The sequence below is a fragment of the Streptomyces sp. WP-1 genome (assembly GCF_030450125.1).
Lineage (GTDB): Bacteria > Actinomycetota > Actinomycetes > Streptomycetales > Streptomycetaceae > Streptomyces > Streptomyces incarnatus.
The window spans coordinates 2,289,437-2,346,430 of record NZ_CP123923.1 but is presented as its reverse complement, the minus strand read 5'-3'; the positions used below and the strand labels follow the sequence as shown (position 1 = coordinate 2,346,430).

52 protein-coding genes (2 of these 52 only partly in view) are annotated in these 56,994 nt (G+C 72.7%); 27 read left to right on the top strand and 25 right to left on the bottom strand.

The annotated features are described in order from the left end of the window. From QHG49_RS09895 to QHG49_RS09865, 7 genes are all read right to left on the bottom strand, one after another. Positions 1-223, bottom strand: the 5' end (the start) of a protein-coding gene (locus QHG49_RS09895) for a beta-ketoacyl synthase (RefSeq protein ID WP_301488688.1). 1,001 nt of this gene lie to the left of the window's left edge; only the first 223 of its 1,224 coding nucleotides appear in the window; the start codon lies at positions 221-223; its stop codon lies off the left edge, out of view. Then, positions 220-492, bottom strand: coding sequence for an acyl carrier protein (locus QHG49_RS09890; protein ID WP_145492572.1), 273 nt, complete (start codon positions 490-492; stop codon positions 220-222). The genes QHG49_RS09895 and QHG49_RS09890 overlap by 4 nt, the downstream gene beginning before the upstream one ends. Continuing rightward, complete coding sequence (locus QHG49_RS09885) at positions 489-1,586, bottom strand: beta-ketoacyl-ACP synthase III (RefSeq protein ID WP_301488686.1); 1,098 nt, start codon at positions 1,584-1,586, stop codon at positions 489-491. The genes QHG49_RS09890 and QHG49_RS09885 overlap by 4 nt, the downstream gene beginning before the upstream one ends. 10 nt (positions 1,587-1,596) lie before the next feature. Further along, positions 1,597-2,481 (bottom strand): SDR family NAD(P)-dependent oxidoreductase, encoded by an 885-nt coding sequence (locus tag QHG49_RS09880; RefSeq protein WP_159705610.1) that lies wholly within the window; start codon positions 2,479-2,481, stop codon positions 1,597-1,599. Beyond that, complete coding sequence (locus QHG49_RS09875; protein ID WP_301488682.1) at positions 2,478-3,575, bottom strand: 3-oxoacyl-ACP synthase III family protein; 1,098 nt, start codon at positions 3,573-3,575, stop codon at positions 2,478-2,480. The genes QHG49_RS09880 and QHG49_RS09875 overlap by 4 nt, the downstream gene beginning before the upstream one ends. After that, complete coding sequence (locus QHG49_RS09870) at positions 3,572-5,488, bottom strand: acyl-CoA dehydrogenase (RefSeq protein WP_301488680.1); 1,917 nt, start codon at positions 5,486-5,488, stop codon at positions 3,572-3,574. The genes QHG49_RS09875 and QHG49_RS09870 overlap by 4 nt, the downstream gene beginning before the upstream one ends. Positions 5,489-5,550: 62 nt before the next feature. Then, the gene (locus tag QHG49_RS09865; RefSeq protein WP_159705616.1) at positions 5,551-6,534 is read right to left on the bottom strand and encodes an ACP S-malonyltransferase; all 984 of its coding nucleotides are present in this window, start codon (positions 6,532-6,534) and stop codon (positions 5,551-5,553) included. Positions 6,535-6,744: 210 nt separating this feature from the next. Between QHG49_RS09865 and QHG49_RS09860 the strand changes: the two genes are divergently transcribed. The 6 genes from QHG49_RS09860 (at position 6,745) to recX (ending at position 13,326) form a co-directional block, all read left to right on the top strand. After that, a complete protein-coding gene (locus tag QHG49_RS09860) occupies positions 6,745-8,154 on the top strand; it encodes a hypothetical protein (protein ID WP_301488676.1) in 1,410 nt (469 codons plus the stop codon). A 148-nt stretch (positions 8,155-8,302) separates the two neighbouring features. Beyond that, positions 8,303-9,418: a 4-hydroxy-3-methylbut-2-enyl diphosphate reductase gene (locus QHG49_RS09855; protein ID WP_301488674.1), complete on the top strand. Its 1,116-nt coding sequence runs from the start codon at positions 8,303-8,305 to the stop codon at positions 9,416-9,418. A 150-nt stretch (positions 9,419-9,568) separates the two neighbouring features. Further along, positions 9,569-9,763: a DUF3046 domain-containing protein gene (locus QHG49_RS09850; RefSeq protein WP_301488672.1), complete on the top strand. Its 195-nt coding sequence runs from the start codon at positions 9,569-9,571 to the stop codon at positions 9,761-9,763. A gap of 135 nt (positions 9,764-9,898) precedes the next feature. After that, positions 9,899-11,143 carry an AI-2E family transporter gene (locus QHG49_RS09845; protein ID WP_370530447.1) on the top strand — a complete coding sequence of 415 codons (1,245 nt, stop codon included), beginning with the start codon at positions 9,899-9,901 and terminating at the stop codon, positions 11,141-11,143. A 246-nt stretch (positions 11,144-11,389) separates the two neighbouring features. Next, positions 11,390-12,511 carry a recombinase RecA gene (gene recA / locus QHG49_RS09840; protein WP_145487456.1) on the top strand — a complete coding sequence of 374 codons (1,122 nt, stop codon included), beginning with the start codon at positions 11,390-11,392 and terminating at the stop codon, positions 12,509-12,511. 2 nt (positions 12,512-12,513) lie between these two features. Further along, positions 12,514-13,326 (top strand): recombination regulator RecX, encoded by an 813-nt coding sequence (recX, locus tag QHG49_RS09835; protein ID WP_301488670.1) that lies wholly within the window; start codon positions 12,514-12,516, stop codon positions 13,324-13,326. Between the two features lie 373 nt (positions 13,327-13,699). On the opposite strand, the gene QHG49_RS09830 is transcribed toward recX, so the two are convergent. The 8 genes from QHG49_RS09830 to QHG49_RS09800 form a co-directional block, all read right to left on the bottom strand. Next, a complete protein-coding gene (locus QHG49_RS09830) occupies positions 13,700-14,113 on the bottom strand; it encodes a rhodanese-like domain-containing protein (RefSeq protein WP_236576481.1) in 414 nt (137 codons plus the stop codon). Then, on the bottom strand, positions 14,110-14,661 hold the full coding sequence (locus QHG49_RS09825; protein ID WP_370530446.1) for a cysteine dioxygenase: 552 nt from the start codon (positions 14,659-14,661) through the stop codon (positions 14,110-14,112). Before QHG49_RS09825 ends, QHG49_RS09830 begins: the two co-directional genes overlap by 4 nt. Positions 14,662-14,726: 65 nt before the next feature. Continuing rightward, positions 14,727-14,774, bottom strand: coding sequence for a hypothetical protein (locus QHG49_RS34085; protein WP_309506048.1), 48 nt, complete (start codon positions 14,772-14,774; stop codon positions 14,727-14,729). A 270-nt stretch (positions 14,775-15,044) separates the two neighbouring features. After that, positions 15,045-16,646: an FAD-dependent monooxygenase gene (locus QHG49_RS09820; RefSeq protein ID WP_145487607.1), complete on the bottom strand. Its 1,602-nt coding sequence runs from the start codon at positions 16,644-16,646 to the stop codon at positions 15,045-15,047. A 177-nt stretch (positions 16,647-16,823) separates the two neighbouring features. Beyond that, complete coding sequence (locus QHG49_RS09815; RefSeq protein WP_145487459.1) at positions 16,824-17,759, bottom strand: amino acid ABC transporter permease; 936 nt, start codon at positions 17,757-17,759, stop codon at positions 16,824-16,826. After that, a complete protein-coding gene (locus QHG49_RS09810) occupies positions 17,756-18,421 on the bottom strand; it encodes an amino acid ABC transporter permease (protein WP_145487460.1) in 666 nt (221 codons plus the stop codon). Before QHG49_RS09810 ends, QHG49_RS09815 begins: the two co-directional genes overlap by 4 nt. A gap of 76 nt (positions 18,422-18,497) precedes the next feature. Next, positions 18,498-19,331, bottom strand: coding sequence for a glutamate ABC transporter substrate-binding protein (locus tag QHG49_RS09805; protein ID WP_145487461.1), 834 nt, complete (start codon positions 19,329-19,331; stop codon positions 18,498-18,500). An 81-nt stretch (positions 19,332-19,412) separates the two neighbouring features. Then, positions 19,413-20,189, bottom strand: coding sequence for an amino acid ABC transporter ATP-binding protein (locus tag QHG49_RS09800; protein WP_145487462.1), 777 nt, complete (start codon positions 20,187-20,189; stop codon positions 19,413-19,415). Between the two features lie 293 nt (positions 20,190-20,482). Here QHG49_RS09800 and QHG49_RS09795 point away from each other — a divergent pair, with 293 nt between their 5' ends. After that, positions 20,483-21,169 carry a response regulator transcription factor gene (locus QHG49_RS09795; RefSeq protein ID WP_145487463.1) on the top strand — a complete coding sequence of 229 codons (687 nt, stop codon included), beginning with the start codon at positions 20,483-20,485 and terminating at the stop codon, positions 21,167-21,169. Between the two features lie 9 nt (positions 21,170-21,178). After that, a complete protein-coding gene (locus QHG49_RS09790; RefSeq protein WP_301488662.1) occupies positions 21,179-22,579 on the top strand; it encodes a HAMP domain-containing sensor histidine kinase in 1,401 nt (466 codons plus the stop codon). Here the strand turns inward: QHG49_RS09790 and QHG49_RS09785 are convergent. Next, the gene (locus QHG49_RS09785) at positions 22,569-23,567 is read right to left on the bottom strand and encodes a TAXI family TRAP transporter solute-binding subunit (protein WP_159705624.1); all 999 of its coding nucleotides are present in this window, start codon (positions 23,565-23,567) and stop codon (positions 22,569-22,571) included. The two genes, QHG49_RS09790 and QHG49_RS09785, sit on opposite strands and share 11 nt — an antisense overlap. Positions 23,568-23,721: 154 nt before the next feature. Here QHG49_RS09785 and QHG49_RS09780 point away from each other — a divergent pair, with 154 nt between their 5' ends. Beyond that, positions 23,722-24,150 carry a MazG nucleotide pyrophosphohydrolase domain-containing protein gene (locus QHG49_RS09780; RefSeq protein ID WP_145487466.1) on the top strand — a complete coding sequence of 143 codons (429 nt, stop codon included), beginning with the start codon at positions 23,722-23,724 and terminating at the stop codon, positions 24,148-24,150. A 128-nt stretch (positions 24,151-24,278) separates the two neighbouring features. Here QHG49_RS09780 and QHG49_RS09775 read toward each other — a convergent pair whose 3' ends face one another. Both QHG49_RS09775 and QHG49_RS09770 read right to left on the bottom strand, forming a co-directional pair. Continuing rightward, positions 24,279-24,719, bottom strand: coding sequence for a MarR family winged helix-turn-helix transcriptional regulator (locus tag QHG49_RS09775; RefSeq protein WP_301488660.1), 441 nt, complete (start codon positions 24,717-24,719; stop codon positions 24,279-24,281). A 98-nt stretch (positions 24,720-24,817) separates the two neighbouring features. After that, a complete protein-coding gene (locus tag QHG49_RS09770; protein ID WP_301488658.1) occupies positions 24,818-25,183 on the bottom strand; it encodes a DUF6204 family protein in 366 nt (121 codons plus the stop codon). Between the two features lie 118 nt (positions 25,184-25,301). On the opposite strand from QHG49_RS09770, the gene miaB reads away from it, so the two are divergent. After that, complete coding sequence (gene miaB, locus QHG49_RS09765) at positions 25,302-26,828, top strand: tRNA (N6-isopentenyl adenosine(37)-C2)-methylthiotransferase MiaB (protein ID WP_145487469.1); 1,527 nt, start codon at positions 25,302-25,304, stop codon at positions 26,826-26,828. A gap of 636 nt (positions 26,829-27,464) precedes the next feature. Continuing rightward, a complete protein-coding gene (locus QHG49_RS09760) occupies positions 27,465-28,184 on the top strand; it encodes a class III extradiol dioxygenase subunit B-like domain-containing protein (RefSeq protein ID WP_301488654.1) in 720 nt (239 codons plus the stop codon). Positions 28,185-28,193: 9 nt separating this feature from the next. On the opposite strand, the gene QHG49_RS09755 is transcribed toward QHG49_RS09760, so the two are convergent. Both QHG49_RS09755 and QHG49_RS09750 read right to left on the bottom strand, forming a co-directional pair. Next, entirely contained in the window at positions 28,194-28,478 is a 285-nt protein-coding gene (locus tag QHG49_RS09755) for an antitoxin (RefSeq protein ID WP_301488653.1), read from the bottom strand. Between the two features lie 20 nt (positions 28,479-28,498). Continuing rightward, a complete protein-coding gene (locus tag QHG49_RS09750; protein ID WP_301488651.1) occupies positions 28,499-28,654 on the bottom strand; it encodes a hypothetical protein in 156 nt (51 codons plus the stop codon). 189 nt (positions 28,655-28,843) lie between these two features. On the opposite strand from QHG49_RS09750, the gene miaA reads away from it, so the two are divergent. From miaA to hflX, 6 genes are all read left to right on the top strand, one after another. After that, the gene (gene miaA, locus QHG49_RS09745; RefSeq protein ID WP_037663248.1) at positions 28,844-29,782 is read left to right on the top strand and encodes a tRNA (adenosine(37)-N6)-dimethylallyltransferase MiaA; all 939 of its coding nucleotides are present in this window, start codon (positions 28,844-28,846) and stop codon (positions 29,780-29,782) included. Between the two features lie 108 nt (positions 29,783-29,890). Further along, positions 29,891-30,472 (top strand): hypothetical protein, encoded by a 582-nt coding sequence (locus QHG49_RS09740; protein ID WP_145487609.1) that lies wholly within the window; start codon positions 29,891-29,893, stop codon positions 30,470-30,472. A gap of 142 nt (positions 30,473-30,614) precedes the next feature. Further along, a complete protein-coding gene (dapF, locus tag QHG49_RS09735; protein ID WP_159705636.1) occupies positions 30,615-31,484 on the top strand; it encodes a diaminopimelate epimerase in 870 nt (289 codons plus the stop codon). A 282-nt stretch (positions 31,485-31,766) separates the two neighbouring features. Further along, positions 31,767-33,965 (top strand): bifunctional (p)ppGpp synthetase/guanosine-3',5'-bis(diphosphate) 3'-pyrophosphohydrolase, encoded by a 2,199-nt coding sequence (locus tag QHG49_RS09730; RefSeq protein ID WP_301488647.1) that lies wholly within the window; start codon positions 31,767-31,769, stop codon positions 33,963-33,965. Positions 33,966-34,624: 659 nt separating this feature from the next. Next, complete coding sequence (locus QHG49_RS09725) at positions 34,625-36,175, top strand: M1 family metallopeptidase (protein ID WP_301488645.1); 1,551 nt, start codon at positions 34,625-34,627, stop codon at positions 36,173-36,175. A 220-nt stretch (positions 36,176-36,395) separates the two neighbouring features. Then, on the top strand, positions 36,396-37,886 hold the full coding sequence (hflX, locus tag QHG49_RS09720; RefSeq protein ID WP_145487475.1) for a GTPase HflX: 1,491 nt from the start codon (positions 36,396-36,398) through the stop codon (positions 37,884-37,886). An 87-nt stretch (positions 37,887-37,973) separates the two neighbouring features. On the opposite strand, the gene QHG49_RS09715 is transcribed toward hflX, so the two are convergent. Continuing rightward, positions 37,974-39,203 carry a serine protease gene (locus QHG49_RS09715; protein WP_301488642.1) on the bottom strand — a complete coding sequence of 410 codons (1,230 nt, stop codon included), beginning with the start codon at positions 39,201-39,203 and terminating at the stop codon, positions 37,974-37,976. 305 nt (positions 39,204-39,508) lie between these two features. Here QHG49_RS09715 and QHG49_RS09710 point away from each other — a divergent pair, with 305 nt between their 5' ends. The 4 genes from QHG49_RS09710 (at position 39,509) to QHG49_RS09695 (ending at position 46,367) form a co-directional block, all read left to right on the top strand. Further along, positions 39,509-41,179 (top strand): diaminobutyrate--2-oxoglutarate transaminase family protein, encoded by a 1,671-nt coding sequence (locus tag QHG49_RS09710; RefSeq protein ID WP_301488640.1) that lies wholly within the window; start codon positions 39,509-39,511, stop codon positions 41,177-41,179. 353 nt (positions 41,180-41,532) lie between these two features. Next, complete coding sequence (locus QHG49_RS09705) at positions 41,533-43,455, top strand: IucA/IucC family siderophore biosynthesis protein (protein WP_301488638.1); 1,923 nt, start codon at positions 41,533-41,535, stop codon at positions 43,453-43,455. Between the two features lie 31 nt (positions 43,456-43,486). After that, on the top strand, positions 43,487-44,305 hold the full coding sequence (locus QHG49_RS09700; RefSeq protein ID WP_301488635.1) for a GNAT family N-acetyltransferase: 819 nt from the start codon (positions 43,487-43,489) through the stop codon (positions 44,303-44,305). Between the two features lie 76 nt (positions 44,306-44,381). After that, the gene (locus tag QHG49_RS09695) at positions 44,382-46,367 is read left to right on the top strand and encodes an ATP-dependent DNA helicase (protein WP_301488633.1); all 1,986 of its coding nucleotides are present in this window, start codon (positions 44,382-44,384) and stop codon (positions 46,365-46,367) included. 95 nt (positions 46,368-46,462) lie between these two features. Here the strand turns inward: QHG49_RS09695 and lexA are convergent, their stop codons facing one another. Next, a complete protein-coding gene (lexA, locus tag QHG49_RS09690; RefSeq protein ID WP_145487479.1) occupies positions 46,463-47,242 on the bottom strand; it encodes a transcriptional repressor LexA in 780 nt (259 codons plus the stop codon). 586 nt (positions 47,243-47,828) lie between these two features. Here lexA and nrdR point away from each other — a divergent pair. From nrdR to QHG49_RS09675, 3 genes are all read left to right on the top strand, one after another. After that, positions 47,829-48,398 (top strand): transcriptional regulator NrdR, encoded by a 570-nt coding sequence (nrdR, locus tag QHG49_RS09685; protein ID WP_145487480.1) that lies wholly within the window; start codon positions 47,829-47,831, stop codon positions 48,396-48,398. A gap of 163 nt (positions 48,399-48,561) precedes the next feature. Continuing rightward, a complete protein-coding gene (locus QHG49_RS09680; protein ID WP_145487481.1) occupies positions 48,562-51,459 on the top strand; it encodes a vitamin B12-dependent ribonucleotide reductase in 2,898 nt (965 codons plus the stop codon). A 316-nt stretch (positions 51,460-51,775) separates the two neighbouring features. Beyond that, positions 51,776-51,913: a hypothetical protein gene (locus QHG49_RS09675; RefSeq protein ID WP_301488628.1), complete on the top strand. Its 138-nt coding sequence runs from the start codon at positions 51,776-51,778 to the stop codon at positions 51,911-51,913. Positions 51,914-51,930: 17 nt separating this feature from the next. Here the strand turns inward: QHG49_RS09675 and QHG49_RS09670 are convergent, their stop codons facing one another. After that, positions 51,931-52,233, bottom strand: a complete 303-nt coding sequence (locus tag QHG49_RS09670; protein WP_370530445.1) for a hypothetical protein — start codon at positions 52,231-52,233, stop codon at positions 51,931-51,933. Positions 52,234-52,339: 106 nt separating this feature from the next. Continuing rightward, the gene (locus QHG49_RS09665; RefSeq protein WP_301488625.1) at positions 52,340-52,867 is read right to left on the bottom strand and encodes a TerD family protein; all 528 of its coding nucleotides are present in this window, start codon (positions 52,865-52,867) and stop codon (positions 52,340-52,342) included. 150 nt (positions 52,868-53,017) lie between these two features. Between QHG49_RS09665 and QHG49_RS09660 the strand changes: the two genes are divergently transcribed. From QHG49_RS09660 to QHG49_RS09650, 3 genes are all read left to right on the top strand, one after another. Then, complete coding sequence (locus QHG49_RS09660) at positions 53,018-53,623, top strand: YdbC family protein (protein WP_145487483.1); 606 nt, start codon at positions 53,018-53,020, stop codon at positions 53,621-53,623. 109 nt (positions 53,624-53,732) lie between these two features. Then, the gene (locus tag QHG49_RS09655) at positions 53,733-54,392 is read left to right on the top strand and encodes a histidine phosphatase family protein (RefSeq protein WP_301488623.1); all 660 of its coding nucleotides are present in this window, start codon (positions 53,733-53,735) and stop codon (positions 54,390-54,392) included. A gap of 12 nt (positions 54,393-54,404) precedes the next feature. After that, complete coding sequence (locus QHG49_RS09650) at positions 54,405-55,310, top strand: ADP-ribosylglycohydrolase family protein (protein WP_159705646.1); 906 nt, start codon at positions 54,405-54,407, stop codon at positions 55,308-55,310. 82 nt (positions 55,311-55,392) lie between these two features. On the opposite strand, the gene QHG49_RS09645 is transcribed toward QHG49_RS09650, so the two are convergent. Continuing rightward, positions 55,393-56,994 carry the 3' portion of a type I polyketide synthase gene (locus tag QHG49_RS09645; RefSeq protein ID WP_301488620.1) on the bottom strand. It continues 2,478 nt past the right edge of the window, so the window shows 1,602 of its 4,080 coding nt (coding positions 2,479-4,080); its start codon lies beyond the right edge, outside the window; its stop codon occupies positions 55,393-55,395.

Here is a 56,994-nt window from a genome sequence, read left to right as displayed (position 1 = left end):
CGGCGGTGAGCAGGAAGCGGGTGGCGGGGTCGAACCGCCACAGCCGGCCCGGACCCGCGGCCGGCGGGGGCACGCGGCACGACATGGCCACCGGGCCGCCGTCCAGGGCGGGATCGGCGCGTGCCGCCGAGCCGCCCGCGCACAGGCTCTCCCAGGTGGGGCCGGCTCCGATGCCGCCCGGGGTCACCAGTCCGAGCCCGGTGACGGCGATCCGGTCGCTCACCGTCCGCTTCCGTCGTGCGGCACCGGCTCGGCCGGCAGGCCCAGTTGTCCGCTCACCGCGCCGGCCACCTCGGCGACGGTCAGCTCCGCGGACGCCGCCGAGTCGTCCAGTGCGATGCCCCACTCCTCCTGGAGGGTGACGTAGAGCTCCACCACGGCAAGGGAGTCCAGGTCGAGTTCGCCGAGGGTGGCGGTGGGCTCGACGCGGTCGGCGGGGACCTCGAACTTGTTGTGCAGCAGGGTCACAAGACGGTCGTAGACACGGTTCACGAGTCGCTCCTCGAAGACGCGAAGGGGTGGTCGGCAAAGTGCGGTTGTTCCGACAAGGGGGTGACATCGGGCCAGTTGAGGGCGGCCGAGGCCCAGGTGAGTCCGCCGCCGAAGGCGGTCAGCAGCGCGCGTGCGCCCGGTTCGACGCGGGCGTGCACCGAGGGATCGGCCAGCACCAGCGGGACGGAGGCGGCGGCGGTGTTGCCGAGGTCGGCGATGTTGCCGAACCGGTAAGCGGGGGCGATGCCCAGCCGGTCCGCGACCGAGTCCAGGATGCGCTGGTTGGCCTGGTGGCCGACGAAGGCCCGTACGGTCTCCGGCGCCCAGCCGGCCCCGTGCAGCGCGGCGGCGGCGGACCGGGTCATCCGGCGGACCGCGTGCGCGTACACCGCGCGGCCCCGCATCCGGAAGTAGTGCCCGTCCGGGTCGCTGCCGGGCAGGCGGCGGGGGTGCCGGGAGCCGCCGTAGGGGATGGTGATGAGATCGCCGCCGCTGCCGTCGGAGCCCAGGTCGAGGGCGCCCACGGCGCCGGGTTCGTCGGCGTGGCCCGCGGTGACGAGGACCGCGCCCGCGCCGTCCCCGAAGATCGGCGCGGTCTCCCGGTCGAGGGGGTTGACGATGGTGGTGTAGGTGTCCGAGGCGATCACCAGCACCGCGGCGCAGGTGCCGGACCGGATCAGCGCGGTCGCCATGGCCAGGGCGTACAGGAAGCCGGAGCACACCGCGGAGAGGTCGAAGGCCGGTATGCCGTCCAGGCCGAGCCGGTGCGCCACGACGGGCGCGGTGGCCGGGCAGGGGTGGTCGGGCGTGCCGGTGGCCAGCAGCAGCATCTGGGGGCGCCGGTCCCCGGCGGAGGCGAGGGCCGCCCGTCCGGCGCCGACGGCGAGGTCCCCGGTGCTGGTCCCGGCGTCCGCGTGGCGCCGGCGCGCGATGCCGGTGCGCTCCCTGATCCAGGTGTCGTCCGTGCGCAGCCCGCCGCGCGCGATCACGGTGTCGTTGTCGACCACGCGCGGCGGGAGGCAGGCGCCGATGCCGGTGACGACGGCGGTGGTGGTGTCCAGGGGGTGCGTGGGGGTGTCGAGGGTTTGTTCCAAGGGTGGTCACTCACTCCGCTGCGAAGGGCGAGGGGGGCTTGGGGTGGCCGGCCAGTCCGCCGTCGGCGACGGACAGCCCGCCGTCCACGACGAGGGCGTGCCCGGTGACCATGGAGGAGGCGGGGGCGGCGAGGAACAGCGCGGCGCCGACCACCTCGTCCGCGTCGGCCCAACGGCCCATCGGGACATGGCTGGTGAGCCAGTCGGACACCGGGCCCGGCGCGCTGGCGAAGGCGGTCATGTCGGTGCGGGTCCAGCCGGGGCACAGCGCGTTGACGCGGATCCCCTGCCGTGCCCAGCCGACCGCGAGGCTCCGGGTGAGCGATATCTGGGCCGCCTTGGTCGCCGCGTACGCCTCCATCATCGGGGCGCCGACGATCCCGGCGGCCGAGGACATCAGGATCAGGCCGGCGCGCGAGGACTCGGTCAGGTGCGGGTACGCGGCCCGGCACAGGGCGGCCGTGGCGTTGAGATTGACGGCGACGACCGCCTCCCAGTCCTCCTGGCGGGCGTGCTGGAGCGGGGCCAGCAGGGGGCTGCCGTCCTCGGCGGTCGGCAGGGTGCCCGCGTTGTGGACGACGATGTCCAGGCCGCCCAGCGCGGCGCTCGCCCGGTCGACCAGCGTCTCGGCGACGCCCGGCCGGGCGAGGTCCCCGTCCAGGGCGACCGCCTTGCGGCCCCGGTCCCGCACCGCGCGCACGGTGTCCTCCAGGGCGGGCAGGCTCCGCGCGGTCAGCGCCAGATCACATCCGGCGTCGGCGAGCGCCTCCGCGACCGCCTTGCCGATGCCCCGCGAGGCGCCGGTCACCAACGCGCGCGCGTCGTCCAGGCGGAACAGGTCCATGGCATGCGTCGAGCGGTCCGTGGCGTTCGCGGAAGGGCTTGTGACGTTCATCGAACGGCTCCTTGTGAGGTGGGCCGTCCGGCCGCCCGGTCGGCGGACGGTACGGATTCCGGGCCGGCCGCGGGGTCCGCGGCGACGGCGGGCGCGCCGCTCCAGGTGAGCAGTGCGCTGCCCCAGGTCATGCCGGCGCCGAAGGCGGCCAGCAGGATCCGGTCGCCGGGTTTCAGCGGCCGGGTGTCGACGGCGCGCGCCAGGGCGTACGGCGTGCTGGCGGCGCCGATGTTGCCCACCTCGTCCCCGACGACCACCAGGCGGTCGCCGGGGATGCCGAGCTCGGCCCCGATCCGCCGCAGCAGCACGGGGTTCGGCTGGTGGGCGACGACACAGTCCACGTCCTCCAGGGCCAGTCCCGCCCGGTCGAGGGCGTCGGTGATCAGGCGGGGGAAGACGTCCGTGATGAACCGGCCGATGGCGCGGCCGTCCATGCGGATGAAGTGGTCGCGTCCGGCGAGCGTGGCCGCGCTTGCCGGACGGCGGCTGCCACCCGCGGGGATGAGCACGCGGTCGGCGAGCGCGCCGTCGGACCCCAGGCTGAACTGCGCGAACCCCTCGGGCCCGGCCACCGGTCCGAGTACGGCGGCCGCCGCCCCGTCGGCGAACAGTACGGCGGTGCCCCGGTCGGCCGGATCGAGGAACCGGGAGTACGCCTCGACGCCGACGGCGACCGCGTACCGGGTGCCCCCCTCGGCCGTACGCAGCCAGTCGTGGGCCACCTTGGCGGCGAACAGCCAGCCCGAGCAGGCGGCGCTGACGTCGAGCGCGACCGCGCGCCCGGCCCCGGTCAGCGTCTGGATCCGGCAGGCGGTGGCCGGGCCCAGCTCGTCGGGGGTCGAGGTGCCGCAGATCAGCAGGCCGATGTCGGCCATGTCGAGACCGGCGGCCCGGACCGCCGCACGGACCGCGTGCGCCGCCAGGTCGGAGGCGGCCTCGCCCGGGGCGGCGACATGGCGCGCGTGGACCCCCGTGCGTTCGCTGATCCACTCCGGTGTGACACCGGCGCCTTCGGCCACCTCCGCGTTGGTGCGGACCGTGGAGGGCAGGTACGTACCCATGCCCAGGACGCCGATACGGCGGGTGTACGTCATGTGATGGCTCCTCGGGTCCAGGTGAGCGTGGCCCGCAGCGCGGCGTTGTAGTCGGCCGCGGCCAGTGGGGCGTCCGTCGCGCCGTCGCCGTGCACGAACGCCTCGGTGAGCAGGGGAAGATGCGGGCGCAGTTCGTCGCAGAGGTGGTCGATGACTTCGGTGAGCGCCTGGATGTCCGCCGGCCGCAGCGTCTCGTGCGCGAGCAGCGAGCCGGACCAGCGGCGGGCGGCCATGGCCCCGTGCAGGGCGGCCAGCGCACCCAGGACGGTGCGCGCGCTCTCGTCGCGGACCTCGCCGAGCACGGTGACGACGTCGTCGGCCATCAAGCCGTCGGCGTACAGCTCGCCCAGCAGGCCCGCGTCCTCCAGCAGCGGGTTCCAGGCGTCGAACGGGGAACCGTGCTTCAGGACGCGCAGCCGCGCCGCGAGGTGTGCGGCGAGCCCGGCCCGGTGCGTGCGCGCGACTTCCGGCCACCAGGACGGGGAGGTGACCGGGGGCCACGCCGCGCCTTCCGCCGCGCCCCCGGTCGGCGCGTCCGCGTCCGCGCTCTCCTCGACCAGGGAGCGCCCGATGTCGTACAGGATGAGCCGGCTGTCGCCGCCCGCCGCGTCGAAGGCGTGGTGGAAACCGTGGTAACCGGCCAGCCGGTTGACGTCCAGATGACCGGAGAAGCCGCACCTGCGCTGGCATTCCGCGCTGACCTCGGCGGCGAGCCGTACGGAGGCGGCCTTGTAGGCGGCGAGCGGCCGGTTGACGGCGGTCCACGGAGTGAACCCCATCGTGTCGGTGTCATCATCGCGCGAGGGTGCGGCGAGGGACTCCGTCCACAGGGCGCGCGCCCCGTGCGCCGCGCAGGTCAGGGCGAAGGCGTCGGCCAGCGCGCCGAGGATCGCGCGCTGCTGGGTCCGGTACGACAGCAGCGGCACGCCCGGCGCCAGCCGGCTCTGGGTCCGGCGCTGCCGCGCGTAGTTGACCGCCTGTACGGCGGACTGGCGGGCGGTCGCGGCGGCCACGGCCGGCATGAGCGCCCACAGCCCCTGGCCCACCCGCAGGGTGCGCTGGAGCCGGCGCTCGGTCGATCCGGCCGGGTCGTGGAACGTGCCGTCCGCACCGATGACGGCCCCGTCGGCCAGCCAGTGCGCGTCGGGCACCCGCAGCCGCCGGAACCGTACGAGGACGTAGTCCAGGGGCAGCGCGCCCAGGCCGATCGGCGACGACAACTCGACGCCGGGCAGCGGTCCGGCGCGGTCGGTCAGGTCGACGACGAAGCCGAAGACCCCCCGGTCGGTGCCGTCGGTGAACAGCCGGGCGAGCACCACCGCCGTCTGGGGGACGTCCAGCGTGCCCGCGCTGCCGAATTTGGCCGCCTCCGCGTCCGGCGTGTCCAGGACGAACTCCCCGGTGGCCGGGTCGTACGCGGCACGGGTCCGGGTCGCCAGATGGCTGTTCGCCCGACCGGCCTCGGTGATCAGGTAGACGCCCTTGGCGCGGCCGGTGGTGAGGTCCGCCATGCGCTGCGCGAGGGGTTCGTGCCGATTGCCGCGGTGGTCGTGCCGCTCGGCCGGGCGCCCGGGCCGCTCGGCGAGCTGGGCCATGGAGCCGAGGCAGAGCGTGTGGTGCACCAGCGCGGCCAGGCACAGCGGCGGGTCGGTGACGGCGGCCCAGGCATGGACGGCGGCGAGCCGCGCCGGGTCCTCGAAGAGCTTGTCCGGGGCCGGGAGGGTTCGGCCCATCAGGCCCAGGTCGCGGAGCAGCCGGGCGCCACTGGAGGAGCGGGTGCCTGTACCGGTGCCTGTGCCTGTACCGGTGCCGGTGTCGGTGCGCGGCTCGGAGAGGCTTTCGGGTGGACATGGGCCGTGCAGGATCCGGTGCAGTTCGGCGCAGGCCGTGACGGGCATGGTGTCGGTGAGCATGGGTGGGCCTCCGGGGGAAGAGGGGGTCACCGGGGGAGGGCGCTACTGGGGGAAGGGGGGTGTCACCAGGGGAAGTCGGGGTCCGCGAGCGGCGCGTGCACGGGCGGCCCGCCGCACGGGTCCAGCACCCGGCGCGCCGCGGCCGCCAGCGCGTCCCCCGTGCCCGCTTCGAGGAGCATGTCGGGGCGGCAGGTGTGCAGTTGGTGCAGCACGGTGGGGACGACGGCGGGTTCCACCAGGCAGTCGGCCAGGCCGAGGCGCAGATCGTCGTCCGGCCGGTAGGGGCGCTGGGCCACGGCGGAGAACACCGGGCAGCGGGCCGTCGACCAGGGGTAGGCGAGCAGCAGACCGGCGAACGCCTCGGCCTGCGGGGCGAGCGCGGGGTGGTGCGAGGAGAACGGCAGTCGCAGCCGAACGGCGGACGTGCCCCGTTCCCCGGCCGTCTTCTCCACCCGGACCAGGTCGGCCACCGGGCCGGACACCACCACCGTGCGGTCGTCGTTGACCACGGCCACCACGGTCTCCCCGGCCCCGGCCGCCGTGAGCAGCCGGCCGGCGTGGTCCGCCGCGCAGCCGAGCACGGTCAGCCCGCCCGGGCAGAAGGCCAGGACCCGCGCGAGGTCGAGGGCCGCGCGCGCCCCGTCCGCCACCGTGAGCACACCGGCGGCGGCAACCGCCGCGATCTCCCCGAAACTGACGCCGACGACCGCCGCCGGCGGCCCGTAGGCGCGGCTCAGGGCCTGGTGGACCGCCATCGAGGCGCCGTACGCGGCGAGTTGGAGGGTTCCGGCGGGCGCCTCGGCGAGTTCGCGCGCGCTCGGCGGCCGGGAACCCAGTAAACGTGATGCGAGAAGGGGCAGATCGTGTTCGGCGGCTATGTCGTCGAGCTGTCCGAAAACCTCGCCCACGGCCTCGCGTACGACGTCGGCGGTCCGTACGGCGCGGACGAGAGAAGTGACGGAGAAGTCACCTTGCCCGGGGAACAGATGAACGGGACGCTTCCCTGAGGGCCGGGAAGGAAGTCCGTGGGTGGAACGGGTGTACATCGGGCACTTTCCTTCGATCAAGGGGGCGATGCACGCGGGACGTGTGGTGGGGGGTCCCGCAGGGCTGTGGTCGCCGCGGCTCTTGGCACATTCCGAGCCTGCCGGAACCGAACGCGTGCATATGGCCCCGCAAGGGGGCGAACCTGTTGAACCCGAAATGGCGTTGAACGTTCGTACTGACGACCGGTCGCTCGGGACAGGAAGAGCAACGTGCGATCGCCCCGTACTCCGAACCAGGCCCTGCGGATCCTGCTGGCCGAGGCAGGCTGGAGCGGCGCCCGGCTCGCCCGCGAGGTCAACGCCCTGGGTGCCGCCCAGGGCACCCCGTACCACTACGACCGCACCACGGTCGCCCACTGGCTGGCGGGCAGCCGGCCGCGCCCTCCCGTGCCCCAGCTGGTCGCGCAGGCCCTCTCGCGACGCCTCGACAGGCGGGTACGGGCGGATGACACTGGGCTCCTCGCCCCCGGCCGGCCGAGCCCCGACGGGGAGAGCACGGGCGAAGGAGGCGCCGTGGCACGCCTTGACCGGATACTGCACGGCACCTGCCGCTGCGGTCTCGCCCTGGCCGACCCCTACGCCCTGCCGAAGGCGGGAGGACCGGACGAGCCCCCGCTCACCGGATCGCCGCCCCCCGCGCCCGGATCCGGCCCGCCGACCCGTATCGGCATGAGCCAGGTGGCCTCCGCCCAGGAACTCCTGACGCTCTTCTCACGGACGGACAGCACCTTCGGCTCCGGCGCGATCCGCGTCCCCCTGCGCCAGTACCTGTCGACCACGCTGCTGCCTTGGCTGAGATGCGACATGAAACCAGCCGTACGGCGGGAGTTGTTCACCGTGGCCGCCCAGCTCGCCTACCTGTGCGCGTTCGCCCACTTCGACATGAACCACCATGCCGCCGCCCAGCGCCTGTACCTGACGAGCATCCAACTGGCCACGGAGGCGGGCGATCCGATAGGGCGGGCGCTCGGACTGCGCGGCCTGAGTGTGCAGGCGCACGCCCTGGGGCGCTTCACGGAGGCCCGGGACCTGGCCGAGGACGCCGTACGCATCGGCGCCCGGTACACGCCACCGCACCAGCAGGCCTTCCTCTACGGACAGTTGGCGGTGGCGCGCGCGGGGGCCGGCGGGTCCGGGGCCATCGGCCTGCTCACCTCGGCCGAACGGTGCCTGGAGAGATCCGCGAGCGGCGACACCTCCGTCGGCGCCTTCCACCAGGGCTCCCTCGCGCTCCAGCGGGCCGTCGTGGCCAGGAGTTCCGGTGATCTCAACGGCGCCGTCCGCGCCCTCCAGCTGTCCCGGCGGCACCGGCCCGCCGAGGAGTGGCGCGCCGCGGCGCTGGGAGCCGCCGAACTGGCCGAGACCCAGCTCTCGGCCGGCCACCTCGACCAGGCATGCCACACCTGGCAGGACTTCCTCGACGTGTACCCGCACATCCGCAGCGCCCGCGCCGACGACCGGCTGCGCGGCCTGCACGCCTCGCTCCGGCCGCACTCGGCCCACCCCGCCGCCGCGGCGGTCCTGGCCCGCGCCCGTGTGATGCACTCCCGGGCCGGCCACGACCAGCGCGACGGCAAGGGCGACGACAACGGCAACGGCCCCTCCCGGGCCGCTCGTTGATCCCATAGCACGAGAACCCGTCCGCGTCCCGGCCCGACTGCTCCAGCAGAGTGAAAACGGGACCGGCGGTGGAGGGACGGACGATCCCGCCGGTTGGATGGCAGCGCCGTACCCCGGTCACTCAGTCCCTTCGTACGACAGCAGGAAAATGAACCGCAGCGTCCTGTCCGAAGTGTTCCGCGCCCCCCTGGGCGTCCCTCCCGGCACCCTCACGGTCGCCACGTCCTTCACCCACCCCGCGCGCGGCCGGGTCGACTGCCCCGCCCACGGCCTGCTCGCGGCACTGACCCGCGACAGCGGGCTCGCGCCCCGGAGCCGCGCCCTGCCGGCGGGATGCCTGCACGAGCACCTGCCCGACGCCCCGACCACCGTCTTCGCCGTCACCTACGAGAGACCCGAAGGGGGGCATCACGGCCTGGCGCTGGCGGCGGACGCGAAGGACTCGGCGGCGCTGGCCTTCGCGGGCCGGCAGATCGACTCCTTCCGGGCCGTACTGCGGACCCGCCGGCTGCTGTACGTCATGGCGCCGACGACCACCGCCGACGGCCGGGCGCCCGCGGGTTCCGTACCCGCGCAGACGGCCGCCGCCCCCTCCTGGGAGTCGTGCGGCTGCCCGGCGGCCCGCGCGTGCCCCGCGACCCGGCACGCGAACAGCGCGCTGCACCGGTTCACGGACCGGGGGGACGAAGTCGTCGTGGTGGGTTCCCAGGCCGCGGGGCCGCCGCCCTGGCAGGCGCGGACCACCGGCGCCGCGCCGGTCGCGGTGCGCTCCCGGCAGGAGGCGGAGTCCGTGGAGGTCGGCGATCCGGACCGCCTCGCCTTCGTGGTGACCCCCGGGTCCGTCGTCTCCGAGGTGGCGGCCGTCCTCAAGGTGCTGCGCCGCCGCTACCCCCGGCTGCGCGGCCAGCACCCCTCGGAGTGGTGCTACACCATGGAGGACCTCCACACGGCGGTCGCCGCCGCGCTGAGCCAGTCCGACACCCTGCTGGTCGCCGGACGCCGCTCGGCCCCCGCCGTCCGTACGGCCGTCTCCCAGGCCGCCGAGGCCAAACTGCGGGTCCATGACGTCACGACGCCGACGAGCCTGCGCCCGCAGGACCTCGACGCGGCGACGATCACCCTCGTGGACGCCACGCCCGACGGCCGCGGGCGGCGGGAGATCGGCCGGATCATGAACGGCCTGGGCCCCGCGAGCCACATCCGCCGCGAGGTCCGCTCCTACCCGGAGCCGCTCCTGGTGCCCCGCGCGTCCCCGGCGCGCTGACCGGCCGTCCTCGCCGTCTCCCCTCGCCCGCCCGGGCGCACCCGCTCTGGTTCTACGCTGCGTACATACACGCGCTTCCTGCCCGATGCGGGCAGGCAGGGTGCGAGAGGCGGGAAACGTGCAGGTCATAGCGGGTATGGAGCGGGATTCATGCGGTTGACGGTCTTCTGGCAGCGGATGGCGGAACACTTCGGTCCGGGATACGCCGAGACCTTCGCGCGCGATCATGTGATGTCGGAGCTGGGCGGGCGCACGGTGAACGAGGCGCTGGACGCCGGCTGGGCGGCCAAGGAAGTGTGGCGCGTGGTGTGCGCGGTCATGGACGTGCCGGGGGAACGGCGCTGAGCGTGCCCCCGGCATCTCGCCGATCCGGGGCGAAATGCCCCGTATGCCCGATGTGAAGTCGACGCTACGGCACCGATCGGTCACGAAAGCCGCAGGTGGGCGCTGTTTGTCGGTGGAGTGGGCGAGACTTGGCGCGTGGCACGCACTGACGAGGACACCGAGCAGCTGACCCGGCCCGCGGAACCGGCGGGGCCGACGGCGCCGACCGACCGGCCACCGGTCACCGATGCCGTCACGCCGGACGGCCGCACGCCGGACGCCCGTATGCCGCGCTGGCTGCCGCGCGCCATGGTGCTCGCGCTCGCACTGATCGCCGCCTTCCAGCTGGGCAGCTGGGCCTTCCACCAGCTCACCGGGCTGCTGATCAACATACTGATCGCGTTCTTCCTGGCCCTGGCGGTCGAGCCCGCCGTGAGCCGGATGGCCGCCCGCGGCATGCGCAGGGGGCTCGCCACCTTCCTGGTCTTCTTCGTCCTGACCGCCGCCGCCGCGGGGTTCGTCACCCTGCTCGGATCGATGCTGGCCGGCCAGATCATCAAGATGATCGAGGGCTTCCCGGACTACCTGGACTCGCTCATCCACTGGATCAACCAGACCTTCCACGCCAACCTCAGACGGGTCGACGTCCAGGAGGGGCTGCTCCACTCCGACTGGCTGCGCAAGTACGCGCAGAACAGCGCGGCCGGTGTCCTCGACGTGTCCCAGCAGGTGCTCGGCGGCCTCTTCCAGCTGCTGACCGTCGCGCTGTTCTCGTTCTACTTCGCCGCCGACGGCCCCCGGCTGCGCCGCGCCCTGTGCTCGGTGCTGCCGCCCGCGCGTCAGTCCGAGGTGCTGCGCGCCTGGGAGATAGCCGTCGACAAGACGGGCGGCTACCTCTACTCGCGCGGCCTCATGGCGCTCGTCTCCGGCATCGCGCACTACATCCTGCTGGAAGCCCTGGGCGTGCCGTACGCGCCCGTGCTCGGCGTCTGGGTGGGGCTGGTCTCGCAGTTCATCCCCACCATCGGCACCTATCTCGCGGGCGCGCTGCCGATGCTGATCGCGTTCACCGTCGCCCCCTGGTACGCGGTGTGGGTGCTGGTCTTCGTCGTGATCTACCAGCAGTTCGAGAACTACATGCTCCAGCCCAAGCTGACCGCCAAGAGCGTCGACATCCACCCCGCCGTCGCCTTCGGCTCGGTCATCGTCGGCACGGCCCTGCTGGGCGCCGTCGGCGCGCTGATCTCCATCCCCGCCGTGGCCACCCTCCAGGCGTTCCTGGGCGCCTATGTGAAGCGGTACGACGTCACCGACGACCCCCGTGTGAACGGGCACCGCGTGCGGACGCAGGGTGGCTCCGGCGTGCTCGCGCGGCTCAGGGCCGCGCGCGTCCGGCGGTAGCGGACCGCCCGCACCGCGACTCCCGAAGTGACACCCCGACACGACGGGGTGTCGCTTGACACGAAAATCGAACATCCATTCTTATGAAGGCTCCGGCGAGGCTGTGGACCGGGGATTCGGTCACGGTTCGGGTAGATATGCACCCCGGTTATCCACAGGCCGGGCCGACGTCGGGGCGCGTTGTCAGTGGCAGGCGTTAGCGTCTTTGACGTGAAGCGATCGACTCAAGCAAACCGGGTGGAACCCATGGCAGGAACCGACCGCGAGAAGGCGCTCGACGCCGCACTCGCACAGATTGAACGACAATTCGGCAAGGGCGCGGTCATGCGCATGGGCGAGCGGTCGAGGGAGCCCATCGAGGTCATCCCGACCGGCTCGACCGCCCTCGACGTGGCCCTCGGCGTCGGCGGCCTGCCGCGCGGCCGTGTCGTGGAGATCTACGGACCGGAGTCCTCCGGCAAGACGACCCTGACGCTGCACGCCGTGGCGAACGCGCAGAAGGCCGGCGGCCAGGTCGCGTTCGTGGACGCCGAGCACGCCCTCGACCCCGAGTACGCGCGCAAGCTGGGCGTCGACATCGACAACCTGATCCTGTCGCAGCCGGACAACGGCGAGCAGGCGCTGGAGATCGTGGACATGCTGGTCCGCTCCGGCGCGCTCGACCTGATCGTCATCGACTCCGTCGCCGCGCTCGTGCCGCGCGCGGAGATCGAGGGCGAGATGGGCGACAGCCACGTCGGTCTCCAGGCCCGTCTGATGAGCCAGGCGCTGCGGAAGATCACCAGCGCGCTCAACCAGTCCAAGACCACCGCCATCTTCATCAACCAGCTCCGCGAGAAGATCGGCGTCATGTTCGGCTCCCCGGAGACCACGACCGGTGGCCGGGCGCTGAAGTTCTACGCCTCGGTGCGTATCGACATCCGCCGCATCGAGACCCTGAAGGACGGCACCGAGGCGGTCGGCAACCGCACCCGCTGCAAGGTCGTCAAGAACAAGGTCGCGCCCCCCTTCAAGCAGGCCGAGTTCGACATCCTCTACGGCCAGGGCATCAGCCGCGAGGGCGGTCTGATCGACATGGGCGTGGAGCACGGCTTCGTCCGCAAGGCCGGCGCCTGGTACACGTACGAGGGCGACCAGCTCGGCCAGGGCAAGGAGAACGCGCGCAACTTCCTCAAGGACAACCCCGACCTGGCCAACGAGATCGAGAAGAAGATCAAGGAGAAGCTGGGCGTGGGTGTCCGGCCCGAGGAGCCGTCGGCCGAGCCCGGTGCGGACGCCGCGGGTGCCGCCCCGGCCGAGGACACCGCCAAGACGGCCGCCCCGGCCGCCAAGGCAGCCAAGCCCAAGGCCGCCGCTGCCAAGAGCTGACCGTGACACGACGAACCGACTGGTCCGAGTACGAGTACGCCACCCCCGGTGCCTCACGGGGGAGGGGCACCGGGGATCACCCGGCGTATGCCCCGGGCGGTGACGACGCGTACGCGGCCGGTGGAGACGACGTATACGGGGACGGCGCCCTGCCGGGCGACGTGAGCGGGGAGCCGTCCGGGGGCGGCTCGACCGGTCCCGGTTCCCGGGGCGGCCGGGGTCGTCGGGGCCGCCGACGGGGCGGCTTCGGGGAGCCGTCCGGTGAGGACGGAGGTGCCGCCTCCTCGTCGAGGGCCGAGCGGGGGGAGCCTTCGGGGGACCCGGCCGAGCGGGCACGGGCGATCTGCCTGCGCCTGCTGACCGGGACCCCGCGCACCCGGAAGCAGCTCGCGGACGCCCTGCGCAAGCGGGAGATCCCCGAGGACGTGGCCGAGGAGGTGCTGTCGCGGTTCGAGGAGGCCGGACTGATCGACGACGGGGCGTTCGCGGACGCCTGGGTGGAGTCCCGGCACCACGGCCGGGGACTGGCCCGGCGGGCCCTCGCCCGGGAGCTGCGCACCAAGGGGGTCGACTCGACGCTGATCGAGGAGGCGGTCGGACAGCTCGACCCCGACCAGGAGGAGGAGACCGCCCGGGAACTCGTCGCCCGCAAGCTGCGTGCCACCCGGGGCCTCGACCGTGACAAGCGCATCCGCCGCCTCGCCGGCATGCTCGCCCGCAAGGGATACCCCGAGGGGATGTCTCTGCGCATCGTCCGCCGGGCTTTGGAGGAGGAGGGCGAGGACGCGGACTTTCTCGGGGAGTCCGACTTCTGACGACGCGCCTTGCGGGGCGAGTCGTCGGGGTGACGTGCGGGGCGAGGGAGCGGTGAGGAGCTTCGTCGGGCCACGGCGGGCGGGGCGGTGGCGCGGCGGGCGGGACCAGGGCCGGGTGGCGAGCCGTCGGACTGTCGGGCGGGCTGAGGGGCGGATGACGGCGCGGGCCGGTGAACCGGCGGGCGTGACCACGCGTTGGCGAGGCGTGTGGATGGGGTGAGAGAGGCGTGCCGACGGGTTGAGACGACGGGGGATCACCCCAGGTTCAGGACACCGGGTCGCCGCAATGTGCCGATACCCCGGATCCAGGAAGCTGAAGGCACGCCCCGTCGTCGCGACCGCGAGCCTGCTCGCCCTGGTGGAGGAGCAGGGGTCAGGTCCCCGACGGGATCACCGGCAGGCCGGCCGAGCGCCAGGACTGGAAGCCGCCGACCAGATCGGTGGCCCGGTGCAGGCCGAGTCGGTGGAGGGAGGCGGCGGCGAGGGAGGAGGCGTAGCCCTCGTTGCAGATCAGCACGATGCGCAGGTCGTGGCCGGTGGCCTCGGGGAGGCGGTGGCTGCCCTGGGGGTCCAGGCGCCACTCCAGTTCGTTGCGCTCGACGACGACGGCGCCGGGGATCAGCCCGTCCCGCTCGCGCAGCGCCGCGTACCGGATGTCGACCAGCAGGGCCTCACCGGTGCGCGCGGTGTCGTACGCCTCCCGTGCCTCGACGCGTCGGTAGCCGGTGCGGACCCGCTCCAGCAACTCGTCGATGCCGACCGGGTGTTGGTCTGGGGCGGCGCTCACTGCCAGTCCTCCGGGCGTTCGACCTGCTCCAGGCGCAGCACCTGGCCCGAGCGACTGTAGCGGCGGATGCGGGGGAGCGGTGGGTAGTAGGCGTGGACGGAGATCGCGTGTCGGTCGGGGGACTCGTTGAGGACCTCGTGCACATGGTGGCGGCCGAAGGTGCGGCCCTGTCCGGAGGGCAGCCGGCGCTCGCGGTCCACGCCCTCGGTGAGTTCCAGGGTCTTCCAGCCGTCGGTGGGCAGCCGGGCGGCGAGCGAGTTCTCCTTGAGTTCGCCGGAGGCGGTGAGGAAGGCGCCGACGGACTCGGCGTGGTCGTGCCACCCGGTGCCGGTACCGGGCGGCCAGCCGATCAGCCAGGCCTCGCTGCCGCCGGGACCCTCCAGCCGCACCCAGGTGCGGCCCTCCGGATCCAGCGGGAGAGAGGCGAGCAGCCCGGCGTCGGCCGCAGCGCGCCGTACGAACGCGAGGAGGTCCGTCTGCGTCGGCGCGGAGCCGGTGGCGGGGGGCGCCGAAGGGGACGTCGAGGGGGACGAGAGGGACACGTGCACCGTCCTGAAGAGGGTTCGCGGAACGGGCGCACGGCGGCGCCCGGAGAAAAAGGGGGGATGCGAATTCAGCAGGACGGCCGACACACACAGCCCGCGTAGCGGACGAGGTCCATATGGACCCTCCGCCACAGGCGTACACAGGTGTCGGTCACGACGGGAGTACAGCACGCCGCCGAAATGGCGGTCAACAGACGGTCACGATGTGGACGGAGGGTGACGGCGCGCGGGGGAGCGGGAGGGAGCGCCGAGGGGAGCAGGGAGCGGGACGACGGAGGGCTCAGGTGTGGTGCACGCCCCGAGTGCGCCTCCGAGCACGCCCGAGTGCGGGCCCTGTGCGCGCCCGGGGTCCTTCGCGAGCGTGCCTCGGGCCTGGGCGGCCCCCGTCAACGCACCCCCGCCTCAACTTCCTCTGCCACCGCCACCGCTCCGCCGACCGTCGCCTCAGCCGCCGTGTACAGGTCGGCGGGGCGGACGCCGGTCAGGGCGGTGACCAGGTGGCCGTCGGGGCGTACCAGGAGGACGCTGTGGGCCGGGGCGCCGGGGTAGCTCTCGGCGACGAGCAGTTCGGCGGGGTGCGGCAGGGCCGTCACCGCGGCGGCCAGGCGGGGCATCACGCCCGCCGAGACCCAGTGCTTGCGGTCCCAGACGCCGGTGCCGGGAGCGATCAGCAGGACGAGCAGCGCGCCGCGGCCGAGGCGGTCGCGCAGGCGGACGAAGGAGCCGTCCTCCGCCGTGACACGGACGTCCGTCACCGGGGCGCCGCGCGGCGTGTCGACGGGGATCTCGCCCTGGAGGGGGCGGGGCGTGAGCGGGGAGGCGGCGTACGCGCCCGGCGCGCCGAGTGCCCCGCGGCCCAGATGGCCGTCGGTGAGGAGGGCGTCGTGGCCGCGGGCCGTGCCCGGGACGATGTGCCGCAGTCCGCCTCCGCCGCGCAGCCCCGGCAGCGCCTGGTCGGTGGCGCGCAGCCGGGCGGCGACCACCGCGCGCCGCTCCTCCTGGTAGCTGTCGAGCAGTGCCTCGTGCGGCCCGTGGTGCCAGGCGGCGGCGAGCTTCCAGGACAGGTTGTCGGCGTCCCGCAGCCCCTCGTCGAGACCCTGGGTGCCCAGCGCGCCGAGCAGATGCGCCGCGTCCCCGGCGAGGAAGACCCGGCCGTCGCGCCACCGCCGGGCCAGCCGGTGGTGCACCGTGTGGACGCCGGTGTCGAGGAGGTCGTACGCCGGTGTCGTGCCGTCGGTCCAGCCCGCGAGGGTCTCGCGGATCCGGGCCACCAGGAGTTCGGGCGTGACGAGGTCCTTGCCCGGTGGCAGCAGCCAGTCCAGGCGCCAGGCGCCGTCCGGCAGGGGGCGGGCGGACACCTCCCCGGCGAAGGGCCCGGAGGACCGCCACGGCGGCATCCGGTGGAGCAGTGCCTGGTCCTCCCAGGGGAGTTCCGCGCGCAGTGCGGCGACGGCGTGCCGCTCCACCGCCGTACGGCCGGGGAAGCGGATGTCCTGGAGCTTGCGCACGGTCGAGCGGGTGCCGTCGCAGCCCACCAGGTAACTACCGCGCCACCAGGTGCCCTTGGGGCCCCGGGTGTGCGCGGTGACGCCGGAGGTCTCCTGCTCGATCGAGTCCAGGCGGCTGTCGGTGGCGATCTCCACGAGCGGCTGGCCGGCGGCGGCCGCCCGCAGCAGGCCCGAGACCACATGCTGGGCGATGTGCACCGGGGCGGGCTCGTCCGGGGCGAAGGCGATCTCGCTCACCACCTGCTTGCGGCGCATCGAGCGCCACCCGCTCCAGCGCACGCCGTGGTGGTCGAGGGCCGTCCCGGCCAGCCGTTCCAGCAGCGCGGCCGTGTCGGGGCGCAGGACGACGGTGCGTGCCGGGCGGGGCTCCTCCTTGCCGGGGCCCTCGTCCAGGACGACGGCCGGCACCTCCTGGCGGGCCAGCGCCAGGGCGAGCGTGAGCCCGACGGGTCCCGCTCCGACGATGATCACCGGGTCCACGGCGCGGTGCCCCCTGTCCGCGGCGATGCCTCGACGGCGGTGGGTGAACAGCAAGGTGAGGCCGGGTGCACGATCACAGAAGGTATGCAACCCATTGGCAGAGTATGCGTCAAGTGACCCTCGGGGGCGGTGGCGTCATGCCACCGCCCCCGGCCGAATCATTTGATTGAATGATCGTCACTTCTTGGTGTCGTTGATGTCACCGATGCCGGAGAGAGAACCGGCCGGATCCGCGCCGGTCGCCGCCGTGCCCGCGATGTCCGCCACGTCCTGCGCGCCCAGCACCGCGCCGGTCGACTTCTTGCCCCGCCGCAGCCGGCCCTCCAGCCAGTGCGCGAAGGAGGTCAGCGAGAAGTTGATGAGCACGTAGATCACGGCTACGACGGTGAGCGAGGCGATGAAGTTGCCGTAGTAGCCGCTCATCGTGTTGGCCGAGGCCAGCAGTTCGGGGAAGGTGAGGACCGCGCCGCCGAGGGCGGTGTCCTTCACGATGACCACCAGCTGGCTGACGATCGCCGGGAGCATCACGGTGACCGACTGCGGCAGCAGTACGAGCCGCATCAGCTGGCCCTTGCGCAGGCCGATCGCCAGGGCCGCCTCGGACTGGCCCTTGGGCAGCGAGAGGATGCCCGCGCGGACGATCTCCGCGAGCACCGACGCGTTGTACAGCACCAGGCCGGTGACGACCGCGTAGAACGGCCGGTCGTCCGAACTGACGCCGGTGTACTGGGCGAAGAGCGCGAGGCCGAAGATCATCAGGACCAGTACGGGGATCGCGCGGAAGAATTCGACCAGGACCGCGGCGATCACCCGTACCCAGGCGTGGTCCGAGAGCCGCGCGATGCCGAGGACCGCGCCCAGCGGGAGCGCGATGACCATCGCGAGCGCCGCCGCCTCCAGGGTCTTCCGCAGCCCCGGCCAGATGTACGTGGTGTACGCCTCGGAACCGGAGAAGAACGGCTTCCACAGGGCCCACTCCAGCTGGCCCTTGTCGTCCAGGGCGCTGTAGACCCACCAGACGAGGGCCGCGAGGACGACCAGGAAGGCCGCCGTGTACAGGACGTTGCGCCGCCTGGCGCGGGGTCCCGGAGCGTCGTACAGGACCGAAGTCATCGCTTCACCGCCACCTTCTTGCCCACCCAGCCGAGGATCAGGCCGGTCGGCAGGGTCAGGCAGACGAAGCCGAAGGCGATGACCGCCGAGATCGTCATCAGCTGCGCCTCGTTCTCGATCATCTTCTTCATCAGCAGGGCCGCCTCCGCCACGTTGATCGCGGCGGCCACCGTCGTGTTCTTCGTCAGCGCGATCAGTACGTTGGTCAGCGGGCCGACGGTCGCGCGGAAGGCCTGCGGGAGCACGACCAGGCCCAGCACCTGGGAGAAGCTGAGGCCGATGGCCCGTGCCGCCTCCGCCTGGCCGACCGGCACCGTGTTGACGCCGGCCCGGATCGCCTCGCACACGAAGGCCGAGGTGTAGACGATCAGACCGAGCACGGCCAGCCGGAAGTTGATCGCGTCGAAGCCCTTGGCGCCCAGACTGATGCCCAGCGTCTGGTTCAGACCGAGCGACGAGAACAGGATGATCACCGTGAGCGGGATGTTCCGCACGATGTTCACGTAGGCGGTGGCGAAGCCGCGCATCAGCGGTACCGGGCCCACCCGCATGGCGGCCAGCAGGGTGCCCCAGACCAGGGAGCCCACGGCCGACAGCAGGGTGAGCTGCACCGTCGTCCAGAAGGCGCCCAGTACGTCGTAATGTCCAAGAAAGTCGAACACGATCTCCCGCGCTTCCGCGTGTAGGGATGCCCACGGTGCGCCGCCGTCGACGGCGGCGCACCGGCCGGGCGTTGCCTCAGCTCTTGACGTCGCCGACCTTCGGCGCGGGCTCGTTCTTGTAGTCGGCCGGGCCGAAGTTCTTCTTCACGGCCGCGGCCCAGGAGCCGTCGGAGACCATCGACTCCAGGGCCGTGTTGATCTTCGCCTTGAGGTCGCTGCCCTTCTTGACACCGATCCCGTAGTTCTCGTTGGTCATCTTGAAGTTGCCGAGCTTGAACTTGCCCTTGAACTGGGCCTGGGCGGCGTAACCGGCGAGGATCGAGTCGTCCGTGGTCAGGGCGTCGATGGCGCCGCTCTGCAGACCCGAGAGACACGCGGAGTAGGTCGGGTAGGTGACCAGGTCGGTCTTGAGGTTCAGCTTGGCCTTGAGGTTCTGGGCCGAGGTCGAGCCGGAGACCGAACACAGCTTCTTGCCGTTCAGGTCCTTCGGCGCCTTGATGGCCGTCTCGTCGGCACGCAGCAGCACGTCCTGGTGGGCCAGCAGGTACGGGCCGGCGAAGTCGACCTTCTGCTCGCGCTCCGGAGTGATCGAGTACGTGGCGGCGATGAACTGGACGTCACCGCGCTGGAGCATGGTCTCGCGGTCGGCGCTCTTCGACTCCTTCCACTCGATCTGGTCCGGGCCGTAGCCGAGCTTCTTGGCGACATAGGTGGCCACGTCGACATCGAAACCCGCGTAGCCCTGCGGCGTTTTCTGGCCGAGACCGGGCTGGTCGAACTTGATGCCGATGGCGATCTTCTTGCCGCCGGAGGACCCGTTGTCGTCCTTCTTGTCGCCGCCGCACGCGGTCGCGGCGAGGCTGAGGGCGAGGACGGCGGCCGAGGCGGCGGTGACCTTGCGGAGCTGCATGCTGAACATCCTTCGAAGTGGTGAGGGACGAGGCCCGTCGGGAGAAATCGAATGAGGCGCGCGCGACGGCCGCCCGCGGGCTCAGTGGTGCAGGATCTTGGACAGGAAGTCCTTGGCCCGGTCGCTGCGCGGGTTGCTGAAGAACCGGTCGGGCGCGGCCTGTTCGATGATCCGGCCGTCCGCCATGAAGACCACCCGGTTGGCGGCCGAGCGCGCGAAGCCCATCTCATGGGTGACGACGATCATCGTCATGCCCTCGCGCGCCAGCTGCCGCATGACGTCCAGGACTTCGTTGATCATCTCGGGGTCGAGGGCCGAGGTCGGCTCGTCGAAGAGCATGACCTTCGGGTTCATCGCCAGCGCCCGGGCGATGGCGACGCGCTGCTGCTGGCCGCCGGACAGCTGGGCGGGGTACTTGTCGGCCTGGGTGCCCACGCCGACCCGGTCGAGCAGGGCCCGCGCCTTCTCCTCGGCCTGCTTCTTGTCGGCCTTGCGGACCTTGATCTGGCCCAGCATCACGTTCTCGAGCACGGTCTTGTGCGCGAAGAGGTTGAAGGACTGGAAGACCATCCCGACGTCGGCGCGCAGCCGCGCCAGCTCCCGGCCCTCGTGCGGCAGGGGCTTGCCGTCGATCGTGATGGTGCCCGAGTCGATCGTCTCCAGGCGGTTGATGGTGCGGCACAGGGTCGACTTGCCGGACCCGGAGGGCCCGATGACGACCACGACCTCGCCGCGGTCGATCGTCAGGTCGATGTCCTGGAGCACGTGCAACGCGCCGAAGTGCTTGTTGACGCTCTTCAGGACGACCAGTTCGTCGGAAGCGGCCTTGTCCTCCTTGGCCACCGATACTTCGGTCATCGCTTCACGGCTCCGTCCTCCTCGGTTTCGGAGGACAGTAATGACGGGCTGTGACCTGCGTCATCACATCTGAGGGAGATCTGAGCATCACGATCCGGTAGCCGCCGTACACATGACGTAGCGGTACCCGTCAAGATCCGTATCGGCCGCATAACGGAAGCGACGGGCAACCGGAAGCCACTTGACGGCGTCCTGCTCCATCGGCGTCACTGCCATGGTGCATACGCGCGGGCACATGATCTGCAAGACGGATGAACGATGTCCGTAGGACCACTGAACCGGAGGGGGCCGGAATGAGACTGCTGCTCGTCGAGGACGACAACCATGTGGCCGCGGCCCTGTCCGCCGTGCTGGCCAGGCACGGATTCGCCGTCACCCACGCGCGCAACGGCGAGGAGGCCCTGCGCGCGCTCGTCCCCGAGAGCGACGGCTTCGGCGTGGTCCTGCTCGACCTGGGCCTGCCCGACCAGGACGGCTACGAGGTCTGCGGCAAGATCCGCAAGCGCACCAGCACCCCGGTGATCATGGTCACCGCCCGCTCCGACGTCCGCTCCCGCATCCACGGGCTCAACCTGGGCGCCGACGACTACGTGGTGAAGCCGTACGACACCGGGGAACTGCTCGCCCGGATCCACGCCGTCAGCCGGCGCACCGCCCACGAGGAGCCCGCCCAGACCGCCGAGGGCCTGCTGCACCTCGGCCCGGTGCGCATCGAACTGCCCACCCGCCAGGTCAGCGTGGACGGCTCCGTCGTCCAGCTCACCCGCAAGGAGTTCGACCTGCTGGCGCTGCTCGCCCAGCGCCCCGGCGTGGTCTTCCGGCGGGAGCAGATCATCAGCGAGGTGTGGCAGACCAGTTGGGAGGGCACCGGACGCACCCTGGAGGTGCATGTCGCCTCCTTGCGCGCCAAGCTGCGCCTGCCCGCGCTCATCGAGACCGTCCGGGGCGTCGGCTACCGGCTCGTCGCCCCGGCCGCCTAGCGGGGACGGGTGCGCACACGGCTGCTGCCGCTGCTCATCGTCCTGATGGCGGCCGTACTCCTCGCCCTCGGCGTCCCGCTCGCCGTCAGCATGGCCGCTTCCGAGCAGCAGCGGGTCGTGGTGGACCGGATCGACGACACGGCGCGCTTCGCCGCGCTCGCCCAGTTCGTCACCGAGGGCCCCGGCGGCTCCCGGCGCACCGGCACCGACGAGCGCTGGGAGACCCTGCGCAGCGAACTCGACAGCTACTACGACGTCTACGGCATTCGCGCCGGTGTCTTCTACCGCAACGGTTCCGCCATGGCCAACGCGCCCGGCGACTGGTTCGTACCGCCGTCGGGGGAGGTCCGGGAGGCGTTCGACGAGGCGCTGCTCAGCCGGCGCAGCCACGACCCCCGGCAGGCGTGGCCCTGGCAGCACAGCCGCCTGGTGGTCGCCTCACCGGTGATCCGGGACGGGGACGTGATCGCGGTCGTCGTCACCGACTCGCCCACCGGGCCGCTGCGCCTGCGGATCCTGCACGGCTGGCTGCTCATCGGCGCCGGTGAGATCGCGGCCATGCTGCTCGCCGTCGGCGCGGCGCTGCGGCTGACCGGCTGGGTGCTGCGCCCGGTCCGGGTCCTGGACGCCACCACCCACGACATCGCCACCGGGCGCCTGAAGTCCCGGGTGGCGGCCGCCGGCGGGCCCCCGGAACTCCGGCGCCTCGCCCACTCGTTCAACGAGATGGCGGACCACGTCGAGGAAGTCCTCGAACAGCAGCGCGCGTTCGTCGCGGACGCCTCCCACCAGCTGCGCAACCCGCTGGCCGCGCTGCTGCTGCGCATCGAACTCCTCGCCCTCGAACTGCCGGAGGACAACGAGGAGATCGCCTCGGTGCGCACCGAGGGCAAGCGCCTCGCCCAGGTCCTGGACGACCTGCTCGACCTGGCGCTCGCCGAGCACGCCGAGGCCGATCTGAGCCTGACCGACATCGGCGCCCTCACCGAGGAACGGCTGGCGGCCTGGACACCGGCCGCCGCGGCCCAGGGGGTCCGGCTGACCGGCGACTGCCCGGCCACCACCGGCTGGGCGGACCCGATCACCCTGTCCAGCGCGCTGGACGCGGTGATCGACAACGCGGTGAAGTTCACTCCCGAGGGCGGCGTCGTGGCGGTCTCCGTCTCCTGCGAGGGGGACGTCTCCAGGGTTGTCGTCACCGACACCGGACCCGGCCTCACCGAGGAGGAACTCGCGCGCGTGGGCGACCGTTTCTGGCGCAGCGGCCGCCATCAGAACGTCAAGGGGTCCGGGCTCGGCCTGTCCATCACCCGCGCCCTCCTGGAGGCGGGCGGCGGCTCGATAGCGTACGGTCCGCACGAGCCGAGGGGGCTGCGGGTGACGGTGTCGGTGCCGAGGTTCAGGGCTTGACCGAGCGGTAGTAGCGGCGGGCGCCCTCCTGGAGCGGGAGGGGGTCGGTGTAGATGGCGGTGCGCAGGTCGACCAGCTGGGCGGAGTGGACATGGGCGCCGATGCCGTCGCGGCTCTTGATCACGGTGCGGGTCACCCACTCGGTGAGCCGGGGGTCCATGTCCGCGCGGGTCATCAGCAGGTTGGACACCGCGATCGTCGGCACCTCGACGCCGTGCTGGACATCCGGGTACGCCGACTCGGGCATGTTGGTGGCCCGGTAGTAGCGCGTCTCCTGGCCCTGCGCGTGCAGCTTGGTGACGAGGTCGGCGTCGATCGGGATGAACCGGAAGGCGCCCTTCTTGGCCAGCGTGACCAGACCCCTGGTGGGCAGGCCGCCGGACCAGAAGAACGCGTCGATCCCGCCCTGTTGCAGTCGCTCGGGCCCGGTGTCTATGCCGTCGGCGGCGGGCGTGATGTCCTTCCGCGGATCGATGCCGGCGGCCCGCAGCACCCGGTCGGCGATCAGCCTGACCCCCGAGTTGGGCAGCCCGGTCGCGACCCGCTTGTGCCGCAGGTCCTCGATGCCGTGGATGTCCGAGTCGCTGCGCACGACGAGGTGCGTGTAGTCGTCGTAGAGCCGGGCCACCCCGCGCAGCTTCCCGGCGCCGCTGCCGTGCCCGAGCTCGTACGTCTGCACCGCGTCGGCCGCCGCGATGGTGAAGTCGGCCTTCCCAGTCGCCACCCGCCGCACGTTCTCCTGGGAGCCCGCGCTGTTGAGGAGCTTCACCTTCAGACCGGGCATGTCCTTGGCCAGTTCGGTGCGCAGCCGCTCGCCGTACTCCTGGTAGACGCCCTTGGGGGTGCCGGTGCTGAAGACGATCGTCCCGCTCGGCGGCTTCTCGCCCAGCGGCAGCAGCCACCACAGCAGCAGACCGAGGACGACGGCACCGGCGGCCGCGACCGGCAGCGCCCGGCGCCGGCCGGAGCGGGGGAACAGCTTGGACATGCGGCGATCCTGCCAGGCGAGGTACGACGCTGACCAGGGCCGGGGCTGTGAGGTGGGCCGGGCGGCGGTCGGGGCCGGGGGAGTGGTCCGGGGCCGGGCGGTGGTCCTCGGCCGGGCGGCGGGCGTTGTCGGTGGTGGCCGTTAGAGTCGACGCATGAGCACTTCGCCCGCCGATCTCGTCCGTGAGTTCCACCGCGCCTTCGGCCTCGACGCCCGCACCACCCCCACCGAGGTCTCACCCGAACTGGCCGCCCACCGCTGGGACATGCTCGCCGAGGAGGCCGCCGAGGTCGGCGAGGTCTCGGTCGAGGGCCCGCTGGACAAGCTGGCGCACGAACTGGCGGACGTGGTGTACGTGGCGTACGGCACCGCCCTGGTCCACGGCATCGACCTGGACCAGGTGATCGCCGAGATCCACCGCGCCAACATGAGCAAGGTCGGCCCCGACGGGCAGATCAGCCGCCGCGCCGACGGCAAGGTCCTCAAGGGCGAGCACTACCGGGCACCGGACGTGTCCTCGGTCCTGCGCCGCCAGGGCTGGACACCGGCGGCGCAGGACGCCACCGTGGAGGCGGACGCCTAGGAGGCCGTCCCGAGGACGGTGCGACGCCCCGGGTGGGACGACCCGAGTGGGACGACCCGGGGCGCGCGGTGGGCGGTCGAGACCGTGCGAGGGGCCTGTGAGCCGCCCCGCCGTACGGCGGTCTCGGCTCAGGGCCTCGGCCCGGCGCCGCCCAGCCGGGTCAACAGACCGGCGAGGAGGGGGACTTCCTCCGCTCCCCAGGCCGGGGCGGCGAAGAGATCCTCGGCGGTCTCCTCGGCCGTGGCCAGCATCTCCTTCAGCCGGTCCCGGCCCGTGCCGGTCAGTGACGCATAGGCCACGCGCGCGTCCCGGGCGTCCGGCTCCCGGGTCACCAGTCCGATCCGCTCCAGGGGAGCCAGCGCACGGGTGACCCCGGAGGCCGTCAGCCCCAGCGCCTCGGCGAGATCGACCCGCCGCATCCGGCTGCCGGGCGCCTGTCCAAGCCGCAGCAGCAGCGTGAAGTCGGCGAGGCTCACTCCGTGCAGCCCGCCGAGCCGGGCGTCGAACCGCCGTACCAGCGCCGCCTGGGCCCGCACGAGACGCAGGGCGGCGTCCAGGGCGTCACTCATGGTCCATGTCCATCCGGGATACGACTCCCTGAGACCTCAGGAGTTCCTTGAGGGTTCCTTGAGTGGTCAAGTTTATGGGATGGATGAGTGCGAAGGAGTCAGGACGCCTCGGACGACCGTGCCGCCGCCCGGCGTTGGCGCTTGCTCAAAGGTGCCTGGGAGAGGTCTTCGGCGGAGGAGCGGAGGTTCTTGAAGCCGTAGCCGCGTTCGGACAGCCAGGTCTTGGCGGCCGTCTCGGCGCGTTCGGTGGCGTCCAGGACGTCCTCCTCCTTCTCGCCGGTGTCGGAGAAGCGGAAGACGAAGGCCGGGCGGGCGGCGATGTCGTAGGTCACGCTGCCCTCGGGGGTGAAGGCGGCGCGCAGCACGTCATGGGCGGCGGCGTCGGCGAGCAGCGCGGCCCGCTGGTCGTCGGTGAGGCCGTCGAAGACACCGCGCACGGTGATCCGGAAGGTTCGGGTGTTCATCCCGCGACCATAGGCATGCCGGGATGCGGTTCTCCACCGGCTTTTCGCGCCGGTGCCGGAGGCGGACCCCGGCCGACGGGGCGGCGAAGCCCTCCCCGGGACCGCCTACCCTTGAACCATGACCAGCAGCAGCGACCGGAGCCCCGCAGTGGACGTGCCCGCACCCAAGAGCTACGAGATCCGCACCTATGGGTGCCAGATGAACGTCCACGATTCCGAGCGATTGGCCGGACTGCTGGAAGAGGCCGGGTACGTGCGGGCGCCGGAGGACGCCGACGGCGACGCGGACGTCGTCGTCTTCAACACGTGCGCGGTCCGGGAGAACGCCGACAACCGGCTGTACGGCAACCTCGGCCGGCTCGCGCCGCGCAAGGTGTCCCGGCCCGGCATGCAGATCGCGGTCGGCGGCTGCCTCGCGCAGAAGGACCGCGACACCATCGTGCGCAAGGCGCCCTGGGTGGACGTCGTCTTCGGCACGCACAACATCGGCAAACTCCCCGTGCTGCTGGAGCGCGCCCGCGTCCAGGAGGAGGCGCAGGTCGAGATCGCCGAGTCGCTGGAGGCGTTCCCCTCCACGCTGCCGACGCGCCGCGAGAGCGCGTACGCCGCCTGGGTCTCGATCTCCGTCGGCTGCAACAACACCTGCACCTTCTGCATCGTCCCGGCGCTGCGCGGCAAGGAGAAGGACCGCCGGCCCGGCGACATCCTCGCCGAGGTCGAGGCGCTGGTCGCCGAGGGCGTCTCGGAGATCACGCTGCTCGGCCAGAACGTCAACGCGTACGGCTCCGACATCGGCGACCGCGAGGCCTTCAGCAAGCTGCTGCGCGCCTGCGGGAACATCGAGGGCCTGGAGCGGGTCCGGTTCACCTCCCCGCACCCGCGTGACTTCACCGACGACGTGATCGCCGCCATGGCCGAGACGCCGAACGTGATGCCGCAGCTGCACATGCCGCTCCAGTCCGGCTCGGACACGGTCCTCAAGGCGATGCGCCGCTCCTACCGGCAGGAGCGCTACCTCGGGATCATCGAGAAGGTGCGCGCGGCGATCCCGCACGCGGCGATCACCACCGACATCATCGTGGGCTTCCCCGGCGAGACCGAGGCGGACTTCGAGGAGACGCTGCACACCGTGCGCGAGGCGCGGTTCGCGCAGGCCTTCACCTTCCAGTACTCCAAGCGGCCCGGGACCCCGGCCGCGACCATGGACGACCAGATCCCCAAGGAGGTCGTGCAGGCGCGGTACGAGCGGCTCGTCGCCCTCCAGGAGGAGATCTCCTGGGAGGAGAACAAGAAGCAGGTCGGCCGCACGCTGGAGCTGATGGTCGCGGAGGGCGAGGGCCGCAAGGACGGCGCCACGCACCGGCTCTCCGGGCGCGCCCCCGACAACCGCCTGGTCCACTTCACCAAGCCGGAGCAGGAGGTACGGCCCGGCGACGTGGTCACCGTCGAGGTGACGTACGCCGCCCCGCACCACCTGCTCGCCGAGGGCCAGGTGCTCGCCGTGCGCCGCACGCGCGCGGGCGACGCCTGGGAGAAGCGCACGGCCGAGGCGGCCGCCAAGCCGGCCGGCGTCATGCTGGGCCTCCCGAAGATCGGCGCCCCGGCCCCGCTGCCGGTGGCGACGAGCGGGTGCGGCTGCGACTGAGGGTGCGGCCGGGCGGGGGAGGGCTCCTGTTGGCCGGTCGGGCCGGGAGACGGCTCAGGCTGCCTGGGCGACGGCGGCCAGCAGGACGGCTCTTCCTGCCGGTCCGGTGGCGGCCGGGCGGTGAGCTGGCGCTGACCCTGCGGGGCCGAGCCGGGAGCCGGGGCTGACACGTGCTGGGGCGTGGGCTCTGGCCGGTCCGCGCGCGCCGCTGCGCAGGACGGAGTTCCTGTCTGACGGTCGGCGGTGTGCCCGCCCGTGAAGCGACGCCGACACCGCGAAGGACGGCCGTGAAGCCGCGCTGACACCGGTGAGATCCCAGGCCCCGGCCGGGCACCAGGGCCGTCCGGTGTGCGCGACGTTTCTTGTCGTCGCCGACTGTCAGGGACCGGGGGCCGTGAGGCGGCGCTTCCAGCTCGGGACCGGCTGTGAAGCCGCACCGGCACCTCGGGACCGGCTGTGGGGCTGCGCAGACACCTCGGGGCCGGTCGTGAAGCCGCACCGGCGCCTCGGCGGGCGGCCCGTGAGACGGCGCTGCCCCCCCGGAGGCCGGGCGGTGAGGCGGGCGGTGACACCGGCGGAGCCATCGGCCCCGGCCAGGCTGCCCGTCCGGGACGATGCCGGGTTACCCTGCCGATCATGCTTGTCGCCGCCGCCGTCTGCCCCTGCCCGCCGCTGCTCGTGCCCGAGGTCGCCGTGGGCGCCGCCGCCGAGATGGACGCCGCGCGTGCGGCCTGTACGGATGCGCTCGGTGTGCTCGCGGCCGCTCGTCCGGACCTGCTGATCGTCGTCGGACCCGCCGGGCCGGGCGAGGGCGGGGCGTTCCCGGGAGGCAGCCGGGGTTCCTTCAAGGGGTACGGCGTCGACCTCGACGTCCGCCTGGGGACCGGCCCACGGGACGACGCGGCGGTGGAGCGCGAGCTGCCGTCCTCGCTGGCCGTCGGCGCCTGGCTGCTGGAGCGGACCGGCTGGGCGGACGCCCCGGTCGAGGGACTCGGCGCGGAGGAGACGCTCACGCCCGAGCGGTGCGCGGAGACCGGCCGCGAACTCAAAGCGCGTGCCGGTCGCGTGGCCCTTCTCGTCCTGGGCGACGGCAGCGCGTGCCGTACGGTCAAGGCCCCGGGCTACCTGGACGAACGCGCGGCCCCCTACGACGCGGTGGCCGCCCACGCCCTGGCCACCGCCGACCTCCCCGCCCTGCTCTCCCTCGACGCCGCCCTCGCCCGCACCCTGAAGTCCTCGGGCCGCGCCCCCTGGCAGATCCTCGCCGGCGCCGCCGAGGGCACGGACCTCGACGGCAGCCTGCTGTACGAGGACGCGCCGTACGGGGTCGGCTACCTGGTCGCCACCTGGTCCTAGCGGACCGGGTCAGGAGGCCGGCGGCGGTCCCTGCGGCGGCGTGGGCGGATTCGGCTGCGCGCCCGGCGTGCCGTCCGGATGCTCGTCCTTGTGCGCCAGGCGGTCCACGGCGTCCTTCGCCTTGCCCGTGCCCGCCTGGATCTTGTCGCTGTACTTGTGGTTGGTGCGCTCGTCGACGGCCCTGGCCGCCTTGTCGAGGCCCTGCGACACCTTGTCGCCGTGCTGGCGCGCGAGGTCGGACACCTTGTCCTTGGCCGGGCCGAGCCTGGCCTTCATGTTGTCGAACAGACCCATGATCCACCTTCCCTCGCGGGTTACTTCCGGACGCTCTCGGTGGGCTGCTGCCGGGGGATCCGGGTGGCCTCGGACGGCTCGTCCGCACCGGTCGCCCGCTCCGTCCCCGCCGCCTCGGCCGCCTCCACGGGCGCCTGCCGAGTCGTCTTCGACCTGCCCAGGAGCCGTGAAATCATGCCCATATCCACTCCATACGGTACTCGCGCGGGCGAATTCCCGCGTCACGCGGTGCGCACGGCCACGCCGTCAGGGTCACCGCGCCGGACGCCTCGCACTGCGCGCCTCGCCCCGGGCAACGACCCGTCGGCGGGCTCCGTCACGTAACTCGTTCGAGACCCCGCCGCGAGGTTTGCGAGACTGGTGCGGTGAGCAGCGCATCCCCCGCCCCCCGCGTCATCGCCGTCGTCGGACCCACCGCGGCCGGAAAGTCCGATCTCGGCGTCTTCCTGGCCCAGCAACTCGGCGGCGAGGTCGTCAACGCCGACTCGATGCAGCTCTACCAGGGGATGGACATCGGCACCGCCAAGCTGACACCCGAGGAACGCGGCGGCGTACCCCACCACCTTTTGGACGTCTGGGACGTCACGGCCACCGCCTCGGTCGCCGAGTACCAGAAGCTGGCCCGCGGGCACATCGACGCGCTGCTCGCCGAGGGCCGCTGGCCGATCCTCGTCGGCGGCTCCGGGCTGTACGTGCGCGGCGCGGTCGACAACCTGGAGTTCCCCGGCACCGACCCCGAGGTCCGCGCCCGCCTGGAGGAGGAGCTGGCCCTGCGCGGCTCCGGCGCCCTGCACGCCCGCCTGGCCGCCGCCGACCCCGAGGCCGCCCGCGCGATCCTGCCCGGCAACGGCCGCCGTATCGTCCGCGCCCTGGAGGTGATCGAGATCACCGGCCAGCCCTTCACCGCCAACCTCCCCGGCCACGACTCGGTCTACGACACCGTCCAGATCGGCGTCGACGTCGCCCGCCCGGAGCTGGACGACCGGATCACGCGCCGTGTCGACCGGATGTGGGACGACGGTCTCGTGGACGAGGTGCGCGCGCTGGAGGCGCGAGGGCTGCGCGAGGGGCGCACGGCTTCGCGCGCGCTGGGATACCAGCAGGTGCTCGCGGCGCTGGCCGGTGACTGCACGGAAGCGGAGGCGCGCGCCGAGACCGTGCGCGCCACCAAGCGCTTCGCGCGCCGGCAGGATTCATGGTTTCGCCGCGACCCCCGGGTGCACTGGCTGAGCGGCGCCGAAGCCGACCGCGGGGAACTTCCCGGGCAGGCCCTGACGTTGGTCGAACGACCGGTCACAGCCTGATCACGTGATGGCATCGGGATGCGCCGCCGGTCATCGGCGCCTTCGGGGCCGTGCCATCATCGTGCTTCGATCGACCAAGTGGAGTCCTAGTTGGGAGGGCGCGTGGCGATGGAGGCCGGCCCTCGCGACACCGCACCGGGTGCCGAGCGCGTCACCACCGAGGGTGACCGACCGGACCAGGACGAGGGTCCCCAGGAGGATCTCCGCGAGGACCTCGGGGAAGGTCCTCAGGACGACCTCGACGACGGTCTCGTGCCCGAGGGCGAGGACCGGCTCGCCGACGACGGGCCCGACGAGACCGCGGACGGCGTGACCGAGGACGGTCCGGCGCCCGAGGAGATGTACACCAGCGGACCCGAGGTCGAGGTCGAGCTGCGCCCGCAGCGCCGGCTGCGCATCTGGCAGCTCGCGCCCATCGTGGGACTGTCCGCCGTCGGTTCCCTGATGTTCGCCTTCCCGCTCGCCTTCGACGGCGACAGCGGCGCGGTCATCGCCATGCTCGGCCTGCTGATCTGCTGCTGCGCCGCGGGCTGGGGCATGATGGCCGCCCGCCGCGTGGGCTACACCTGGCCCGGCCTGCCCCCGCGCGGCTCCGGCCGCCGCCCGGACTGGCGCGTCGTCCTCGGCTACGCCCTGCTGGTCGCCGTGGTGGCCGTACTCGCCGTGTGGCGCGTGGCCCGGCTGCGCTGACCGCGCCGGAGCGGACCGCGCCCCGGAGCGGGGCGCGCCGATCAGGCCGCCGGAGCGGGGCCGCCGGAGCGCGCCGCCCATGCCGTCGCGGCCCCGTGGTCGTCGTAGAACCTCTGTCGTACCCACCCCGTACGATCGAGGAATGAGCACGCGGATCGCCTTCCTCAAGGGTCACGGCACGGAGAACGACTTCGTGATCGTCCCGGACCCCGACAACGCCATCGAGCTGTCCCCGGCCGCCGTGGCCGCCCTGTGCGACCGCCGGGCCGGCATCGGCGGCGACGGTGTGCTGCACGTGGTGCGCTCCGCCGCGCACCCCGAGGCGCGGGACATGGCCGGCGAGGCCGAGTGGTTCATGGACTACCGCAACAGCGACGGCTCGATCGCGGAGATGTGCGGCAACGGCGTCCGCGTCTTCGCCCGCTACCTCCAGCACGCCGGGCATGTCGCCGAGGGCGACCTCGCCATCGCCACGCGCGGCGGCGTCAAGAGCGCGCACATCGCCAAGGACGGGGACGTGACCGTCGGCATGGGCAGCGCCCGCCTCCCCGAGGGGGACGTCACGGTGCGCGTCGGCGAGCGCAGCTGGCCCGCGCGCAACGTCGGCATGGGCAACCCGCACGCGGTCGCCTTCGTGGCCGACCTCGCGCACGCCGGCGACCTGTACAGCCCGCCGCCGGTCGGCCCCGAGGGCGCCTACCCGGAGGGGGTCAACGTGGAGTTCGTGGTGGACCGCGGCCCCCGCCATGTCGCGATGCGGGTGCACGAGCGCGGCTCCGGTGAGACCCGCTCCTGCGGCACCGGCGCCTGCGCCGTCGCCGTGGCCACCGCCCGCCGCGACGGCGTTGACCCGGCCGTCACCGGCACCCCCGTGACGTACACCGTGGACGTGCCCGGCGGCCGGCTGGTCATCACCGAACGGCCGGACGGGCAGATCGAGATGACCGGACCCGCGGTGATCGTCGCCGAAGGCGTGATCGACGGCGAGTGGCTGGAAAACGCGCTTCGCTGACCTGTCGAAACCGCCCTCGCGCCGGCCTCGGGCATCCGGAGCAGCGGTTCCGGGGGCCGGGGCCGGATCGAATCCACGGACGACGCCAGGGCAGGTGGCGCAAAACTTAAACCTCCTTTTCATCGCTCGAATGGGTGATCCGTTTCACGCTCGGCGAGAGGCGGTCTGTCGCACGTGGTGGGCTCGATAGCATCAAGCACCGGCACGGACGGGGGAGCGTCGGCACCCTGCGCCGCGCATGCCCTGGGGCTCCGTCCGCCGGTCCACGAGCCGGAGGTGCCCATGAGTGCGGAGGCCACGAACCCTTCGACCCCGGTCCCGGTGGTGCCCACGGCCGTGACGGCCGCCGTGGCACCCGCGTCGGTGCGCCGGAAGTCCCGGCCCAGGATCGACCTGCGCCGGCTCGGCCGGGCCGCGCTGCTCGGGCCGAACGCCCGGGACAGACTGCCCGACGCGATCGGCCATGTGGTGGAGGCGCACCGCGCCCACCATCCCGACGCCGACCTCGAACCCCTGCGCCGCGCCTATGTGCTGGCCGAGTCCTCGCACCGCGGCCAGACGCGCAAGAGCGGCGAGCCGTACATCACGCACCCGCTCGCCGTGACCCTCATCCTCGCCGAACTCGGCGCCGAGACGACGACGTTGACGGCCTCCCTGCTGCACGACACCGTCGAGGACACCGAGGTGACGCTGGACCAGGTGCGCGAGCAGTTCGGCGAGGAGGTCCGGTACCTGGTCGACGGCGTCACCAAGCTGGAGAAGGTCGACTACGGGGCCGCCGCCGAGCCCGAGACCTTCCGCAAGATGCTCGTGGCCACCGGCAGCGACGTGCGCGTGATGTCGATCAAACTCGCCGACCGGCTGCACAACATGCGCACCCTCGGTGTGATGCGCCGCGAGAAACAGGAGCGGATCGCGGGCGTCACCCGCGACGTCCTCATCCCGCTCGCCGAACGCCTCGGTGTCCAGGCCCTGAAGACCGAGCTGGAGGACCTGGTCTTCGGCATCCTCCACCCCGAGGAGTACGAGCACACCAGGGAACTCATCGCGCAGAACGCGGCCCTTACCGCCGACCCGCTCGCCGCGGTCGCCGAGGAGATGCGCGGGGTGCTGCGCGAGGCCGGCATCCCCGCCGAAGTCCTCATCCGCCCGCGCCACTTCGTCTCCGTGCACCGAGTGGCCCGTAAACGCGGGCAGTTGCGCGGCGCCGACTTCGGCCGGCTGCTGGTGCTGGTGGGCGAGGACGCCGACTGTTACGGCGTGCTGGGCGAGCTGCACACCTGTATGACGCCGGTGGTCTCGGAGTTCAAGGACTTCATCGCGGTACCCAAGTTCAACCTGTACCAGTCGCTGCACACCGCCGTCGCCCGCCCCGACGGCCAGGTGGTCGAAGTCCTCATCCGCACCCACCAGATGCACAAGGTCGCCGAGGCCGGCGTCGTCGCGCTCGGCAACCCCTACGCCGCCGGCACGGACGCCCCCGCCGCCGACGGTCCCGGCGCCGACGACCCCGCCGACGGCGAGCGCGCCGACCCCACCCGGCCCGGCTGGCTCTCCCGCCTCCTGGAGTGGCAGCAGGCCGCGCCCGACCCGGACACCTTCTGGTCGACCCTGCGCGAGGACCTCGCCCAGGACCGCGAGATCACCGTCTTCCGCCCGGACGGCGGCACCCTGGGCCTGCCCGAGGGCGCCAGCTGCGTGGACGCCGCCTACGGGCAGTACGGCGAGGACGCGCACGCCTGTATCGGCGCCCGCGTCAACGGCCGCCTGGCCACGCTGAGCACGGTCCTGAAGGACGGCGACACCGTCGAACTCCTCATGGGCCAGGACCCCGCCTCCGAGCCCTCCCGCGAGTGGCTGGAGCACGCCCACACCCCGGCCGCCCGCATCGCCATCCAGCGCTGGCTCACCACGCACCCCGGCGGCGGCGCCCCCGCCGACGAGCCGGCCGGGTACCGCGCCGACGCCGACTTCCGCGAACGGCGCGCCCACGAGTCCGGGCCCGGCGGACGCCCCCAGGGCGCCGACGTCGGCACCGACCGCCCCGGCGCCGCCGTACGCCTCGCCGGATGCTGTACGCCCGTGCCGCCCGACGAGATCACCGGCTTCCCGGTACGCGGGGGCGTGGTGACCGTGCACCGCGTGGAGTGCGCGGCGGTGGCGCACATGAAGAGCCGGGGGCGCACGGAGATCGGAGTGCGCTGGGGGGAGAGCACCGCGTGCCGGGTCACCCTGGTCGCCGAATCGTTCGGCCGCCGCGGTCTGCTCGCCGACCTCACCGAGGCCATCGCGCTGGCGGGCGGCGACATCGTCTCCGCCACGGTGGAACCACCGAGCGAGCAGCGGGTGCGCCACACCTACACCCTCCAGCTCCCGGACGCCGCGGGCCTGCCCTCCCTCATGCGCGCCATGCGCGACGTCCCGGGCGTCTACGACGTGAGCCGCACCCAGCCCCCGGCCCCGGCCTCCCGGACGCCCTAGCGAGCGCCCGGCCGAACCGCGAGCGAGGGCCGGGCCCTCAGGACCGGCTGGGGGTCACGGCTGGCCGCGTATCGCGGCGTGCCGGACAGACGGGCCTCTGGTTCGGAGGCCGGACGGACGGCTCGAAGGGACGGCCCGGACAGACGGCCCGGACAGACGGCCCGGACAGACGGCCCGGACAGACGGCCCGGACAGACGGCCCAGGCGGATGGCCTGTTCGGACGGCCCGGACGAGCGGCCCGGCGGGGAACGTCCCACCTGGACACACGGCCCGCCATGTCCAGCACCCGAACACACGGTCCGGCCGTGTCCAGCCGGCCGATGACAACGCCTCGCCACGCCCGGCCCGACCGATCTCGAAGCCCCGCCATACCCGGTCCCGGCCGACCGCGAAGCCCCGCCGCGCCCCGGTCGCCGCAGATCGACGGACCCCGCACGCGCCGCCTGCGCGGACGAACAGCCCTGTCACCGGAACGGCCTTAGCCGTCCGGGCCCCGCAGACGCCCACACCCCCCTCGTCCAGCCGCCACGGCCGACGCGACCCCGGCGCGCGCCCGGCGTCGGACGTTCCCGCGCCCCGCTCACCGCACGCAACCCGTTCGGGTGGGACGGGCGCGCGTCGTCGCCGTACGGCGGGCGGGCGCTGGTAGCCGTGGTCCATGCCGCTCAACCCCCGCCACCGGGCCACCCCTGCCCCCGCCCCCCGGCAGCGGACGGCCCCCCGCCGCCGCAAGGCCGCCCTGCTCGCCTCCGCCGCCTCCGTCTGCTCCCTGTGCCTGCTCGGCGCCGCCGCCCCGCCCGTGCCGCTCGGCATCGGCGACCGGCTGTACCCGACGCTGGGCAACCCCGGCTACGACGTCGCGTCGTACAACCTGGACCTCACGTACCCCGGCACCGACGACAAGCCGCTCCAGGCGGTCACCACCATCGACGCCTGGGTCACCGCCGACCTGGACCGCCTCAACCTGGACTTCGCGCGCGGCACCGTCCGCTCCGTCGACTTCGACGGGATCCCCGCCGACTTCCAGAGCGCCGGGGAGGACCTGGTCGTCACCCCCGCCCAGCCGCTGCGCCGGGGCGACTGGGTGCGCGTCACCGTGCGGCACACCAGCGACCCCAGGCCCACCGGGGACCAGAAGGGCGACGGCGGCTGGGTGCCCACCACCGACGGCCTCGTCATGGCGAACCAGGCCGACGCCGCCCACCTGGTCTTCCCGTGCAACGACCACCCGTCCGACAAGGCGATGTTCACCTTCCGGGTCACCGCGCCCAACGCCTACACCGTGGTCGCCAACGGTCTGCCGACCGGACAGAAGCGCACCGGCTCCAGCACCACCTGGACGTTTCGCACCGAGCACCCCATGGCCACCGAGCTGGCCCAGGTCTCCATCGGCCGCTCCGCCGTGCCGCGCCGCGAGGGCCCCCACGGGCTGCCCCTGCGCGATGTCGTCCCCAGCGCCGACCGCAAGACCCTCGAACCCTGGCTCGCCAAGACGCCCGACCAGATCGCCTGGATGGAGAGCAAGGTCGGCAGGTACCCGTTCGAGACGTACGGCGTGATCATGGCGAACGCCACCACCGGGTTCGAGCTGGAGACGCAGACCCTCTCGCTGTTCGAGAAGAACCTGTTCATCGAGCCCGCCTACCCCAAGTGGTACGTCGAGTCGGTCATGGTGCACGAGCTGTCCCACCAGTGGTTCGGCGACAGCGTCAGCCCCGCCTCCTGGTCCGACGTATGGCTGAACGAGGGGCACGCGACCTGGTACGAGGCCCTGTACGCGGAGGAGAAGGGCCACCGCCCGATGATCGACCGGATGAAGGCCGCCTACGCCGCCTCCGACGGCTGGCGCGCCTCCGGCGGCCCGCCCGCCCGGCCCAAGCTGCCCGCACCCGGCCAGAAGATCAGCATCTTCCGGCCCAGCGTCTACGACGGCGCGGCCCTCGCCCTCTACGCCCTGCGGCAGGAGATCGGCCGCCCCGCCTTCGAGCGCCTGGAGCGCCTCTGGGTCCGCGACCACCGCGACGCCGACGCCTCCACCGACGACTACATCGAACTGGCCTCCCAGGTCGCCGGCCGGGACCTCGGCGGCTTCCTGCACGACTGGCTGTACGGCGAGAAGACCCCGCCGATGCCGGGCCACCCGGACTGGAAGCCGGCCGACCCGCCCGCGAAGGCCGCGAAGGCGGCCAAACGGCCTGCCCGCAGGTGAGCCGGACGGCGCCCCGGCCCCGGGAAACCGGGGCGGCGGCGCCCCCGCGGCCCCGCGATAACACGGTGACGCGACGCGCCGCCTCGTGCGACCATCTTCGGGTCGGCGCCGCGCGGGACACGGGAATCTCCCGGGGTACCCGAGCGTTGACCATGACGAGCGGCCCGGCCGGGCCGCCGTACCGACGCCGTCACGGCACTCCCATCGACGTAAGGATCCAATGACCTCCTCTTCTTCCCCTTCCCAGGACGCCAAGCGCACGGCGCACGCCTACCCCGAGGGTCTTCGGGCCGATGCCCTGATGGAAGAGGACGTCGCCTGGAGCCACGAGATCGACGGAGAGCGGGACGGCGACCAGTTCGACCGCTCCGAGCGCGCGGCCCTGCGCCGCGTGGTGGGTCTGTCCACCGAGCTGGAGGACGTCACCGAGGTCGAGTACCGCCAGCTCCGCCTGGAGCGGGTCGTGCTCGTCGGCGTGTGGACCACCGGTACCGCGCAGGACGCCGACAACTCCCTCGCGGAGCTGGCCGCCCTCGCGGAGACGGCGGGCGCCCTCGTGCTCGACGGCGTCATCCAGCGCCGCGACAAGCCCGACGCGGCCACCTACATCGGCTCCGGCAAGGCCCTGGAGCTGCGCGACATCGTCCTGGAGACGGGCGCGGACACCGTCATCTGCGATGGTGAACTGAGTCCGGGCCAGCTGATCCAGCTGGAGGACGTCGTCAAGGTCAAGGTCATCGACCGCACCGCCCTGATCCTGGACATCTTCGCCCAGCACGCCAAGTCCCGGGAGGGCAAGGCGCAGGTCGCGCTCGCCCAGATGCAGTACATGCTGCCGAGGCTGCGCGGCTGGGGCCAGTCGCTGTCCCGGCAGATGGGCGGCGGTCGCGGCGGCCTCGCCACGCGTGGCCCCGGTGAGACCAAGATCGAGACGGACCGGCGCCGCATCCGCGAGAAGATGGCGAAGATGCGCCGGGAGATCGCGGACATGAAGACCGGCCGCGAGATCAAGCGCCAGGAGCGCCGGCGCAACAAGGTGCCCTCCGTCGCCATCGCCGGTTACACCAACGCCGGCAAATCCTCCCTGCTCAACCGGCTCACCGGCGCGGGCGTCCTGGTCGAGAACGCGCTGTTCGCGACCCTGGACCCGACCGTGCGCCGCGCGGAGACCCCGAGCGGCCGGCTGTACACCCTGGCGGACACCGTCGGCTTCGTCCGGCACCTGCCCCACCACCTGGTCGAGGCGTTCCGCTCCACCATGGAGGAGGTCGGCGACTCCGACCTGATCCTGCATGTGGTGGACGGCTCGCACCCGGTCCCCGAGGAGCAGCTCGCCGCCGTGCGCGAGGTCATCCGGGACGTCGGCGCCACCGGCGTGCCCGAGATCGTCGTGATCAACAAGGCGGACGCGGCCGACCCGCTGGTCCTCCAGCGGCTGCTGCGCGTCGAGAAGCGGTCCATCGCGGTCTCGGCCCGCACCGGCCAGGGCATCGCCGAGCTGCTCGCGCTCATCGACGAGGAGCTGCCGCGCCCCGAGGTCGAGGTCGAGGCGCTGGTGCCGTACACCCACGGCAAGCTGGTCGCGCGCGCCCACACCGAGGGCGAGGTGATCTCCGAGGAGCACACCGCGGAGGGCACCCTGCTCAAGGTCCGGGTGCACGAGGAACTGGCGGCGGACCTGGCGCCGTACACGCCGGTCTCCGCGGCCTGACCCACGGCAGCACGAAGGCCCGCCACCCCCTCGGGGGCGGCGGGCCTTCGTCGTACGGTCCTACGGTCGTACGGCGGCGCTACAAGCTCACCGCCCGGCGAACTTGTCGCTGACCGACCTGTACACGCCCTTCGCCACATCACCGAGGCGGGGGCCCGCCAGCCAGCCGGACGTCACCGGGCCGATCGAGGTGTTGGACACCAGCGCGGGCTTGCCGTCCGGGCCGGTCTCCACCCAGCCGCCGCCGGATGCGCCACCGGTCATGGTGCAGCCGATGCGGTACATCGTCGGGGCGGCCTGGTCCATCGACAGCCGGCCCGGCCTGTCCTCGCACTGGTAGAGCAGCTGACCGTCGTACGGCGGCGCCGCCGGGTAGCCCGAGGCCGTCATGTCCCGCACCTTCGGCACGGCGGGCGCGTCGAAGTCCACCGGCAACGCCCCGCCGACCGTCTCCTCCAGCGACCTGCCCCCGCTGCCCTGCTCCGGCGTCACATGGATGACCGCGAAGTCGTACGGCGCCCCGTCACCGCCGGTCTCACCGCCCTTGTCGATCCACTGCTGGGAGGTCTGCGCCGCGTCCGCCCACCAGACGCCGTACGGCGCGATCTGCTCCCGGGAGGCGTGCTGGAGCCGATCGACCGACTGGGCCGCGTTGTTGTACGACGGCACGAAGGCGAGGTTGCGGTACCAGCCGCCGCTCTTGCCGGCGTGCACGCAGTGGCCCGCCGTCCACACCAGGTTGGACTTGCCCGGGTGCGCGGGGTCCTCCACGACCGTGCCCGAGCAGACCATGTGGCCCTCGGGGGAGTCGAAGAACACCTTGCCCGAGGTGGCCGCGTTGGCGTGGTACGGCGCCGCGACCTGCCGCGCCTTCACCGGCTGCGGCGTCGGATCGGTCACGCCCTGGTCGCCCGAGATGTCGTTGTCGTCGACGCCCTTGTCCGGGTCGTTCGCGTGCCGCATCCGGTCCGGGTCCCACAGGCCCTTGATGATCGGGTTGATGAAATCGTTGGCCTGGCGCAGCCAGTCCTTGCGGTTCCAGTCCTTCCAGGCGCCGTTCTTCCACTTGTCGACGTCGATCCCGTGCTCCTTGAGCTTCTGGCGCACATCGTCCGGGATCCTGATCTTTCCGTCGCCGGTGCCGGCCGCCGCGGCGGAGGCGGACGGGTTGCCGTCGGCCTGGCCGTCGCCGTCGCAGGCGGTGGCGGTCAGCGCCAGTGCCGAGGCGAGGGCGACCGCCGCCAGCGAGGTCGAGGCGCGGCGGGTGCGGATGCCCCTTCCTCGCCGGTCGGTGGACGACGGCCGTATGGATCGCATGCTCGTGACTCCCCGTGTGGTGACGGAACTTCGGCGCTCGGCCAGGACACCGGCGGCCCCCTCGAAGAGAGTTCGGCCGGTGGCATGACCTTTCGGAACGGCATCACACCCTATGCGCTCGGCGGCCTCGGCTTTTGCCGGTACGGCAACGGTTTCGCTACGAGCGGCGCGCGGACGGCACATCGATCCGGGGCGAGGCCGTGACCCCGGCGCCCGGTGAGCGGTTGTAGGCGGCGGGGGGCCCGCTGACTGTCCTTGGTCCCCGTGGATCAACTCGCCTGTTTACAGCGGGAGGACAGCCAGCCGTGGCCGTGACCGAGTCGTTGGCGGAAGAAGCGCACGGGCCGGCCGGCGCCGTGCACGAGGGGATCCTGCGGCGCCAGTCGGCGCGCGAGTCCTCGGCGCGCACCTACGCGCGGGCCCTGCCCATCGTGCCCGTGCGGGCGCGCGGGCTGACCATCGAGGGCGCGGACGGCCGCCGCTATCTGGACTGCCTCTCCGGCGCGGGCACGCTCGCGCTCGGCCACAACCATCCGGTGGTCCTGGCGGCCGTGCGCCAAGTCCTGGACTCCGGGGCCCCGTTGTCGGTCCTCGATCTCGCGACCCCGGTCAAGGACGCGTTCATCACCGAGCTGTTCCGCACCCTTCCGCCGGGCCTCGCCGGGCGGGCGCGGGTGCAGTTCTGCGGACCGGCCGGGACGGACGCCGTCGAGGCCGCGCTCAAACTGGTCCGGACCGCGACCGGCCGTACCGGTGTCCTCGCCTTCACCGGCGCCTACCACGGCATGACGGCGGGCGCGCTGGCCGTCTCCGGGGGCGCGCCCGAGGTCCAGGCCACCCGCCTTCCCTATCCGCAGGACTACCGCTGCCCCTTCGGCGTCGGCGGCCCGTACGGCGCCGAACTCGGCGCCCGCTGGACCGAGTCGCTGCTCGACGACCCCAAGTCCGGGGTGCCGCTGCCCGCCGGGATGATCCTCGAACCGGTGCAGGGTGAGGGCGGGGTGCTCCCGTCCCCGGACGGCTGGCTGCGCCGGATGCGCCGTCTCACCGCGGACCGCGGGATCCCGCTGATCGCCGACGAGGTGCAGACCGGCGTCGGCCGCACGGGCGCCTTCTGGGCCGTCGACCACAGCGGCGTCACCCCCGATGTCATGGTCCTCTCCAAGGCCATCGGCGGCAGCCTCCCGCTGGCTGTCATCGTCTACCGAGACGACCTCGATGTCTGGCAACCGGGCGCCCACGCGGGCACGTTCCGCGGCAACCAGCTCGCGATGGCCGCGGGCACGGCGACGCTGGCGTACGTCCGGGAGAACGGGCTGGCGGAGCGCGCGGGGCGGCTCGGCGCCCGGGTGATGGAGCAACTGCGGGCGGACATCGGCGGGTTGGCGTGCGTGGGGGAGGTGCGGGGGCGCGGGCTGATGATCGGGGTGGAGCTGGTGGAACCGGAGGGGGCGACGGGGGAGTCGGCGGTCTGGGACGGGTCCGCGGCCTGGGATGTGGCGGAGTCCGACGGCTTTGACGCCGCGTCCTCCGGCGGGGAGCGCGCGGCCTACGGCCCGGACGCCATGCCCTGCGGCCGGGCACGCTCGGCTCACGACCCGGATGCCATGCGTCCCGGCCGGGAACGCCCGGCTCACGACCCCGGCGCCGCGCCCTTCGCGAGGCGACCCGGCGCCGACGACTTCGACACCGCGCCCCCTCCCGCCGCACCCCGTCCGGCCGCTCCCCGGCTCGCCGCCGCCGTCCAGCGCGAGTGCCTGCGACGGGGGCTCATCGTGGAGCTCGGCGGACGGCACTCCTCGGTGGTCCGGCTGCTGCCGCCGCTGACGATCAGCGACGAGCAGACGGCGGCCGTACTGGACCGGCTGACGGACGCGGTGGCGGCGGTGGCCCGGGCCGACGAGAGGCACGGCCCCCACGGGGCACGCGAACAGGACCCGGGCCCGAGCATGGGCGCGGGCACGGACCTGGACTGACCGGCGGGGCTGCCGCATCCGGTCGCCCCGCCCGCCCCGCCCGGTCGCCCCGCCCGCCCCGCCCGGTCGGCCCGCGCGACCGTCCCGAGACCGCCGACGACCCCGAGCCGCCTCCCGCGCACAGCGACCGCCTCCAGCCACCGCACGGGCACCGGCCCACGCCGCCCCGCCGTACCCGCCCCTCCCGTCTGCCCGTCGTACCCGCCCCGCCCCCTCCCCTCAGCCCCGCTGCCGAGGCCCGGGGACGGGACGGGGGCCGACACGAAGACCCCTCTCCGCCAGCGCAGCCGCCCTCCCCGACACCGCCGAACCGGGCCCGCCGCCCGGCCCCGCACACCTCCCGAGGAGCCGTCTTGAACGCCACCCCCACACCCGACGGCCCCCTCGGCGGTCCCGACGAGCACGGGGCGCCCGGGGCCGGCGCCCCCTTCGTCGAGGCGGTTCCGCAGCAGCGCCGGCGGGTCGTGGACCCGGGCCGGTGGACCGAGCCCGGCGCGGAGCCGCTGGACGATCCCGACGCCTCGGCCGCGGCGCGGGCCGCCGCCGTGGAGAACCTGCTGCGCTGCTGGGTGCGGGAGACCGGCCTGCGCGCCCCGGCGACCGGCACCCTGCGCATCGTGCTGCCCGCCACCGGCACCTGCCTGCTCGCCCCGGTCCGGTACTGGTCCCCGGCCGGCTGGCACCGCTTCGGAGCGCCCCGGTTCGCCGACGCGCCCGAGACCGCCCCGCCCGTCGACGCCGTCACCCTCGCGGCGCTGCTCACCAGGGAGAGCACGGGCGGTGACGACGGCGACCTCGCGGCCCGGGTCGCCGACTCCCTGCGTCGTACCGCCGTCTTCATCCGCGACCGGCGCGCCCGCCCCGCCGACGGCCCCGACCTCTTCCTCGCAGCCGAACAGGCCCTCCTCCTCGGCCACCCCCTGCACCCCACCCCCAAGAGCCGCGAGGGCCTGACCGAGACCGAAGCCGCCCTCTACTCACCGGAGTCGCGCGGCTCCTTCCCGCTGCACTGGTTCGCCGTGGCCCCCCGTCTGCTCGCCACCGACTCCGCCTGGACCGAGCGCGGCCGCCTCGTCCCCGCCGACCACCTCACCCGGCATCTGGCGGCCACCACCCTGCCCCTGCCCGACGGATACACCGCCCTCCCGCTGCACCCCTGGCAGGCCCGCGAGGTACGACACCGCGCCCCCGTCGCCGCACTGCTCGACGCGGGACTCCTCAGGGACCTCGGGCCGGGCGGCCCCGCCTGGCACCCCACCTCCTCCGTGCGCACCGTCTACCGTTCCGGCGCCCCCGCGATGCTCAAGCTGTCGCTGGGCCTGCGCATCACCAACTCCCGCCGGGAGAACCTGCGCAAGGAGCTGCGGCGCGGGGTCGAGGTGCACCGGCTGCTGCGCGCGGGCCTGTTCAAGCAGTGGCAGGCCGCCCACCCCGGCTTCGACATCGTGCGCGACCCGGCCTGGCTCGCCGTGGACGACCCGGACGGGCGGCCGGTGCCCGGACTCGACGTGATGATCCGGCACAACCCCTTCACCCCCGCCGACGACGCCGGCTGCCTCGCGGGACTGATCTCGCCCCGACCGCTCACCGAAGCCTCCGCCTTCGGCCCCGGCACCGCCCCCGCCTCAGAGACGGGCACCGATCGCCTCCCGCCCATGCGCTCCCGGCTCGCGCTGCTCGTCGCCCGGCTCGCCGCCCGCACCGGCCGTCCCGTCGCCGCCGTCGCCACGGAGTGGTTCCTGCGCTACCTGGAGCAGGTCGTGCGCCCCGTTCTCTGGCTGGACGCCGAGGCCGGCATCGCCCTCGAAGCGCACCAGCAGAACACCCTCGTCCTGCTCGACCGCGACGGCTGGCCCACCGGCGGCCGCTACCGCGACAACCAGGGCTACTACTTCCGCGCCACCCGCCGCGCCGAACTCGACGCCCGGCTGCCCGGCATCGGCGCGCACAGCGACACCTTCGTCCCCGACGACGTCACCGACGAACGCTTCGCCTACTACCTCGCCGTCAACAACGTCCTCGGCCTGATCGGCGCCCTCGGCTCCCAGCACCTCGCCGACGAACGCCTGCTGCTCGCCGCCTTCCGCCGCTTCCTCACCGGCCTCGCCACCGGCCCCGCGGCCCTGCGCACCCCCCTGCCCGCCCGGCTGCTCGACTCACCCGCCCTGCGCTGCAAGGCCAACCTGCTGACCCGGCTGCACGGCCTCGACGAACTCGTCGGCCCGGTCGACACCCAGTCCGTGTACGTCACCATCGCCAACCCCCTGCACCCGTAAGGCCCTTGGGCAGAGCAGAGAGGAACCCGCCGTGCCGCCCACCGATGTGCGCACCGCCCCCACCGAGTTCCTGGACCTCTTCACCGACGACACCGTCGATTTCGCCGACCGGACCGTCGAATTCACCGACGGGACCGTCGCGTTCGCCGATGACACCGTCGACTTCACCGATGTCACCGTCGAGTTCAGCGACAGCACCGTCGAGTTCAGCGACGGCACCGTCGAGTTCAGCGACGGCACCGTCGACTTCACCGACGACATCGGCGACTTCACCGGCGACCTCCTCGACGGCCTCCACGCCTCCTGGGAACCGGTGCCGACCCCCGTCGGCACCTTCCAGCTGATCCCCGTCCGCCTCGACCGCGACCTCCCCCTCGTGCACGCCTGGATGAACGACCCCGCCGTCGCCGAATTCTGGGAACTGGCCGGACCCCGCCACCGCACGGCGGACCATCTGCGCGCTCAACTCGACGGCGACGGACGGAGCGTGCCCTGCCTCGGCGTGCTGGACGGCACCCCGATGAGCTACTGGGAGATCTACCGCGCCGACCTGGACCCGCTGGCCCTGCACTGCCCGGTCCTGCCCCACGACACCGGCATCCACCTCCTCCTCGGCGCCGCCGGCGACCGCGGCCGGGGGCTCGGCTCCGCGCTGCTGCGGGCCGTGGCCGACCTCGTCCTCGACCGGCGCCCCGCCTGCGCCCGCGTCGTGGCCGAACCCGATCACCGCAACACACCCTCGCTCGCCGCGTTCCTCGGCGCCGGGTTCCGGTACGCGGCCGAGGTCGACCTGCCCGGCAAACGGGCCGCGCTCATGATCCGGGACCGGGGGCTGCGCGATGTGCTGTAGCGCCGAGTGAGCGGGGTCTCACCATGGGTGTGAACGGCCTCCGGTTGTCGGTCCTGGGCCGTAGGGTGGTCGGGCTATGACGAAGCCCTCCCTCCCCGAACTCCTGCATGCCGCCGTCGCCGCGGTCGGCGGCACGGAGCGCCCCGGCCAGGTGACCATGGCCGAGTCGGTCGCCGAAGCGATCGACGACGGATCCCATCTGCTGGTCCAGGCCGGCACCGGCACCGGAAAGTCGCTGGGCTATCTCGTGCCCGCGCTCGCGCACGGGGAGCGGGTGGTCGTCGCGACGGCCACTCTCGCCCTCCAGCGCCAGCTGGTCGAACGCGACCTGCCGCGCACGGTCGACGCCCTGCACCCGCTGCTGCGCCGCCGCCCCGAGTTCGCCATGCTCAAGGGCCGCTCCAACTACCTGTGCCTGCACCGGCTGCACGAGGGCATGCCGCAGGACGAGGAGGACGGCCTCTTCGACCAGTTCGAGGCCGCCGCGCCCACCAGCAAGCTGGGCCAGGACCTGCTGCGGCTGCGCGACTGGTCCGACGAGACCGAGACCGGCGACCGGGACGACCTCACCCCGGGCGTCTCCGACCGTGCCTGGGCGCAGGTGTCGGTGTCCTCGCGGGAGTGCCTGGGCGCCACCAAGTGCGCGTACGGCGCCGAGTGCTTCGCGGAGGCGGCCCGCGAGCGCGCCAAGCTCGCCGAGGTCGTCGTCACCAACCACGCGCTGCTGGCCATCGACGCCATCGAAGGCGCCCCGGTGCTGCCCCAGCACGAGGTGCTGATCGTGGACGAGGCGCATGAACTCGTCTCCCGGGTCACCGGCGTCGCCACCGGCGAGCTGACCCCCGGCCAGGTCAACCGGGCCGTGCGCCGCGCCGCGAAACTCGTCAATGAGAAGGTGGCCGACCAGCTCCAGACCGCCGCCGAGGGCTTCGAGCGGCTGATGGAGCTGGCCCTGCCGGGCCGTCTGGAGGAGATCCCGGAGGACCTCGGCTACGCCCTGATGACGCTGCGGGACGCCTCCCGGGCCGTCGTCTCCGCGCTCGGCACCACCCGCGACAAGTCCGTCCAGGACGAGGACGCCGTCCGCAAGCAGGCCCTGGCCTCGGTCGAGTCGGTCCACGACGTGGCGGAGCGGGTGCTGAACGGCTCGGAGTGGGACGTCGTCTGGTACGAACGGAACGACCGCTTCGGCGCCTCCCTGCGCATCGCCCCCATGTCCGTCTCGGGGCTGCTGCGGGAGAAGCTGTTCGCCGACCGCGCCGTGGTCCTCACCTCCGCGACCCTCAAGCTCGGCGGCGACTTCAACGGCGTCGGCGCCTCCCTCGGACTCGGCCCCGAGGGCGCCGAGGGCGAGGACCTCCCGCAGTGGAAGGGCATCGACGTCGGCTCCCCCTTCGACTACCGCAAGCAGGGCATCCTGTACGTCGCCAAGCACCTGGCCCGCCCGGCGCGGGACGGCGACCGCGGCGACATGCTCGACGAGCTGACGGAGCTGATCCAGGCGGCCGGCGGCCGTACCCTCGGCCTGTTCTCCTCCATGCGGGCCGCGCAGCTCGCCGCCGAGGACCTGCGCTCGCGGATCCCCGAGTACCCGATCCTGCTCCAGGGCGAGGAGACGCTCGGCGAGCTGATCAAGAACTTCGCGGCCGACCCGAAGACCTGCCTCTTCGGCACGCTGTCGCTGTGGCAGGGCGTGGATGTGCCGGGCCCCAGCTGCCAGCTGGTCGTCATGGACAAGATCCCGTTCCCGCGCCCCGACGACCCGCTGATGAGCGCCCGTCAGAAGGCGGTGGAGGACGCGGGCGGCAATGGATTCATGGCGGTGGCCGCCACCCACGCCGCCCTGCTGATGGCCCAGGGCGCCGGCCGGCTGGTGCGCGCGTCGGGGGACCGGGGCGTGGTCGCCGTACTCGACCAGCGCCTCGCCACGGCGCGGTACGGCTCGTACCTCAAGGCGTCCCTGCCGGACTTCTGGTACACCACGGACCGCAACCAGGCCCGTAGGTCGCTCTCGGCGATCGACGCGGCGGCGAAGCAGACGGAGGCCGCCGGCCCCTCGTAGGCACCGGGGCCCAGGGGCACAGGCAGGGCCCCGGAACCGGCGCAGAGGTTCCGGGGCCCGGTCAGGGGGCGAGCGGGGGCCGCTCGCCGCGGGCGTCACACGCGCCGCAGTACGGCGACCACCTTGCCCAGGATGGTGGCGTCGTCGCCGGGGATCGGCTCGTAGGCCGCGTTGTGCGGGAGGAGCCAGACATGGCCGTCCTCGCGCTTGAACCGCTTCACCGTGGCCTCGCCGTCGAGCATGGCGGCCACGATGTCGCCGTTCTCCGCGACCGGCTGGCGGCGCACGGTCACCCAGTCGCCGTCGCAGATCGCGGCCTCGATCATGGAGTCGCCGACGACCTTGAGGACGAACAGCTCACCGTCGCCGACCAGCTGGCGGGGGAGCGGGAAGACGTCCTCCACGGATTCCTCCGCGAGGATCGGCCCACCGGCGGCGATCCGGCCGACCAGCGGGACGTACGACGCGGCGGGCTTGCCGCTGGTGTCCGTGGGCTGCACCGACACGGCCTGGTCGGAGCCGCGCACCTCATAGGCGCGCGGGCGGTGCGGGTCGCGGCGCAGGAAGCCCTTGCGCTCCAGCGCCATCAGCTGGTGTGCCACGGAGGAGGTGCTGGAGAGGCCGACGGCCTGGCCGATCTCCCGCATGGACGGCGGGTACCCGCGCCGCTGCACGGAGTCCCTGATGACCTCGATCACCCGGCGCTGCCGGTCGGTCAGCCCGGAGCTGTCCGCCCGGATGCCTGGAGGTCGGCCCGGCAGGGAGCGCCGGGGCCCCTCGGGATTCGTGGCTTCGTTCATCGCATGTACCGGCTCGACCCGGCCCTGGGAGCGGTCCTGGGCGGTGATGGCGGCACTGTCTGCGGTGGTGGTCACGTCGGCCCCTCTCGATGGTCTCCCTGCTGGACAACGGTAGTTGCTTTCGAAAGGTTGCGCCAAACACACGTTCGAGTGAAAAAGTGCGATTCACCTGTTGCGATCGCGTGCTTGGGTGTATGGGCTGACGTGGCACGGGGCGGGCAAAAGTGCTCTTTGTCGTGCGTTGTACTCTTTCCCGCCGGGGTCGCCGAGCTCGTGAGCGCTTCCCCAGTCTGCCATCCGGAACCCGTCCCGCCGGGACGCGGGGTCCGTTTCGCGCGGGAGTCCTACGCGTCCTCCGTGCGGCGCCCACGGTATCTCCGCAAGCGCCACAGGGGTACGGTTCCGCGCCCGCGTGTCCTTTCCCGCCGGGGCTCCCGGGGCCTTGGAGAGCGCCCCGGACCGCTGTTCCCGCGCGACACGCGACCCGGCCTCGGTGAATAAGCCGATCCCCACATCTAGTGGTTGGATGGCTACAGCAGCCCACAAGTTGTGGTGACCCGGGTCGGAGACGGTTCTGCGATCGCCTATGCTTAGGGCTGCTTCGCGAGGCCCCTGGGGCTCGGCGAGGCCATCGAGTCTGCTGTGAGGAGGGTTGGAGATCATGCACTGCCCCTTCTGCAGGCACCCCGACAGCCGTGTGGTCGACAGTCGTACGACCGACGACGGCACGTCGATCCGCAGGCGCCGCCAGTGCCCCGACTGCTCCCGTCGTTTCACGACCGTGGAGACGTGCTCGCTCATGGTGGTGAAGCGGTCCGGAGTCACCGAGCCCTTCAGCCGTACCAAGGTCATCAACGGCGTGCGCAAGGCGTGCCAGGGGCGGCCCGTCACCGAGGACGCGCTCGCCCAGCTCGGCCAGCGGGTCGAGGAGGCCGTACGGGCCACCGGCAGCGCCGAGCTGACCACCCACGACGTGGGCCTGGCCATACTCGGCCCGTTGCAGGAGCTCGACCTCGTCGCCTATCTGCGGTTCGCCTCGGTCTACCGGGCGTTCGACTCGCTGGAGGACTTCGAGGCGGCCATCGCGGAGCTGAGGCAGGCGACGCGCGGCCCCGCCGCGGACGGGACGGACCCGGCGGACGGGACGGCCGAGGCCGCGGGGAGCCAGGAAGACGAACGCGGGAGCGGCGGGACCTCCCAGGTCCCCCAGCCCGCGCAAGCCGCCGACTGACCGGCGCGCGGGAGACCGGGGCAGGGCCCGGACTCCGGCCGCGGGGCGGCGACCAAGACCTGTTGCGGGCGGCAGCTGAGGGTGCCCGCGACACATGACAGAACACCGTGCCCGGGAACAATCAGGGCACTTCTGGGCGTTTTCGCCCGTACAGGGAGGCGGCATGACAGAGACGGCGAGCGGTCCGGCACGAGGTTCCCGCGCCAAGGGCGGCAAGACGGGAAGCAAGGGACTGCACATCGAGCGCATCCACACCACCCCCGGCGTACACCCGTACGACGAGGTCGAGTGGGTGAGCCGTGACGTCGTCATGACCAACTGGCGCGACGGCTCGGTCAACTTCGAGCAGCGTGGCGTCGAGTTCCCCGACTTCTGGTCGGTGAACGCGGTCAACATCGTCACCAGCAAGTACTTCCGCGGTGCCGTCGGCACCCCGCAGCGCGAGACCGGCCTCAAGCAGCTGATCGACCGCATCGTGAAGACGTACCGGAAGGCCGGTGAGGACTACAAGTACTTCGCCTCGCCCGCCGACGCGGAGATCTTCGAGCACGAGCTCGCCTACGCGCTCCTGCACCAGATCTTCAGCTTCAACAGCCCGGTCTGGTTCAACGTCGGCACCCCGCAGCCCCAGCAGGTCTCCGCCTGCTTCATCCTGGCCGTCGACGACTCCATGGAGTCGATCCTCGACTGGTACAAGGAAGAGGGCATGATCTTCAAGGGCGGTTCGGGCGCCGGCCTGAACCTGTCCCGCATCCGCTCCTCCAAGGAACTGCTCTCCTCCGGCGGCAACGCCTCGGGCCCGGTCTCCTTCATGCGCGGCGCCGACGCCTCCGCCGGCACCATCAAGTCCGGTGGCGCCACCCGCCGCGCCGCCAAGATGGTCGTGCTCGACGTCGACCACCCCGACATCGAGGACTTCATCGAGACCAAGGTCAAGGAGGAGGAGAAGATCCGCGTCCTGCGCGACGCGGGCTTCGACATGGACCTGGGCGGCGACGACATCGCCTCCGTCCAGTACCAGAACGCCAACAACTCGGTCCGTGTGAACGACGAGTTCATGAAGGCCGTCGAGGCGGGCGGCGACTTCGGGCTGCGCGCCCGGATGACCGGCGAGGTCATCGAGGAGGTCGACGCCAAGTCCCTCTTCCGCAAGATCGCCGAGGCCGCTTGGGCCTGCGCCGACCCGGGCATCCAGTACGACGACACGATCAACAACTGGCACACCTGCCCCGAGTCCGGCCGGATCACCGCGTCGAACCCGTGCAGCGAGTACATGCACCTGGACAACACGTCCTGCAACCTCGCCTCGCTGAACCTGATGAAGTTCCTGAAGGACGACGGCGAGGGCCACCAGTCCTTCGAGGCCGAGCGCTTCCAGAAGGTCGTCGAGCTGGTCATCACCGCGATGGACATCTCGATCTGCTTCGCGGACTTCCCGACCCAGAAGATCGGCGAGAACACCCGCGCCTTCCGCCAGCTCGGCATCGGCTACGCCAACCTCGGCGCCCTGCTGATGGCCACCGGCCACGCGTACGACTCCGAGGGCGGCCGCGCCCTGGCCGCCGCCATCACCTCCCTGATGACCGGCACCGCCTACCGCCGCTCCGCCGAACTGGCCGCGGTCGTCGGCCCGTACGACGGCTACGCCCGCAACGCGGACGCCCACAAGCGCGTCATGAAGCAGCACGCCGACGCCAACGGCACGGCCCCGCGCATGGACGACCTGGACACCCCGGTGTGGGCCGCCGCCACGGAGGCCTGGCAGGACGTGGTCCGCCTCGGCGACAAGAACGGCTTCCGCAACTCCCAGGCGTCCGTGCTCGCCCCGACCGGCACCATCGGTCTGGCGATGTCCTGCGACACCACCGGCGTCGAGCCCGACCTCGCGCTCGTGAAGTTCAAGAAGCTCGTCGGCGGCGGCTCGATGCAGATCGTCAACGGCACCGTGCCGCAGGCCCTGCGCCGCCTGGGCTACCAGGAGGAGCAGATCGAGGCGATCGTCGCCCACATCGCCGACCACGGCAATGTGATCGACGCCCCCGGTCTCAAGCAGGAGCACTACGAGGTCTTCGACTGCGCCATGGGCGAGCGGGCCATCTCCCCGATGGGCCACGTCCGCATGATGGCCGCGATCCAGCCGTGGATCTCCGGCGCGATCTCCAAGACGGTCAACATGCCGGAGACGGCGACCGTCGAGGAGGTCGAGGAGATCTACTTCGAGGCGTGGAAGCTCGGCGTCAAGGCGCTCGCGATCTACCGGGACAACTGCAAGGTCGGCCAGCCGCTCTCCGCCAAGAAGAAGGAGGAGGAGAAGGCCGAGATCACCGAGAAGGCCGAGGACACGATCCGTACCGCGGTCGAGAAGGTCGTCGAGTACCGCCCGGTCCGCAAGCGCCTTCCGAAGGGCCGTCCCGGCATCACCACGTCGTTCACCGTCGGCGGCGCCGAGGGCTACATGACCGCCAACTCCTACCCGGACGACGGTCTCGGCGAGGTCTTCCTGAAGATGTCCAAGCAGGGCTCGACCCTCGCGGGCATGATGGACGCCTTCTCCATCGCGGTCTCCGTCGGCCTCCAGTACGGCGTGCCGCTGGAGACGTACGTCTCGAAGTTCACCAACATGCGCTTCGAGCCGGCCGGTATGACGGACGACCCGGACGTGCGGATGGCGCAGTCCATCGTGGACTACATCTTCCGCCGCCTGGCGCTGGACTTCCTGCCCTTCGAGACCCGCTCCGCGCTCGGCATCCACTCCGCCGAGGAGCGCCAGCGGCACCTGGAGACCGGTTCCTACGAGCCGGCCGACGACGAGGTCGACGTCGAGGGCCTGGCCCAGTCGGCGCCCCGCGCCCAGGAGCCGACGGCCGTCGCCACGCCGAAGGCCGAGGCCGAGTCCGTGAAGCCCGCCCCGAAGCAGGCCCACACCAGCGCCGAACTGGTGGAGATGCAGCTGGGCATCCAGGCCGACGCCCCGCTCTGCTTCTCCTGCGGCACCAAGATGCAGCGCGCCGGCTCCTGCTACATCTGCGAGGGCTGCGGCTCGACGAGCGGCTGCAGCTGATACCGAGCGGAATTGCATCGAGTGCAAAACTCGGCAGTTCCTGATCTGATGCGCGATCTCTGAGGCGGGGGCGCCAGTCCCAGGCTGGTGCCCCCGCCTCGGACCGTCTCGGGGTTGCCCGTCGGATACCCGCGGATGCACGTGGCGCCAGCCATGAGTTTCCGGCAGCGAGAGCTGCCGGAATGGCGAGCGCCCGGCCCTGTAGGGGGCCGGGCGCTCGCTGCAGTCAGGAACGTGATGTCCTGCTTGCCTAGGAACTCGCATCACATCACGCTCCGGGCTGCGACGCAAAACTGCCCGGAGGGAGGTGATTCGTATGGCTACGAATCCGAAGCAGACTGGGAAGAAGGCGGCCTCGGCTGCGGCCAAGGTCCTGAACGACCCGAACGCGACGAAGGCCGAGAAGTCTGCGGCGGCCAGCGCGCTGGCGCAGGCGCCTTCGAAGAAGAAGTGATGCTGGGCGCCTCGGGCCTACACCCGGGGCGCCCAGCGCTCGGGTGCTGTCATGGCCGACGCCTGGTACTGGCCCCCGAGCACCCAGTTCGTCGTCATGATCTGGACGGCGAGCTCCCGCCACGCCCCGAATTCGGGCCCGCCGATGCCGTACCGGCAGAAGGACGGAAGCCCGAACAGGTGGGCGGTGGACCGTACATGCCCCGGCAGCCGCTCCGACTCCGTGAGCGGCACCCGCTTCACGAAGACCGGCTTCCCGCCGACCTCCAGCGGCGCACGCCTCCCGCCGATCCCGGAGCCGAGCGGCACCGCGCTGTCCACAAGTCCGGCCAGTCGAAGGTCACTTCGCAGGGCGCGGGCGTGGAGACGGTGCCGTAGGCGGCCAGGCGCGCGGCATACGACATGTCGGCCTGGCCGGCGCCCCTCCCTATCGCGCGCGCCCCATCACCCGTGTGAAAGTCTCCGGGTCCTCCTGGAAGCCGTGCACGCCGGGGTGGAAGATCCATTCACCGGCGTCGTTGCGGACGAACTCGGCGATGGTGGCGGCCGTCGCGTCGTGGACGGCGGTGAAGTCGTCCTCGGAGAGGACGGTGTAGCCCTCGCGGACGCGCATGGCGGGGTTGAGCACACCGGAGAACGTACGCCGGCCGGGCTGCTGCTGGATGACGACGCCCACCACCACACGGCCGTACCGCTCGCTGAGCCGGTCGACCTCCAGGGTCATGACCTCGTCCCAGCCGAAACCCCGCCCGTCCGTGCTGTCCCGGTTGAGGAAGATGGTGCCGTCCGGCGAACGGCTGTCGAAGTGCACCAGATACGCCGGCGCGCCGTACGGGTCCCGCGCGTCGAAGGTCGCCGCGATGATGTCGAGGTCCGTGGGCGCCGTACCCGAGGGACTGGGGTCCCACTTGAGCGCGACCTCGACCTTGCGCATCCCCTTGCTGATACCGGTCACCGGGCCTCCCCTTCCCTGTGGGCACCGCGTCCCCAACTCCTGTTCAGCCGAGGAACCTTGCCCATCGTGCCACGTACCCGGGCCCGCGCGCGCGGACGAACTCCCCCGGAGCGTGACCGACGCCACGCCCGGTGGCCTTACGATGGCGCGGTGCTGGTCAAGTGGATTCGCTGCACCGTGGTGGACCGCCGGGGGTTCGAGCGGGGGCAGCGGAAATGGGCGGGGCTCCCGGGAGAGCCGGGTTTCCGGGGACAGGGCGGAGGCTGGAGCCGGCGGCGGCCCGACGTGGCGCACATCGTCGCCTTCTGGGAGAGCCGCGCCTTCTACGACTCCTTCATGGCCCGCTCCCACGACCGCCTCGCCGCCGCCCAGGCCGGCACCTTCAAGGACGCCCAGGTCAAACTCTTCGAGTACCGCTTCGACGTGAAGACCGGCTTCGAACCCCGCTTCACCGACTCCGACCTGCTCAGACTCGCCCTGTGCCGGGTCCACGAAGAACGGGTGGAGCACTTCACCCTCATGCAGGAGAAGGTCTGGAACCCGGCCATGGCGGGTTCGCCCGGCATGATCCGCGGAATGTTCGGCGAGGCCCCCGAGCAGGAGTTCCTCATCCTGTCGATGTGGCGGGCCGCCGCCGAACACGGCAAGTACCGCACCGAACGGATCGAACGCCTCGCCCTGCGCGCCCAGACCGAGGCGGACATCGCCGCCCTCTCCGGCGACATCGTCGACCTGGAGCCGTCCTGGACGGTCTGATCCTGTCGTGAGATACCGGCCGGTCGGTCGGGAAGTGGCGGCTGTGACGTGCGCTGTATGGGCCTCGTCCGATTCTCCGGTTCCCCGCCCCTCGCTCTAGGGTTTCGGCATGGCACGACCACGGCGCATCGTCCTTGTCCGGCACGGCGAGTCGACGGGCAACACCGACGACTCCGTGTACGAGCGCGAACCGGACCACGCCCTGGCGCTGACCGACCTCGGCCGGCGGCAGGCCGAGGAGACCGGCGAACGGCTCCGGGAGCTGTTCGGCTTCGAACAGGTGAGCGTGTACGTCTCCCCGTACCGCCGTACCCACGAGACCCTCCGCGCCTTCGGCCTCGCCCCCGACCTCATACGCGTCCGCGAGGAGCCCCGGCTGCGCGAGCAGGACTGGGGCAACTGGCAGGACCGCGACGACGTACGCCTGCAGAAGGCCTACCGCGACGCCTACGGCCACTTCTTCTTCCGCTTCCCGCAGGGCGAGTCCGGTGCCGACGTCTACGACCGGGTCGGCGGCTTCCTGGAGAGCCTCTTCCGCAGCTTCGAGGCCCCCGACCACCCGCCCAATGTGCTCCTGGTGACCCACGGCCTCGCGATGCGGCTGTTCTGCATGCGCTGGTTCCACTGGACGGTCGCCGAATTCGAATCCCTGTCCAATCCGGACAACGCCGAGATGCGCATGCTCGTGCTCGGCGAGGACGGCCGCTACACACTCGACCGGCCCTTCGAACGCTGGCGTGAACCGGTGCCGGACTGGGCCACCGGATAGAGTGAGGGAGCGATGACCGCACACTTCTCCACCCGAGGACGCCATGAGCGCGCCCTGGCGAGCCTGCGCGGACTGGCCGTCGGGGACGCCCTGGGCGCCCAGTTCTTCGTCCCGGCCCGTCACCCCCTGCTCAAGCGGCGCGAGCTGCCGCCCGGCCCCTGGCCGTGGACGGACGACACCGAGATGGCCGCTTCCGTCCTCGCCGTCCTCGCCGCACACCGGCGCATCGACCAGGACGCCCTCGCCCGCTCCTTCGCCGACCACCACGACCCGGACCGGGGCTACGGCCGCACCGCGAGCCGGCTGCTGAGCCTCGTCCGGCAGGGCGAGGACTGGCGCGGGCCGGCCGCCGCCCTCTTCCACGGGCGGGGCTCCTGGGGCAGCGGCGCGGCGATGCGGACCGCGCCCCTGGGCGCCTGGTACGCGGACGACCCGGAGCAGGCCACCCACCAGGCCGAGATCTCCGCCTACCCCACGCACCAGCACCGGGAGGCGGTGGTCGGCGCCATGGCGGTGGCGGCTGCCGCGGCCCTGGCCGGTTCGCCGGACGGCCCGCCCACCCCGGAGGCGCTCCTCGACGGCGTGATCGCGCTCGTCCCGAAGAGCGCGGTCGGCCAGGGCCTGCGCCGCGCCCGCGACATGCTCGACTACGGCGACGCCGGCACCGTCGCCGCCGTGCTGGGCTGCGGCCGCCGCCGCACCGCCCATGACACCGTGCCCTTCGCCCTGTGGTCCGCCGCGCGCGGCCTCGGCGACTACGAGACGGCGTTCTGGACGACGGCCCGGGTGGGCGGCGACGTCGACACCACCTGCGCGATCGTGGGCGGCGTCCTCGCCGCGGGCAAGCCGGGGCAACCGCCCGCCGAGTGGACCCGGCGGGCGGAGGCACTGCCCGACTGGGTGACGCGGACGGTCTGACGGGGGGAGAGAGCCCTGGGGCCGCCAAGTCCCGAGGCCGCCAAGCCCCTGGGCCGGCACGCCAGTTCGGCGCGACGGACCCTCACTCCTGTCCCGCGGGTTCGAGTCGGCCCGCCGCCCCGGATCTCACCGGCGCGGCCACCGCCGTCGTCAGATCCCGGACGATCCGCTCCAGGCTCTCCCCGCCCAGCAGCCGTCCCGCTGTGATCTCCACCCCGCACCCGGTTTTCAGCAGTTCGCGCAGCTGAACGGCCATGAGCGAGTCGAGCCCGAGATCGCGCAGCGAACGGCGCGGATCGAGATCCGCCCGGGCGACGCCGAGCACCTCGGAGGCCGCGGCGATCACCATGTCGGCGGGGTTCGGGTGCGGGGGCTCAGCGTGCGGAGGCTCTGCGTGCGCGGCGGTCCTCGGCGTCTTGCCGGTGCTCGCCGGGGGCGCGGTACGGCGCTCCGCCCGGCGCGGCGCGGATCCGTGCGCCGGGTGCTCGTCGGGCCGTAGCCCCCACGCGGCCGTCGACGGCCGGATCAGGGCGGCGAACCGGGACAGGAGCGGTCGCGTGGGGTTCAGCAGGGGGGCGTCCAGCGCAGATACCCCGAGCAGAGGCAGCCGGACCGGCAGCGCGCGGACCAGCGCGGATGTCCCCGGACGGCCCGGGCTCGCCGGTTGTCCCGCCCGCCGTGGGTGTCCCGGTCGGCGCAGGGCGATCCCCCGGAACTCCGCCAGCACCCGCCCGTCCCCGTCGAGCACCAGCACCTCGCCGCGCGCCTCACCCGCGTCGGGCCCGGGGGTGACGGCGGCCAGGCTCCAGAAGTCGTCCGGCAGCTCGCCGTAGAGCTGGACGCTCTCGAAGCCGGTGGGCAGGAAGCCGCGGTCCCGCTCACCGGTCCGGCGCGCCTCGGGCCAGGCCGCCAGCAGCGGCAGCAGTGCCGTCTCCCACAGCCCCGGCGCCGGTTTGGCCGGCCGGATCCGCGCCACCGCCTCACCGCGCCGTCGCCACAGCTGCTCCACCGCGCCGGACGTCTCGTCGAGCTCCAGCCCGTAGCCGTCCGCGAGTTGACGGAATCCGGCGGCGGACAGGTACCCGTGGCAGCGGGCCAGCGCCCGGTCCAGCTCGCCCGGCGCCCGGCGGCCGTCGCTGTCGTCCACCGGGCACAGCCGCGCCGAGGAGCAGAAGATCCCGCCGGCGCCGTCCGGCTGTTCCAGTTCCACGACCGCCCGCCAGGTGTCGCCGGAGCGTTCCAGGGCGACGGCGAGTACGGCCGCCTCGGGGTCGGGGAGCGGGACCGGGGCGGGGGCGAGCCGTACGTCCCGTACGGCGAACATCGTCCCCGGGAGGTTGCGCGCGGCCGCGTCGAGTACGGCGGCGATCTGCACGGCGGGCGGCAGGACCGTCGTCCCGGCCACGCTCAGCTGCTCCGCCCACGCGGCGATGCCCCACGGGCCCAGCTCCACCCGGTCGGCGAACGTGCTCGGTGCCGGGCGCGCGGCGGCCGTGGCCCGGCGGAACTCGGTGCGCTCCCACGGGTAATGGGGGAGCGGTACCGGTCGTACGGGACGGCCGTACCACCGCGACCAGTCGACAGGGCCGCCCGCCGCGAAGAACCGGCCCGCCGCACGCAGGAGTTCGGTGGCCTCGTCGGTGTCGCGGCGCAGCGAGGGTACGGCGGTGCCGGGAGCCCCGTC

Bases quoted from the DNA above. Each gene is read 5' to 3' on its own strand.
- QHG49_RS09730 (WP_301488647.1), top strand. From the start codon at position 31,767: ATGAGTGCGGAGGCCACGAACCCTTCGACCCCGGTCCCGGTGGTGCCC.
- QHG49_RS09740 (WP_145487609.1), top strand. From the start codon at position 29,891: ATGGAGGCCGGCCCTCGCGACACCGCACCGGGTGCCGAGCGCGTCACC.
- QHG49_RS09800 (WP_145487462.1), bottom strand. From the start codon at position 20,189: ATGACCGAAGTATCGGTGGCCAAGGAGGACAAGGCCGCTTCCGACGAA.
- dapF (WP_159705636.1), top strand. From the start codon at position 30,615: ATGAGCACGCGGATCGCCTTCCTCAAGGGTCACGGCACGGAGAACGAC.
- QHG49_RS09770 (WP_301488658.1), bottom strand. From the start codon at position 25,183: ATGAACACCCGAACCTTCCGGATCACCGTGCGCGGTGTCTTCGACGGC.
- QHG49_RS09865 (WP_159705616.1), bottom strand. From the start codon at position 6,534: ATGTACACCCGTTCCACCCACGGACTTCCTTCCCGGCCCTCAGGGAAG.
- QHG49_RS09725 (WP_301488645.1), top strand. From the start codon at position 34,625: ATGCCGCTCAACCCCCGCCACCGGGCCACCCCTGCCCCCGCCCCCCGG.
- QHG49_RS09795 (WP_145487463.1), top strand. From the start codon at position 20,483: ATGAGACTGCTGCTCGTCGAGGACGACAACCATGTGGCCGCGGCCCTG.
- hflX (WP_145487475.1), top strand. From the start codon at position 36,396: ATGACCTCCTCTTCTTCCCCTTCCCAGGACGCCAAGCGCACGGCGCAC.
- QHG49_RS09870 (WP_301488680.1), bottom strand. From the start codon at position 5,488: ATGCTCACCGACACCATGCCCGTCACGGCCTGCGCCGAACTGCACCGG.
- nrdR (WP_145487480.1), top strand. From the start codon at position 47,829: ATGCACTGCCCCTTCTGCAGGCACCCCGACAGCCGTGTGGTCGACAGT.
- QHG49_RS09785 (WP_159705624.1), bottom strand. From the start codon at position 23,567: ATGTCCAAGCTGTTCCCCCGCTCCGGCCGGCGCCGGGCGCTGCCGGTC.
- QHG49_RS09715 (WP_301488642.1), bottom strand. From the start codon at position 39,203: ATGCGATCCATACGGCCGTCGTCCACCGACCGGCGAGGAAGGGGCATC.
- QHG49_RS09850 (WP_301488672.1), top strand. From the start codon at position 9,569: ATGCGGTTGACGGTCTTCTGGCAGCGGATGGCGGAACACTTCGGTCCG.
- QHG49_RS09805 (WP_145487461.1), bottom strand. From the start codon at position 19,331: ATGCAGCTCCGCAAGGTCACCGCCGCCTCGGCCGCCGTCCTCGCCCTC.
- QHG49_RS09650 (WP_159705646.1), top strand. From the start codon at position 54,405: ATGACCGCACACTTCTCCACCCGAGGACGCCATGAGCGCGCCCTGGCG.
- QHG49_RS09760 (WP_301488654.1), top strand. From the start codon at position 27,465: ATGCTTGTCGCCGCCGCCGTCTGCCCCTGCCCGCCGCTGCTCGTGCCC.
- QHG49_RS09775 (WP_301488660.1), bottom strand. From the start codon at position 24,719: ATGAGTGACGCCCTGGACGCCGCCCTGCGTCTCGTGCGGGCCCAGGCG.
- QHG49_RS09655 (WP_301488623.1), top strand. From the start codon at position 53,733: ATGGCACGACCACGGCGCATCGTCCTTGTCCGGCACGGCGAGTCGACG.
- QHG49_RS09695 (WP_301488633.1), top strand. From the start codon at position 44,382: ATGACGAAGCCCTCCCTCCCCGAACTCCTGCATGCCGCCGTCGCCGCG.
- QHG49_RS09680 (WP_145487481.1), top strand. From the start codon at position 48,562: ATGACAGAGACGGCGAGCGGTCCGGCACGAGGTTCCCGCGCCAAGGGC.
- QHG49_RS09875 (WP_301488682.1), bottom strand. From the start codon at position 3,575: ATGACGTACACCCGCCGTATCGGCGTCCTGGGCATGGGTACGTACCTG.
- QHG49_RS09815 (WP_145487459.1), bottom strand. From the start codon at position 17,759: ATGACTTCGGTCCTGTACGACGCTCCGGGACCCCGCGCCAGGCGGCGC.
- QHG49_RS09675 (WP_301488628.1), top strand. From the start codon at position 51,776: ATGGCTACGAATCCGAAGCAGACTGGGAAGAAGGCGGCCTCGGCTGCG.
- QHG49_RS09780 (WP_145487466.1), top strand. From the start codon at position 23,722: ATGAGCACTTCGCCCGCCGATCTCGTCCGTGAGTTCCACCGCGCCTTC.
- QHG49_RS09880 (WP_159705610.1), bottom strand. From the start codon at position 2,481: ATGAACGTCACAAGCCCTTCCGCGAACGCCACGGACCGCTCGACGCAT.
- QHG49_RS09755 (WP_301488653.1), bottom strand. From the start codon at position 28,478: ATGGGTCTGTTCGACAACATGAAGGCCAGGCTCGGCCCGGCCAAGGAC.
- recA (WP_145487456.1), top strand. From the start codon at position 11,390: ATGGCAGGAACCGACCGCGAGAAGGCGCTCGACGCCGCACTCGCACAG.
- QHG49_RS09855 (WP_301488674.1), top strand. From the start codon at position 8,303: ATGAACCGCAGCGTCCTGTCCGAAGTGTTCCGCGCCCCCCTGGGCGTC.
- QHG49_RS09750 (WP_301488651.1), bottom strand. From the start codon at position 28,654: ATGATTTCACGGCTCCTGGGCAGGTCGAAGACGACTCGGCAGGCGCCC.
- miaB (WP_145487469.1), top strand. From the start codon at position 25,302: ATGACCAGCAGCAGCGACCGGAGCCCCGCAGTGGACGTGCCCGCACCC.